This is a genomic window from Pilimelia columellifera subsp. columellifera, from assembly GCF_039532605.1.
Classification (GTDB): Bacteria; Actinomycetota; Actinomycetes; order Mycobacteriales; family Micromonosporaceae; genus Pilimelia; species Pilimelia columellifera.
Map to the genome: position 1 here is coordinate 1 of NZ_BAAARY010000018.1, position 57,671 is coordinate 57,671.

General features: G+C 71.9%; 28 protein-coding genes and 4 pseudogenes (1 of these 32 running past the window's edge). 23 read left to right on the forward strand and 9 right to left on the reverse strand.

Going from position 1 to position 57,671, the window contains the following annotated elements; genetic code table 11:
• Nucleotides 1-205: 205 nt before the first annotated feature.
• Both ABD287_RS15600 and ABD287_RS15605 read right to left on the reverse strand, forming a co-directional pair.
• On the reverse strand, nt 206-427 hold the full coding sequence (locus ABD287_RS15600) for a hypothetical protein (protein WP_344173742.1): 222 nt from the start codon (nt 425-427) through the stop codon (nt 206-208).
• A complete protein-coding gene (locus ABD287_RS15605; protein ID WP_344173743.1) occupies nt 372-1,271 on the reverse strand; it encodes a metallophosphoesterase family protein in 900 nt (299 codons plus the stop codon). The genes ABD287_RS15600 and ABD287_RS15605 overlap by 56 nt, the downstream gene beginning before the upstream one ends.
• A gap of 308 nt (nt 1,272-1,579) precedes the next feature.
• Here ABD287_RS15605 and ABD287_RS15610 point away from each other — a divergent pair, with 308 nt between their 5' ends.
• The gene (locus ABD287_RS15610) at nt 1,580-1,735 is read left to right on the forward strand and encodes a hypothetical protein (RefSeq protein WP_344173744.1); all 156 of its coding nucleotides are present in this window, start codon (nt 1,580-1,582) and stop codon (nt 1,733-1,735) included.
• A 540-nt stretch (nt 1,736-2,275) separates the two neighbouring features.
• Here ABD287_RS15610 and ABD287_RS18595 read toward each other — a convergent pair.
• Nucleotides 2,276-2,572: pseudogene (locus ABD287_RS18595) on the reverse strand (transposase); the annotation flags it as partial.
• 177 nt (nt 2,573-2,749) lie between these two features.
• Here ABD287_RS18595 and ABD287_RS15615 point away from each other — a divergent pair.
• From ABD287_RS15615 to ABD287_RS15685, 15 genes are all read left to right on the forward strand, one after another.
• Nucleotides 2,750-3,952, forward strand: coding sequence for a cytochrome P450 (locus tag ABD287_RS15615; RefSeq protein ID WP_344173745.1), 1,203 nt, complete (start codon nt 2,750-2,752; stop codon nt 3,950-3,952).
• Nucleotides 3,949-5,475: a bifunctional 3-(3-hydroxy-phenyl)propionate/3-hydroxycinnamic acid hydroxylase MhpA gene (mhpA, locus tag ABD287_RS15620; protein ID WP_344173747.1), complete on the forward strand. Its 1,527-nt coding sequence runs from the start codon at nt 3,949-3,951 to the stop codon at nt 5,473-5,475. The genes ABD287_RS15615 and mhpA overlap by 4 nt, the downstream gene beginning before the upstream one ends.
• Before the next feature lie 305 nt (nt 5,476-5,780).
• Nucleotides 5,781-6,170 carry an LLM class flavin-dependent oxidoreductase gene (locus tag ABD287_RS15625; RefSeq protein ID WP_344173748.1) on the forward strand — a complete coding sequence of 130 codons (390 nt, stop codon included), beginning with the start codon at nt 5,781-5,783 and terminating at the stop codon, nt 6,168-6,170.
• 257 nt (nt 6,171-6,427) lie between these two features.
• Nucleotides 6,428-6,562 carry a hypothetical protein gene (locus ABD287_RS15630; protein WP_344173750.1) on the forward strand — a complete coding sequence of 45 codons (135 nt, stop codon included), beginning with the start codon at nt 6,428-6,430 and terminating at the stop codon, nt 6,560-6,562.
• On the forward strand, nt 6,562-7,362 hold the full coding sequence (locus ABD287_RS15635; RefSeq protein WP_344173752.1) for a putative protein N(5)-glutamine methyltransferase: 801 nt from the start codon (nt 6,562-6,564) through the stop codon (nt 7,360-7,362). The genes ABD287_RS15630 and ABD287_RS15635 overlap by 1 nt, the downstream gene beginning before the upstream one ends.
• A 65-nt stretch (nt 7,363-7,427) precedes the next feature.
• Complete coding sequence (locus tag ABD287_RS15640; RefSeq protein ID WP_344173754.1) at nt 7,428-7,784, forward strand: hypothetical protein; 357 nt, start codon at nt 7,428-7,430, stop codon at nt 7,782-7,784.
• Nucleotides 7,785-7,898: 114 nt separating this feature from the next.
• Entirely contained in the window at nt 7,899-8,102 is a 204-nt protein-coding gene (locus tag ABD287_RS15645) for an MbtH family protein (RefSeq protein WP_344173756.1), read from the forward strand.
• Nucleotides 8,099-8,812 carry an O-methyltransferase gene (locus tag ABD287_RS15650; RefSeq protein ID WP_344173758.1) on the forward strand — a complete coding sequence of 238 codons (714 nt, stop codon included), beginning with the start codon at nt 8,099-8,101 and terminating at the stop codon, nt 8,810-8,812. Before ABD287_RS15645 ends, ABD287_RS15650 begins: the two co-directional genes overlap by 4 nt.
• On the forward strand, nt 8,791-10,074 hold the full coding sequence (locus ABD287_RS15655; protein WP_344173760.1) for a cytochrome P450: 1,284 nt from the start codon (nt 8,791-8,793) through the stop codon (nt 10,072-10,074). Before ABD287_RS15650 ends, ABD287_RS15655 begins: the two co-directional genes overlap by 22 nt.
• Nucleotides 10,075-10,164: 90 nt before the next feature.
• Complete coding sequence (locus ABD287_RS15660) at nt 10,165-25,128, forward strand: SDR family NAD(P)-dependent oxidoreductase (RefSeq protein WP_425565640.1); 14,964 nt, start codon at nt 10,165-10,167, stop codon at nt 25,126-25,128.
• 30 nt (nt 25,129-25,158) lie between these two features.
• Nucleotides 25,159-25,989, forward strand: a complete 831-nt coding sequence (locus ABD287_RS15665; protein WP_344173762.1) for an arylamine N-acetyltransferase family protein — start codon at nt 25,159-25,161, stop codon at nt 25,987-25,989.
• Nucleotides 25,979-27,259 (forward strand): phthiocerol/phthiodiolone dimycocerosyl transferase family protein, encoded by a 1,281-nt coding sequence (locus ABD287_RS15670; protein WP_344173765.1) that lies wholly within the window; start codon nt 25,979-25,981, stop codon nt 27,257-27,259. The genes ABD287_RS15665 and ABD287_RS15670 overlap by 11 nt, the downstream gene beginning before the upstream one ends.
• A 78-nt stretch (nt 27,260-27,337) precedes the next feature.
• Nucleotides 27,338-28,366, forward strand: coding sequence for an NADPH:quinone reductase (locus ABD287_RS15675; RefSeq protein WP_344173768.1), 1,029 nt, complete (start codon nt 27,338-27,340; stop codon nt 28,364-28,366).
• Nucleotides 28,367-28,464: 98 nt separating this feature from the next.
• On the forward strand, nt 28,465-29,136 hold the full coding sequence (locus tag ABD287_RS15680; protein ID WP_344173770.1) for an NADPH-dependent FMN reductase: 672 nt from the start codon (nt 28,465-28,467) through the stop codon (nt 29,134-29,136).
• A gap of 99 nt (nt 29,137-29,235) precedes the next feature.
• Nucleotides 29,236-30,417: an IS701 family transposase gene (locus ABD287_RS15685; protein WP_344173772.1), complete on the forward strand. Its 1,182-nt coding sequence runs from the start codon at nt 29,236-29,238 to the stop codon at nt 30,415-30,417.
• Between the two features lie 146 nt (nt 30,418-30,563).
• Here ABD287_RS15685 and ABD287_RS15690 read toward each other — a convergent pair whose 3' ends face one another.
• The 4 genes and pseudogenes from ABD287_RS15690 to ABD287_RS15700 all read right to left on the reverse strand — a co-directional run.
• Nucleotides 30,564-31,172 carry an IS5 family transposase gene (locus ABD287_RS15690; protein WP_344173815.1) on the reverse strand — a complete coding sequence of 203 codons (609 nt, stop codon included), beginning with the start codon at nt 31,170-31,172 and terminating at the stop codon, nt 30,564-30,566.
• The gene (locus ABD287_RS18600) at nt 31,100-31,312 is read right to left on the reverse strand and encodes a hypothetical protein (protein ID WP_425565644.1); all 213 of its coding nucleotides are present in this window, start codon (nt 31,310-31,312) and stop codon (nt 31,100-31,102) included. Before ABD287_RS18600 ends, ABD287_RS15690 begins: the two co-directional genes overlap by 73 nt.
• A gap of 19 nt (nt 31,313-31,331) precedes the next feature.
• A protein-coding gene (locus ABD287_RS15695; RefSeq protein ID WP_344173774.1) for an IS5 family transposase occupies nt 31,332-32,149 on the reverse strand; the annotation gives its coding sequence in 2 pieces (ribosomal slippage) (nt 31,332-31,813 and nt 31,813-32,149; 819 coding nt in all).
• Between the two features lie 71 nt (nt 32,150-32,220).
• Nucleotides 32,221-32,349 (reverse strand): annotated as a pseudogene (locus ABD287_RS15700) (transposase); the annotation flags it as partial.
• A gap of 173 nt (nt 32,350-32,522) precedes the next feature.
• Here ABD287_RS15700 and ABD287_RS15705 point away from each other — a divergent pair.
• The 4 genes and pseudogenes from ABD287_RS15705 (at nt 32,523) to ABD287_RS15720 (ending at nt 37,759) form a co-directional block, all read left to right on the forward strand.
• On the forward strand, nt 32,523-33,788 hold the full coding sequence (locus tag ABD287_RS15705) for an NF041680 family putative transposase (RefSeq protein WP_425565641.1): 1,266 nt from the start codon (nt 32,523-32,525) through the stop codon (nt 33,786-33,788).
• Between the two features lie 390 nt (nt 33,789-34,178).
• A complete protein-coding gene (locus ABD287_RS15710; protein WP_344173779.1) occupies nt 34,179-35,441 on the forward strand; it encodes a CaiB/BaiF CoA transferase family protein in 1,263 nt (420 codons plus the stop codon).
• Nucleotides 35,438-36,170: pseudogene (locus tag ABD287_RS15715) on the forward strand (SDR family oxidoreductase). The gene ABD287_RS15710 and the pseudogene ABD287_RS15715 overlap by 4 nt, the downstream one beginning before the upstream one ends.
• Nucleotides 36,164-37,759, forward strand: coding sequence for an acyl-CoA carboxylase subunit beta (locus tag ABD287_RS15720; protein WP_425565642.1), 1,596 nt, complete (start codon nt 36,164-36,166; stop codon nt 37,757-37,759). Before ABD287_RS15715 ends, ABD287_RS15720 begins: the two are co-directional and overlap by 7 nt.
• A gap of 36 nt (nt 37,760-37,795) precedes the next feature.
• Here the strand turns inward: ABD287_RS15720 and ABD287_RS15725 are convergent, their stop codons facing one another.
• Both ABD287_RS15725 and ABD287_RS15730 read right to left on the reverse strand, forming a co-directional pair.
• Nucleotides 37,796-38,953, reverse strand: coding sequence for an acyl-CoA dehydrogenase family protein (locus tag ABD287_RS15725; protein WP_486352063.1), 1,158 nt, complete (start codon nt 38,951-38,953; stop codon nt 37,796-37,798).
• Nucleotides 38,954-38,988: 35 nt separating this feature from the next.
• Nucleotides 38,989-40,320, reverse strand: coding sequence for a LuxR C-terminal-related transcriptional regulator (locus ABD287_RS15730; protein ID WP_344173783.1), 1,332 nt, complete (start codon nt 40,318-40,320; stop codon nt 38,989-38,991).
• Nucleotides 40,321-41,213: 893 nt separating this feature from the next.
• Here ABD287_RS15730 and ABD287_RS15735 point away from each other — a divergent pair.
• The 3 genes and pseudogenes from ABD287_RS15735 to ABD287_RS15745 form a co-directional block, all read left to right on the forward strand.
• Nucleotides 41,214-44,859 (forward strand): annotated as a pseudogene (locus tag ABD287_RS15735) (AMP-binding protein); the annotation flags it as partial.
• A 78-nt stretch (nt 44,860-44,937) separates the two neighbouring features.
• Nucleotides 44,938-56,703, forward strand: a complete 11,766-nt coding sequence (locus ABD287_RS15740; protein ID WP_344173819.1) for a type I polyketide synthase — start codon at nt 44,938-44,940, stop codon at nt 56,701-56,703.
• A 25-nt stretch (nt 56,704-56,728) separates the two neighbouring features.
• Nucleotides 56,729-57,671: the 5' portion of a 3-dehydroquinate synthase gene (locus ABD287_RS15745; RefSeq protein WP_344173785.1), read on the forward strand. It continues 119 nt past the right edge of the window; only the first 943 of its 1,062 coding nucleotides appear in the window; the start codon lies at nt 56,729-56,731; its stop codon lies off the right edge, out of view.

Here is a 57,671-nt window from a genome sequence, read left to right on the forward strand (position 1 = left end):
CCACCTTCACCTCGGTACCCGACCTGACCGCCGCGATCCGCGCGTTCATCGACGGCTACAACCAGCGATGCGAACCGTTCCACTGGACCAAAACCGCCGACCAGATCCTCACCAAAGCCAACCGTCAAAAGACCTCAGACACGCGACAGTAGGGCAGGTCACTCGATGTCCGGCGCAATGCGTGATGCTGCCGATGATTCTGCGGCTATCGGAGCTCACGCTGCTTCCCGCTGGGTATCGTCACGGCGGGGTGTCCCAGAGCCGAGAGGGCCCGCCGTGCGCACCGGCGGGCGGTGATGAACTCGCGGCGCCGGGCAGGCACGGCTTGGGCGATCTGGGCTCCCTCGCCCGGGAATGGCTTTTCACCTGGGTCATCGGCGACCTCTTCGTGAGCCCCGAGGCAGGGCGGCACGAGCGCGGCGATCACCGCGCTGGCCCGAGGATCCGCCGGACCGGTTCAGCTCAGCGCCGCGCCGGCTCCATTCTCGCGGATAGCCCAGCGAGACCTCCTCAAAGCGAACGCCGTCGTAGACGGTGCTGCGAGGGATATGTAGGTGGCCGTAGACGGCGGCCACCGCGCGGTAGCGTTGGTGCCAGTCCCCGGTAGCCGTCGTGCCGCACCACTGTGCGAATTCTGGGTACCACAACACGTCGGTCGGCCGGCGGTCCAAAGGCCAGTGACTAACCAGCACGGTCGGCATCGCCGGGGCAAGGGCGTCAAGTCGGCGAGTCGTCCGGGCGATGCGCTCGGCGCACCAGGCCTCGCGGGTGGGGTACGGATCGGGGTGCAGAAGCTGTTCGTCGATGCACACGACGCCCGTTTCGTACGCGCCCCGCAGTGACTCCTCCTTGCTGTCCGCGCCCGGCATCCGCCAGGTGTAGTCGTACAGCTGGAAGATCGGCACGACGGCGACCGGGCCCGCCGGACCCGCGAACACCGGGTACTCGTCCTCGGGCGTGACGATGCCATAGTCGCGGCACATGTTGACCAGAGCGGCATATCGAGCCTCGCCACGCAGGGTCACCACGTCGCTGGGATGGGTCCACAACTCGTGGTTGCCGGGCGTCCAGATCACTTGGCCGAAGCGGGTTCTCAGAACCTTGAGGGCGCCCTCGATGTCGGCGAACCGCTCCCCGACGTCGCCCGCCACGATCAGCCAGTCCTCGTCCGAGGTGGGACGCAGGCGGTCGAGGACGGCCCGGTTCTCGGCGTACGCGACGTGCAGGTCGCTTATGGCCAGAAGTGATCCGCCGGCTGGATCGAAGCTCATGGCTGAAGCTCACGGGCGCCATATTGTCGTCGGCGACCGGACATGGCGCAAGAGCAACCGGTGTCCCGCTTTCGGCGCACTATTACCTGATCAGCTCTCTCCATGGTCTCTACTTCGGCACTCATTGCTTCCTGAGTGTGGTAGGGCCATACGCGTTCGACGGCATCGTGGAGAACCGCCCTCAAGAGAGCATGGCCATGAATTGAGTCCCAAATGCAGCTCGGTAGCCCGGTAGTGTTCGAGGTTCCGATCGTTCTCTGTTCGTCCCCGTCGACGCCGACCGGCTTGAATCGGACCCAAGGACCCTCATGGACGCAGGGTGCGGCATCATCGGAGCGGTCCGCGTCTGGAACCTCTTCGCTCCCGAGCAGCGCGACCGGATCATGGAGGCTCTGACCGAACGCCGATGGCGGCGGTGGCGGTGGCGGTGGCGGTGGCGGTGGGCGAGTTTGCCGCAGGCGTAGCGGCGGAGCATCTGGTTGATAGCGGCCCAGCGGATGATCTCCTCCGAAGTGTGGGGCGCGCGTGCGTAGTCGCGGGCCAGCCGACGGCGGGCGGTGAGCCAGGCCAGGTCCGTTCTTACTACCCCAACGCTTGCAGTGGCCTTGGAAGCCGCATCTTCCGGCGGGTGAGCGGATGATCATCCATGATGGCGTGCAGCGTGGTGCGGGTCCAGTCGACACGTCTGTCGGCGAAGCCTTGATCCGCAAGAAGTGTCTGGTTGTCGGGGTGGTCAGACCGCCTAGAGCACGGTCTCGTTTCCCACCGTCGCGGTCCTGCCAGGACGAGGACAAGACCGCCAAGGTGATCAGGAGGTCGAGGGCGTCGGTGACGATGAGCCATTTATGACCATTGACCTTCTTGCCCGCGTCGTAGCCTCGGTTGCCAGCCGATACGGTGTCGGCGCCCCGCACCGACTGAGAGTTGATTCCCCCTGCTGTCGGTTGCGCGTCGCGACCAGCGGCCAGACGTAACTCCTCCCTAAGCGCGGTCATGATCCGCTCGGTGACCTGACGGATTTGCCACTGCTGGAGGTGCCCGTAGTCGGTTCGCCAGCACGGGAAATCCGCTAGTAGCTGCCGCCACGAACAACCTGTGCGGACCCCGTACAAAGTCACCGGCACGATGTTCCGGCGTCGCCGCTTTGGTACCCGCCTCGGCTCCTTCACCAGCGGCGCCGGCTCGATCACCGCCCACTGCTCATCAGACAGATCCGATGGACACCTTGACGCCCTCCCCCATGTCCCTACCAGCCGGAGCAACCCCACCGCCGCAGGACACGCCGTACAACCGGTCGGCACCGAGGCCTACATGGCACACGTGCGGTCGCTGACCATGGAACCAAGCTAACAGTGCCCGCGACGACGGAACAACGGGTACGCGGCGGAGTTACCAGAGCTGGGGATGGCGGGCAGCTTGAACTTTTGTAGCCTCGATCTGCCCAGGTGACGTCCGTGGGACCGAGGAAAGGTTTCGACATGTCCGAGCCGATCACGTACCTGGAACACTGGGACCGCACGGACGCGTTCGACCCGCCGGCGGTGCTGCGCAAGCTGAGCGCTGAGCAGCCGTTGTCCAGGATGGTCTATCCAGACGGGCACGTTGGCTGGCTGGCGACGGGGATCGATGTGGTCAAGCAGGTGCTAAGCAATCCGGCGTTCAGCCACAACTTTCACTCGGCACATTTCCCTTTGACGAAGAAGGGCCAGCCCTTTCCAACGATGCCGATCATCCCAGGCTTGTTCATCCACATGGATCCGCCCGGGCACACGCGCTACCGGGCGGTGCTGACTGGCGAATTCACCACGAACCGGGTGGCGGTGCTCGGCGAGCGGATCGAGGTAGCGGCCGTGGAGCAGCTGACCGCGCTGCGTGGGCTGGGGTCGCCCGCCGACCTCGTGGCTGGGTATGTGCAGCCGTTGTGCCGCCGGGTCCTGAACGACCTGCTCGGCGTGCCGGACGAAGGCGGGGCGATCCTGGCCCGGCTGTCCGAGACCGCCAACGACGACGCCGTACCGGTCGAGGATGAGTTCGCAGCGTCTAGCGATGCGTTCCTCTACCTGCGTGATCGCGTCGAGAAGGAGCGGGCCGACCCGGGCGACTCGATGATCGGCCGGCTGACGGCCGTACCGGGGCTCACCGACCAGGAAATCACCAACATGCTCCTGGTGGTGTTCGCGGCCGGGCTCACCACCTGCGAGGGTGCCCTGGCGGCCACCAGCCTGGCGCTCCTGCACCACCGGGAACAGTTGGAGGCGTTCCGGGCGGCCTGCGCGAACGGGGCCGGTGTAGACAATGCCGTCGAGGAGCTGCTGCGGTACACCACGGTCAATCAGTACCTAATCTTCCGGACCGCGCTCACGGACGTCGAACTCGGCGGCCACTCGATTCGCGCCGGGGACACCGTCACCATCTCCCTGCCGGCCGCCAACCGCGACGGGAGCCGTTTCGCTCACGCCGAGCTGCTGGACCTGAGCCGGGATCCCTCCGGGCATCTCGCCTTTGGTTACGGTGTGCACATCTGCCTCGCTCAGCGCCTTGCCCGGAGGCTGCTGACGGTAGCGCTGCGGACCCTGGTAACCGGCCTGCCGGGGCTGGCGCTGGTTGTACCGATCGGCGAGGTACGGCTGCGCGCGCGTACGTCGGTCTTTAGCATCCACGACCTACCCGTACGGTGGTGAGCGGCCCGCAGGGCGAGGTCGACGTCGCCATCGTAGGCCTCGGCCCGATCGGCGCCACCCTGGCTATCTTGCTCGCCCAGCGTGGCTGGCGGGTCGCCGTCGTCGAGTGCCGGCCCCAGCCGTATCCGCTTCCGCGCGCCACCAGCTTCGACGGCCAGGCGGCGCGGCTGCTCGCCGGTGCAGGCATCGGCGCTGACCTGGCGGGTCTGTCCCAGCCCGCCACCGGCTACCAGTGGCTGGACGCCCGGGGCCGAGTGCTGCTGGACATCGTTTTCGCGAGCGTCGGCCGTTACGGCTGGCCCGACGCGAGCACGATGCACCAGCCCGCGCTGGAAGCCCTTCTTACCCGCCGCCTAGCCACCTTTCCTAACGTCCGAATCTGGCGCGGGCACGAGGTCGTCGACCTACGAGAGGACGGCGACCGTGTGGTGGTCGGCACCAAGGGCGGGGACGGCGCGGCGCACACTGTCGCCGCGCGGTGGGTGATCGGCTGCGACGGGGCCAACAGCTTCGTCCGCGAGCGGCTCGGCGTCGGCGTCACCGACCTCGGCTTCTCCTACGACTGGCTGCTGTGCGACGTGGAGCTGGCTGTCGAGCGTGCGTTCCTGCCGACCAACCAGCAGTGGTGCGATCCGGCTCGGCCGACCACGGTGGTCGGCAGCGGCCCCGGCCGTCGGCGTTGGGAGTTCATGCGGCTGCCCGGCGAGGGTCTCGACGAGCTGCGGACGAGCGACGCGGCGTGGCGGTTGCTCGAGCCGCACGGCGTACGGCCGGACAACGCGCGCCTGTTGCGCAGCGCCACCTACACGTTCCGGGCGATGTGGGCCGATCAGTGGCGGGACGGGCGGGTCCTGCTCGCAGGGGACGCCGCGCACCTGATGCCGCCGTTCGCCGGCCAGGGCATGTGCTCAGGCCTGCGGGACGCCGCGAACCTCGCCTGGAAACTCGACCTCGTGCTGCGCGGAGCATCCGCGGAGCTGCTCGACACGTACACGATCGAGCGACGGGCGCAGGTTCGCCAAGCCATCCGGGAATCGGTGAAACTGGGGCGGGTCATCTGTGTGTCGGACCCGGATGCCGCCGCCGACCGCGACGCCGCGATCCTCGCCAACTCGCGGTGCGGACCTAACCGGCCGGAGCCCGCCAAGCCCCTGGCGGAGGGCCTGCTCAGCCGGCTGCCGGAGGGCGTGGCGGCGGCCCGCGGGGACGTAGTCCCGCAGGGCCGGGTATGCGTCGGCGGGCACGCAGGCCTCTTCGACGACCGGGTGGGGCGCGGCTTTGTGCTGCTCACTAGGGATGGGGTGGACGCCGTGCCGGTCGTACCCGGCGTCGATCTGATCGTCGCGCGGCTGGCGCCCGGCGCGGTTACCGATGTGGATGAAGTCTATTCGTCCTATCTGGCCGGATTCGGCGCTGTTGCGATCTTAGTGCGGCCCGACCACCACGTCTTCGGCGCGGTGGCGGACCTCGCGCTGGTCCCCGCTCTGCTGGAGGACCTGAAGAGGCAGTTGAACGCGCTGTGACGGCCCACGGTACGGTGGATCGTCACAGCCGTCCCGTTGATCCATGTGCATGGAAATCGGGCTCGTCAGCCTCGCAGGCCTCACCTCCGACCCGCGTTCGGACACGCGGTGGCGGCCGACGAGCGGATCCGCCGGATCGTCTGCCTCGGGCCGCTCATCAAGCAGGGCGGCCTCGATGCCTTTGTGGTCGGAGAACTTCCACCCAGCTACGCAGTATCATCGCCCGCCGTGGTGGTCGCCGTCGCGCAGGCCACCGAGCGCATCCGCCTCGCCAGCACCACCACGCTGATCGGCGTCTCGACCCGGTGCGCGTCTACGAGGACTTCGTCACGCTCGGCGTGCTGTCCGGCGGCCACGCCGAGATCACCCTCGGGCGGGGCGCGTTCGACGAGCCGTTCGGCCTGTTCGGGTACGACATGGACGACTATGACACGGTGTTTACCGAGCACCTCGACCTGCTCCTGCAAATCACCCGGCCCTCCTCGGTCAGCTTGCGCGGCGGGCACTGTGCACCGCTGCTCGGCTCTTGGGCCGGCCTCCGCTTGGTGCAGCAGCGCTGCCGGTCTGAGTCGACATCGGGCGGCAACCGCGGCAGCCTGATGCGGGCCGACAAGCTCCGGCTGCCGGTGGCGACGGCGATGACTCCGGGGTCCACAGCGCGGCTGGCCGAGAACCTCAAGCCGTACGGGGAGTAGGCGGCCTCGCACAGTGACGACCCGGCCGCGTTGCGAGTGGCGACAACGAGCCAGGTGTAGGTTATTCCAGGCGCCGGGCAGGCTGCGGCGTTCTACCCGTACGTCGCCGCATACCTCGACCTGCACTCGCGCGGGCGGATCGTGCCCGCCCGGGAAGGCTTCGAGCGGCACGTCCCCGGTGTAGAGGCTTTGCTGGTCGGCGACCCTGCGCAGGTCGTCGCGAAGATTTCGGAACACCGGGCGCTGGCCCGGACCTGGTGCTGCTACAGGTCGACCGGGGTAGGCTGCCCTTTCCCGATGTCGCCCGCACCGTCGAACTGCTCGGCTGCGACGTCGAGCCGGCGGTCCGCACTGCTCTGACCACCACCGACATCGTGCCGGGAGGCCCGTGATGACCACCCCGGACCCCACCGAGGCCGTCGTCCTGCGGCTGCGCGCCGCCGGTTGCGTGTTCGCCGAGGACGAGGCTCGCCTGCTCGTCGGCGCCGCCCGCACGCCGCAGGAACTCATCGTGATGACCCGGCGGCGGGTGGACGGCGAACCGCTCGAGGTGATCCTCGGCTGGGCCGAGTTTTGTGGCCTGCGCATCGCCGTCGACCCCGGGGTGTTCGTGCCCCGTCAGCGCACCGCCTACCTGGTTGAGGAGGCCATCGCCGTCACATCCGAGGGCGCGGTCGTGGTGGACCTGTGCTGCGGCACGGGAGCGATCGGCGCGGCGGTTGCGGCCCGTGCGCCCGGCATCCGGCTGCACGCCGCCGACATCGAGCCCGCCTCTGTGCGGTGCGCGCGTCGCAATCTGGAACCGATCGGCGGGCAGGTCCACGAGGGCGACCTCTTCGACGCGCTACCGGCCGAGCTGCGCGGCACCGTCGATGTCCTGCTCGTCAACGCACCGTACGTGCCCACCGGTGAGATCGCGATGATGCCGCCGGAGGCACGCGACCACGAACCACGGGTGGCGCTCGACGGGGGTACCGACGGCGTGGACGTGCACCGCCGGGTCGCCGAGTCCGCCGCGCGGTGGCTCGCGCCCGGCGGACACCTGTTCATTGAGTCCGGTGAGAGTCAGGCCGCACTGACGGCCGCGGCGATGTCGGCCCACGGGCTGCAGGCGTACACCTTGACGTCCGACGAATGGTGCAGCACCGTCGCGATCGGTCGCCGCCCGCACGACTGTCAACTCGAGGGATAGGGCCGGACGCTCATCGCCGATATTTTCTGAGTGGACGGCCAGGGCATCGGTATTGGAGGCGCACCGTGCCACATCCCGAACACTACCTACGCCAAGTCCTCGCCGAGCTGTACGAGGACCTCGGCAACACGGCGCTCATCTCGCGCAGTGAGCCCGTGCGCGTCGGAGACCTCGCCACCGCGGTGGAGACGGCGGCGTCGGCGATGCACCGGCGCGGCATCGGGTCGGGCAGCCTCGTCGCGGTGCTGACAGATCCCAACACTGTGGCCACGCTGCGCTGGCCGGTTAACCTGCCCAGCATCACGGTGGTCCACATCCGCGGCGTCAATGTGGTCAACCTCGACGAGGAGTTGCCGCTCGCCGCGCAGCGGCCCAAGCGGCGCACGGTCAGAAGGTCACTCTGCGGATCACCGCGCCCGTGACGCACTCCGGTGGATCGTCGGCCGACGACAACCACTCCAGCATCCGGCATGGGATGAGTTCGCTCCCAGTGCAGCTACACCCCGAGAGCACGCCGCTGTCCTAGGAGGAACCAGATGCCGCACGCGTTCGACGACGGGGGCACCAGTTTCCTCGTCCTTTTCAACCGGACGGGGCAGTACTCGCTGTGGCCCGCGTTCGCCGTTCGGCCGCCCCCGAGGACGGTCGTCAACGGCCGGTCCTCGCGGGCTACCTGCCTCGCCTACGTCGAACACCACTGGATCGATCTGCGCCCGGAAGGATTAGGTACACTTCGATGAGCAGCTCGCTCAGGGGATCGCTCCCCATCGTTCCCCAGGACAGCACGGACCCGCGTGAGTTGTACGCCACCTCGCTGGCACGGGCGGCGGCCCTGCCGGCCGTCATCGACGAGGTGCTGCGCGAGATGGAGGATGTCGCCCGCGAGGAGCAGATTCCCGTCGTCGGGCGGCTCGAGGGCGTAATGCTCCAGACGCTCGCGTCGCTGCCCGGCCCGTCCACCCGCCGGATCCTCGACATCGGCACGGCCATCGGCTATTCCGCGATCTGGCTGGCCCGCGCGCTGGCGCCGGGCGGGCGGGTCACCAGCATCGAGATCGATCCCGTACGGGCGGCGCGTGCCGCCCGCTTCATCGAGCGCGCCGGGTACGCCGACCGGGTCGACGTGCTGGTCGGCGACGCCTTCGACATCGTGCCGGGCCTCGGCGAGTTCGACGTCATCTTCCAGGACGTCATGAAGCACCGCTACTTCGGCGACGACCCGTCGAAGGCCGCCGCCCTGCTCAAGCTCTCGAAGTCGCACCTGGACCCGCAGGGCGTGCTGATGATCGACAACGCGTTCTGCGGCAACCACGTCCTCGACGGGACCGCCACGGACTCAATCGAGGCCCGCGGGGTGCAGACGATGAACGAACTGCTCTCCCAGGACACCGATTTCGTCAGCGTCATCCTGCCGGTGAGGGACGGGCTGTGGGTCGCCCACCGCTCGTAGCCCTGGCGCCGGTGGGCGACCTGGAGGCCGAGGACGTCGTACGCTTCGTCCTCGCCCCCGGGGCGGTCGACGATCCGTTCGCGTACTACCGGCGGCTGCGGGACATCGCACCGGTGTACCGGAGCGAGAAGCTGGACATGACGCTGCTCTCGCGCCACGCCGACTGTCTCCGGGTGCTCACCGACGCCCGTACGTTCCCGGTGGTCGACGCCGCCTGGATACGGGCGAGGCAGCCGCACCGCGCGCCGTCGTCGTCGCAGGAACAGTTCATGTCGTCGCTGTTCTTCCAGAACCCGCCGGCGCACACCCGGCTGCGGCGGCTGCTGGCGCGCGGGTTCAGCACGCGGCAGCTGCTGGCCCTGCGGGAGCCGGTACGCGAGGAGGTCACGCGCGTGCTGGACCGGCTCGCCGAGGCCGGCAGCGGGGGACGGGCCGCGGACTTCCAGGAACTGGTGGCGGTGCCGCTGGCCCTGCGGGTGCTCGGCGGCCTGCTCGGGGTGCCCGTCGAGGACCAGGCCCGCATCTGGGAGCTGCTCCTGCGGGCCATTCCGGCTCCGCCGGCGCCGGGCACCGATCCGGTGGTGATCGCGGAGACCATGCGCCGGGCCGACGTCGCGTCCGCCGAGCTGGTGGACTATTTCTCGCAGCTGGGCACCGCCCGGCGCAAGGACCCGCAGGGCGACCTGATCAGCGCCTGTACGGCCGACCACGCCGACGATCTGGACCGGCTCACCGACCGGGAGCTGGGGCTCGCAATGCTCCCCATCTTCGGATCCGGCATCACCACCCTCAGCGACACACTCGGCAACGCGGCGCACGCCTTCGCCACCAACCCGGGGCAACTGGCCCGTGTCGCTGGCGATCCGGCCGCCGCCACCGCGGCCGCCGCCGAGGTGCTGCGGTTCGGTGGTACTTATCACATCGCCCGCCGGTACGCGTCGCAGGCCGTGCGATTCGACGACGTCGAGGTGCCCGAGGGTTCCGTGGTGGTGATGCTGCTCAGCTCGGCGAACCGGGACGCCACCCGCTACGCCGACGGGGACACCTTCACCGTGGATCGCCCCGAGGTGGCCACGCTCGCGCTCGGTGCGGGCATCCACCACTGCCTGGGCGCGGCGCTGGCCCGGCTCGTGGTGGAGGAGTTCTGCGCCGCCCTGCACCGGCTTCCGGCCCTGCGCCTGGCCGGCAACCCGGTGTGGCGGCCGTCCCTGCTCTTCTTCGGCCCGGTGGCCCTGCCGGTGTCGACCTCGCTACCAGCCTGAGGGATGCCGCCGCCGCGGCGCGATACCTAGCGTCGGTCCCGAGGCACACCGCCGCGCCGGCGGGGACCCTTGCAGCTCTGGAGGACGAACGTGGCTATGCCGGAAAACGACCTCATCAAGGCGCTCCGGGAATCGGTCAAGGAAAACGTGCGACTGCGGCAGCGCAACAGCGAACTGGTCGCCGCGGCCGGCGAACCGATTGCCATCGTCTCGATGGGATGTCGTTTCGCCGGCGGCATCGCGGGCCCGGAGGATTTCTGGTCCGTGGTGTCGCAGGGGACCGACGTCTACACCCCGTTCCCGAACGACCGGGGTTGGGACCTCGAGGGCCTGTACGACCCCGATCCGGACACGCCCGGGACGACGTACGTCAAGCAGGGCGCCTTCCTGCACGACGCGGCTCAGTTCGACGCGCGGTTCTTCGGCATCTCCCCGCAGGAGGCGCTGGCGATGGACCCGCAGCAGCGGCAACTGCTCGAGGTGTGCTGGGAGACGATCGAACGCGCCGGGATCGACCCGCGGAGCCTGCGCGGCTCGGACACCGGCGTGTTCGCGGGCGTCGTCCACCAGGACTACGCCCCCGACCTCGCCGGGGCCGAGCACTACCTCAGCCTCGAACGCGCGCTCGGCAGCGCGGGCGGCGTCGCCTCCGGCCGGATCGCCTACTGCCTGGGGCTGGAGGGCCCGGCCGTCACGGTGGACACCATGTGCTCATCGTCGCTGGTGGCGATCCACCTGGCGAGCCAGGCGCTGCGGCGGGGCGAGTGCGCGATGGCCCTCGCCGGTGGCGCCACGGTGATGGCGACCCCCGGCGGGTTCGTCGGCTTCGCCCGGCAGCGGGGGCTCGCCTTCGACGGGCGCTGCAAGTCGTTCGCGGCCGGTGCGGACGGCAGCAGCTGGGCCGAGGGCGCCGGGGTGGTGTTGCTCGAGCGGCTCAGCGACGCTCAGCAGCACGGCCACCAGGTCCTCGCCGTCATCCGGGGCTCGGCGGTGAACCAGGACGGCGCCTCCAACGGCCTGACGGCCCCCAACGGTCCCGCGCAGCAGCGGGTGATCCGCCGGGCGTTGCAGACGGCGGGCCTGACCCCGGCCGATATCGACGCGGTCGAGGCGCACGGCACCGGTACGTCGCTCGGCGACCCGATCGAGGCGCAGGCACTGTTCGCCACGTACGGGCAGGACCGCGACCCGCGGCGGCCGCTGCTGCTCGGCTCGGTCAAGTCGGTCATCGGTCACACCCAGGCGGCGTCCGGCGTGGCCGGGATCATCAAGACGGTGCTCGCGCTCCGGCACGGCCACCTGCCCGCCACCCGGCACGTCGACGCACCCACCCCGCAGGTCGACTGGTCGCCCGGCACGGTCGAACTGCTGCTCGAAGGGCGTGACTGGCCAGCTGGCGACCGGCCCCGGCGCGCCGGCGTCTCATCGTTCGGCGCCAGCGGCACCAATGTCCACATGATCGTGGAGGAGGCTACGGCCGCACCCGAGGCCGAGGCCCCCCCGTGCCCGGACGGTGTAATGCCTTTCGTCATCTCCGCGCAGACGCCCACCGCCCTGACCGCGCAGGCCCGTCGCCTCGCCGCGGTGGTGGATGACGTGCCGTTCGGCGGCCTCGCCGCCACCCTGGCCACCGGTCGCGCCCGCCTGAGCCGCCGTGCCGTGGTCGTCGCGCGCGATACCGGTGAGCTGCGGGAGGGCCTGGAGCTGCTGGCCGACGGCCGCACCGGGGGCGGTGCCGTGGCGGGGGCCGGACCGGCCGGTGACCCGGGACAGATCGTCTTCGTCTTCCCGGGCCAGGGCACCCAGTGGGCCGGCATGGGCCGGGATCTGCTGGACAGCTCGCCGATCTTCGCCGCCCGGATCGCCGAGTGTCAGGAGACGTTCGACCCGTGGCTGGACTGGTCGGTCGCCGACGTCCTGCGCGGCGACGGCCCGGACCTCGGTCGCATCGACGTCGTTCAGCCGGCCTGCTTCGCGGTGATGCTCGGCCTGGCGGCGGTGTGGACCTCGGCCGGGGTCACGCCCGACGCGGTGATCGGCCACTCCCAGGGCGAGATCGCGGCGGCCTGCGTGGCCGGGGCACTGACCCTCGCCGACGCCGCCCGCGTCGTCATCCTGCGCAGCCAGGCCATCGCCGACAAGCTGCCCCGCGGCGGCGGCATGGCCTCCGTCGAGCTGTCCGTCGAAGAGGCCGGCGCGCTGATCGAGCCGTGGGGATCACGGCTGGAGATCGCGGCGCTCAACGGGCCGGCCGCCGTGGTCGTCGCGGGGGAGGCGGCCGCGCTCGACGAGCTCGCCGCCCAGGTGGCCGGCCGCGACTTCCGGTTCAAGCGGATCGCGGTCGACTACGCCTCGCACAGCCACTACGTCGAGGCGCTCGAATCGGCCCTGCGCAACGATCTGGCCGGGCTCGCCCCGGCCGCGCCGCGCATCCCGTTCTACTCCACCACCGACGTCCGCTGGCTCGGCGACGACGACCGCCTCGACGCCGGGTACTGGTACCGCAACCTACGCGGTACCGTCCGCTTCGAGCCCGCCGTCCGCGACCTGATCGCCCACGACCACCGCGTGTTCATCGAGCTCGGCGCCCACCCGACGCTGCTCGCCGCGATCACCGCGACGGCCGACGCCGTGGCGGGCGACGTCACCGCCACCGGCTCGATCCGCCGCGACGACGGCGGCCGGGACCGGCTGCTGCGGTCGATGGCCGAGCTGTTCGTCCGCGGGGTGCCGATCGAGTGGGAGTCCCTGATTCCGGGCCGTACGGCCGAACCGGTCCCGCTGCCGACATACCCGTTCGATCATCAGCGCTACTGGATCACCATGCCCGGGACGCGGACGAGCCCCGAGGCGCTGGGCCAGAAGTCCAGCGACCACCCCCTGCTCGGCGCCGTGGTCGACCTGCCCCAGACCGACGGCTTGGTCCTCACCTCCAGGCTGTCGCTGACCACGCACCCTTGGCTGGCCGGCCACCGCATCCAGGACATCGTGCTCGTGCCCGGCACCGTCTACGTCGACCTCGCCGTACGCGCCGGGGACGAACTCGGCTGCGGCACCCTCGACGAGCTCGTCATCGAGGCGCCCCTGCCCCTGCCCCCGAGCGGCAGCGTCCGGATTCAGGTCGCCGTCGGCGGCACGGACGCCACCGGGCGCCGCCCGATCGAGGTTTACAGCAGCGGCGAGCACGCGACCAGCTGGATCCGGCATGCCACCGGCCTGCTTTCCGCCAACCCACTGGCAGGCGGCACCTTCGACTTCACCCACTGGCCGCCGACCGGTGCCCGGCGCGAGGACATTGACGGCTTCTACCCCGCCCTGGTCGCCCGCGGCTACGACTACGGCCCCGCGTTCGCCGGCCTCACCGCGGTATGGCGGCGCGGTGACGAGATCTTCGCCGAGGCGGCCCTGCCGGCCGGGCACGGCGAGGACGCCGGTCGGTTCGGCATCCACCCCGCCCTGCTCGACGCCGCGCTGCACGCCAACGCGTTCCACCGCCGCGACGACGAGCGTAACGTCCTGCCGTTCGCCTGGAACGGGCTTCAGCTGTCCGCCACCGGGGCGCGTTCGCTGCGCGTACGGGTCGCCCCGTACGGCACCGACGCGCTGTCCTTCGAGGCCGCCGACGAGCACGGCACCCCGGTCCTGAGCATGGAATCCCTGGTGTCGCTGCCGGTCGCCGACCTCACCGCCGGACCGGCGTCCGACTCGCTGTGGCAGCTGGACTGGACGCCCCTGCCCCCGGTGACGACGGCCGGGCCGGGCCGCTGGGCGCAGGTCACCGGCACCGGCGAGGTGGCTCGGATCGCGCTGGCCGGGGAGCTCGGCGACGAGGCGCCGGAAGTCGTCGTCCTCGACCTCACCGGCGGCGGGCCGGACACCGAGCCGCTGCCCCTGCTGCACCGGGTGCTCGCCGTCGTGCAGGCCTGGCTGACCGAACCCGTTCCGGACGAGGTACCGCTGGTCGTCGTCACCAGCGGCGCGGTCGGCCCCACCGGCCCGGTCACCGACCCGTCGGGTGCCGCGGTGTGGGGGCTGGTGCGTGCCGCGCAGGCCGAGAATCCCGGCCGTTTCGTGCTCACCGACATCGAGCCGGGCGCTGACCGCAACCGGGCCGTCGCGCGCGCGCTGGCCGGGGGCGAACCCCAATCGGCCGTACGCTCGGACACCGTCCACGTTCCCCGGCTCGCCCCGGCTCGCCTCGTCGAGCGGGAGACGCCGGAGTCCGCGCTCGCCGACGGCACCGTGCTGATCACCGGTGGGACCGGCGTGCTCGGCCGGCTGCTGGCTCGCCACCTGGTCGCGCGGCACGGCGTGCGCCACCTCGTGCTCGCCAGCCGCCGTGGCCCGGCCGCCGAGGGCGTGGCCGAGCTGGTCGAGAAACTGGGCGAGCGGGGGGCCGCCGTCCGCGTCGTAGCGTGCGACCTCACCGACCGCGCCGCCCTCACCGCCCTGCTCGACAGCGTCCCCGCCGAGCACCCGCTCACCGGGCTGGTGCACGCGGCCGGGGTGCTCGACGACAGCACGATCGTAGGCCTCGACCCGCGCCGTCTGGACGCCGTCTTCCAGCCCAAGGCCGGGGTGCTGCGCACGCTCGACGAGCTGACCCGGAGCCGGCCACCGGGCGTCTTCGCCGCCTTCTCCTCCGCCGTGAGCGTTCTCGGCTCGGCCGGCCAGGGCAACTACGCGGCGGCCAACGCCTGCACGGACGCGTTCATGGCGGTGCGCCGGGCGGCCGGACTGCCCGCCGTGTCGCTGGCCTGGGGCCTGTGGGAGCCCGAGACGTCGATGACGGGCACCCTCGCCGAGGTCGACCGCGCCCGGATGAGCCGCGGCGGGGTGCGCCCGCTGCCCGCCGACGATGCCCTGCGCATCTTCGACGCCGCCATCGAGGCCGGCAATGACGTGCTGATCCCGATCAGCCTCGACCTCGGCGCGCTGCGCGCCGACGCGGCCGCCTCGGGGTCCGTGCCGCCGATCTACCGGGGGCTCGTACGACCGCCGCGCCGGGTCGTTGAGGCTGCGGCGGCCGGCCCGGAGGGCGACCTGGGCCGCCGCCTCGCCGGCCTGGGCCCGCAGGAGCGCACCGAGTCGCTGTTGGCCCTCATCCGGGAGGAGGTGGCGACCGTCCTCGGCCTCGGGCAGCCCGATCCCACCCTCGACGCGCACCGTTTCGGCGACATCGGCTTCGACTCGCTGACCGGCGTCGAGCTGCGCAACCGGCTGTCGACGGCCACCGCCGTCAAGCTGCCCGCCACCCTCGTCTTCGACTACCCGACCCCGGAGGCCCTCGCCCGTTATCTGCTGGAACGACTGGGTGAGCACCTCGGCGCGGTTCCCGAGCCGGCACCCTCCGCGGTTGCCGCCACCGGCGACGACCCGGTGGTCATCGTCGGCATGGCGTGCCGCCTGCCCGGGGGCGTCGCCGGACCCGACGACCTGTGGCGGATGGTCGCCGAGGGCCGGGACGGCATGTCGGAGTTCCCGCAGGACCGGGGCTGGGACCTCGACGCCCTGTTCGACCCCGACCCCGACCACGCGGGCACCTCGTACACCCGGCGCGGTGGTTTCCTGCACGACGCCGGGAACTTCGATGCCGCCCTGTTCGGGATCTCCCCGCGCGAGGCGCTGGCGATGGACCCGCAGCAGCGGCTGATGCTGGAGAGCACCTGGGAGGTGCTGGAGTCGGCCGGCATCGATCCGTCGTCCCTGCGCGGTGAACGCGTCGGCGTCTACACCGGTATGTCCATTCACGACTATCTGGGCTCGTTGACCGACCTACCGGCCGAGTTGGAGGGCTACACCACGACGGCCACGGCGGGCAGCGTCGCGTCAGGCCGGGTGTCGTACGCGTTCGGCCTCGAAGGACCTGCGATGACGGTGGACACCGCCTGCTCGTCGTCGCTGGTGGCGATTCACCTGGCGGCCCAAGCGCTGCTCGGCGGCGAATGCCGGCTGGCGCTCGCCGGGGGCGTGGCGGTGATGGGCTCCCCGGTCGGGGTCATGGGCTTCTCCCGCGCGCGGGGCCTGGCCGCCGACGGCCGCTGCAAGCCGTTCTCTGCCGACGCGGACGGCACGGTGCTCTCCGAGGGCGTCGGCGTGGTGCTGCTCGAACGGCTCTCGGACGCGCGCCGCGAGGGTCACCGGGTGCTCGCCGTCATCCGCGGCTCGGCCATCAACCAGGACGGCGCCTCGAACGGGCTCACCGCCCCGAACGGCCCGGCCCAGCAGCGCGTGATCCGGGCCGCCCTCGCCGCCGCCGGGGTCTCCGCCGGCGACATCGACGCCGTGGAGGCGCACGGCACGGGCACCACGCTCGGCGACCCCATCGAGGCGCAGGCCGTCGTCGCGACGTACGGCCGTGGCCGGTCGCCCGACAACCCACTCTGGCTGGGTTCGGTGAAGTCGAACCTGGGCCACACCCAGGCCGCGGCCGGGGTCGTCTCGGTCATCAAGATCGTGCAGGCGATGCGGCACGAGACGCTCCCGCCGACCCTCTACGCCGCCGAGGCCACCCCGCACGTCGACTGGACCGACGGCACGGTGGCCCTGCTGAGCGACAGCCGCCCGTGGCCCGCCGGGGAGCGGCCCCGCCGGGCCGGCGTCTCCGCGTTCGGCATCAGCGGCACCAACGCTCACCTGATTCTCGAACAGGCGCCACCGGCTGCCCCCGAGGCCGGAGAACCCGCGACCGGGGTCCTGCCGTTCGTCCTCTCCGCGAACAGCCCGGCCGCCCTGGCCGGACAGGCCCGGCGTCTGCATACCGCGGTCGCCGCCGGGGCGGCACCGGCCGCCACCGCCCTTACCCTGCTCGAGGCCCGGGCCTTGCTCGGCCACCGGGCCGTCATCGCCGCGGCCGGCGCCGGCGCGTTGCTGACCGGCCTCGACGCGCTCGCCGCGGGGGAGACTGCACCGGGCGTCGCCGTCGGGGAGGTCACCCCGGCCGCGGCCGCCTCGGTGGTGTTCGTTTTCCCCGGCCAGGGAGCCCAGCGCCCCGGCATGGGCCACGAGCTGTACGACGCCTTCCCCGCCTACGCCGCGGCCTTCGACGACGTGTGTACCCGCCTCGACCGCCACATGACCGGCACCGTTGCGCTGCGCGACGTCGTGTTCGCCGAGCCCGGTAGCCCCGAGGCGGCGCTGCTCGACCAGACCGCGTACACCCAGGCCGCCCTCTTCGCGACCGAGGTGGCCCTGTTCCGGCTGACCGAGTCGTGGGGTGTGCGCCCCGCCCAGCTCGTCGGCCACTCGATCGGCGAGATCAGCGCGGCGTACGTCGCCGGGATGCTCTCGCTCGACGACGCGGCGCTCGTCGTGGCCGCCCGGGGACGTCTCATGCAGGACCTTCCCACCGGTGGTGCGATGGTCGCGGTCGCGGCGACCGAGGAGGAGGCGCGCCCGCTACTCGGCGCCGGTGCGGACCTCGCCGCGGTCAACCACCCGTCGTCCGTCGTGCTCTCGGGCACCGCCGAGGCGGTGGAGGCCTGCGCCGGGCGGCTGCACGCCGAGGGCCGCAAGGTCACCGCGCTGCGGGTGTCCCACGCCTTCCACTCGGGGCTGATGGACCCGATGCTTGACCACTTCCGGGCGGTTCTTTCCGGCGTCAGCTGGCAGCCCGCCCGCATCCCGGTCGTCCACCTGCAGGACGGCGACCCGGTCGACGCCGACTACTGGGTCGAGCACGTACGCCGTACCGTACGTTTCGCCGACGGCACCCGGACCGCGCTCGACCGCGGCGGACGCCTGTTCGTCGAGATGGGACCGGGGGCGGGGCTGTCCGCGGCGATGGCACACACCAGCGCCGATGCGGGGGTCGCCGCGATCTTCACCCCGACCCTGCGCGACGGCCGCGACGAGGTACGCGACACCGTCGCCGCGATGGGTGAACTGTTCGTGCGAGGCGTGCCGGTCGACCTGTCGGCGCCGGTGCCCACCGGTGGTCCCCGGGCCGACCTGCCAACGTACGCGTTCGACCACAAACACTACTGGCTGCGTACCTCCGGGTCCCGCGCGAGTGGGGCGGGGCTCGGCCTCACCCCGGTCGACCACCCCCTGCTGTCAGCCGTCGTCCCGCTGCCGGACACCGGCGGCCTGATCGGCACCGCCCGGCTGACGGCGGCGTCCTGCCCGTGGCTGCCGGACGGTGGCGCGCTGCTGCCCGCGGCCTTCGTCGAGCTGGCTCTGCGAACCGGTGACGAGGTCGGCTGCACCGTGCTCGACAGCCTGACCGTCGACGCGCCGCTGGTTCTCGATCCGTCCGCCGCCGTACGCCTGGAAGTTGTCGTGGGCGCGGCCGACGACGCCGGCCGGCGGCCCTTGACCATCCACAGTGCACCGGACGGCTCCGGAGCCTGGGCGCGGCACGCCACCGCCGTGCTGTCCTCGGCCACCCCGGCCACCCCGGCCGCTCCCGAGCCCGATCACGGTTCCTGGCCTCCGGCCGCGGCGGAGCCCGCCGAGACCGGCGGGGACCATGCGGAACTGGTGGCGGTGTGGTGGCACGGCGACGAGGTGCTCGCCGAGGCGGCTCTCGACGACGACACGGAATCGGACGGCTTCCACCTCGACCCGCGCCTGCTCGACGCGGTGCTCGCCGGGATCGGATTCGCGGGCCGCTGGGACGCCGTGGCCTTGCACGCGACCGGTACCCGCGTCCTGCGGGCCCGGCTCACCCCCTCGGGCGACGACGCCTGGACGCTGCGGGCCACCGACGGGACCGGCGCTCCGGTGCTGACCGCGACCCTACGGACCACCGCGCCGGCAATCGCCCCGGTCGCCGCCACGGACGCCATCTTCCAGGTGCGTTGGCAGGAGATCCCGCCGCCGGACCCGGCGCCCGAGCCCGTTGCCACGACCCGGATCACCGGCCCCGCCGACGTGCCCGCCACCGATGCCGTGCTCGCGGTCGAGCCGGGGGAGGACCTCCTGGCCGCCGTGCTCGCCGTGCTCCAGTCCTGGCTGCGCGACGCCCCGGCCGAGGCGCGCCTGGTGGTCCTGACCCGCGACGCCATACCCGCGGGCTCGACGATCGTCACCGATCCCGACACCGGCGCGGTGTGGGGTCTCGTCCGGGCCGCCCAGGCCGAGAATCCGGGGCGGATCGTGCTGCTCGACGCCGAAACCGGTGCGGACACCGGGGCTGCCGTCACGCTCGCCCTGACCCTCGGTGAACCCCAGATTGCCGTACGCGGCGCCGCGGTCCTCGTTCCCCGCCTGGCCCCAGCCGACCGGCTCGACCACCGGCCGGTACCCCTCGACCCCACCGGCACGGTCCTGGTCACCGGCGGCACCGGGTCCCTCGGCGCCATGGTGGCCCGGCACCTGGCGTTCACCCGCAACGTCCGCCACCTGTTGCTGGTCAGCCGTAGCGGCCCGGCCGCGCCCGGCGCCGAGGCGCTCGTCACCGAATTGTCCGCCCTCGGCACGACGGCGACCGTGGCCGCCTGCGACGTCGCCGACCGGGACGCCGTGGCGGAACTGCTGGCCGGCATCCCGGACGATCACCCACTGACCGCCGTCGTGCACATCGCCGGCGTTCTCGACGATGGCCTGCTCGACGCGATGACCCCGGAACGGCTCGCCACCGTCCTCGCCCCCAAGGCCGGGGCGGCGCGGCACTTGCACGAGCTGACCCGGGACGCCGGCCTGGCTGCGTTCGTCGCGTTCTCCTCGGCGGCCGGGCTGCTCGGCTCGGCCGGGCAGGCCAACTACGCGGCCGCCAATGCCTACCTCGACAGCCTCATGGCCGCCCGTCATGCCGCCGGCCTGCCCGGCATCTCGCTGGCGTGGGGCTTGTGGGCGCAGGACGGCGGCATCACTGGGCACCTCGGCGCCACCGACCGCGCACGGATGAGCCGGGGCGGCGTACTCGCCCTGGAACCCGCCGAGGCCCTGGCACTGTTCGACGCGGCACTGGACAGCGACCGCGATCACCTCGTACCGATGAAGCTCGACCTCGCCGCCGCGCGGGCCGACGCCGCAGCTGGGGGACCGGTGCAGCCGCTGCTCAGCTCGCTCGTGCGGGTACGCCGCCGGGCGTCCGCCACGGCAGCCGGCAGCGACCTGGCCGGGTCGCTAGTAGGTCGCGCCCCCGCCGAGCAGGAGTCCACCCTGCTCGGCCTGGTGCGCTCGCGCGTGGCCCGGATCATGGGTTACGGGTCCGCCGCGGAGATCGGCCCCGACCTGCCGTTCCAAGCGGCTGGCCTCGACTCGCTGACCGCTGTCGAGCTGCGCAACCGGCTCGGCGCCGCCACCGGGCTTACGCTGCCCTCGACCCTCATCTTCGACCACCCCACGCCCCGAGAACTCGCCCGCTACCTGCGGAACCTGCTCGCCGGCGGCGACCAGCCACTCGCGGTGGCGCCCGTGCTGCCGGCCGGCCCGCGGGACGACATCGCCGTCGTTGGGGTGGGCTGTCGACTGCCGGGTGACATCGACGGGCCGGATGATTTCTGGGAACTGCTGGCCAGCGGCAGGCACGCGCAATCGCCGTTCCCGACCGACCGGGGCTGGGATCTGAGCCGGATTCCGGTACGCGCCGGAGGCTTCCTGCACGACGCCGGGGGCTTCGACGCCGGGTTCTTTGGCATCTCCCCGCGCGAGGCGGTGGCGATGGACCCGCAGCAGCGCATCCTGCTCGAAGTCGTCTGGGAGGCGCTCGAGAACGCCGGCATTGACCCGTTGGCCCTGCGCGGCACCGACGTCGGCGTCTTCGTGGGCGTAATGGGCCAGGGCTACGGGATGTTCGGCGGCGACGCCGAGTCCGATGGCCTGCGCGGCACCGGCGGCGCCGTCTCGGTGGTCTCCGGTCGCGTATCCTATGTGTACGGCTTCACTGGCCCTGCCGTCTCGATCGATACCGCCTGCTCGTCGTCGATGGTCGCTATGCACCTGGCCCGGCAGGCGCTGCGCGACGGGGAATGCTCGCTAGCGGTCGTCGGTGGCGTCACCGTGATGACCACGCCTGGCTCGTTCGTGGAGTTCGCCCAGAACGGCGGGCTCGCCGCGGATGGGCGTTGCAAAGCGTTCGCGGCGTCGGCCGACGGCACCGGCAATGCCGAGGGGGTCGCGGTCGTACTGCTGGAGCGCCTCGCTGACGCCCGCGCCAACGGGCACACCGTGCGAGCGCTGGTACGCGGATCGGCCGTCAGCCAGGACGGCGCGTCCAACGGGCTCACCGCCCCCAACGGCCCCGCCCAGCAACGGGTCATCCGCCGCGCGCTCGCGGTGGCCGGCCTCACCCCCTCCGAGGTCGACGCCGTAGAGGCGCACGGTACGGGCACCCGTCTCGGGGATCCGATCGAGGCGCGGGCGCTGCTCGCCACGTACGGCGAGCGGGACAGCGCCGATCCGCTGTGGCTCGGCTCGGTCAAGTCCAACGTCGGGCACACCCAGGCCACCGCCGGTTTGACCAGCGTGATCAAGATGGTGCTGGCGTTGGAGCACGAGACGCTTCCGGCGACGCTGCACGTGGACACCCCGACCTCGGAGGTCGACTGGTCGGCCGGGACGGTACGGCTGCTCACCGAAGCGCGGCCGTGGCCGTCACGCCCTGACCATCCCCGCCGTGCCGGCGTGTCGGCCTTCGGTCTCAGCGGCACCAACGTGCATCTCATCCTCGAGGAGCCGCCCACCGTGGCCGAGGCTCCCCCGGAACCGTGCGAGGAAGTGCTGCCCTTCGTGCTCTCGGCCCGTGACGAGACCCAGCTGGCGAAGCTCGCCTCGCGTCTCGCGGACACCGTCGAGCGGGATGAGATCCCGCTGCGTGATCTGGGTGCGGCCCTCGCGTACGGCCGCACCCACCATCGCGTACGAACGACGGTCTTCGCCTCGGGCACTGCTGAGCTGGTCGTGAGCCTGAGGGAGCTGGCTGCGGGCCGCCCCGGGGACAACGTCGTGAGCGGAACGGTCCGCTCCGGCACCGAGGTGGTGTTCGTCTTCCCGGGGCAGGGCGCCCAGTGGATCGGCATGGGACGCGAGCTCCTGGCCATCTCGCCCGACTTCCGCGCCTGGGTGCGTCGCTGCGACGACGTCCTCGCCGGGTACGGCGTCGACTGGACGGTGGAACAGGCCATCGGCGACGACGGGGACCTGTCCCGGGTGGAGGTCGTGCAGCCCGCCACGTTCGTCATGATGACCGGCCTCGCCCAGATCTGGGCCGCGGCCGGGGTGGTGCCGGACGTCGTGCTCGGATCGTCGCAGGGCGAGATCGCCGCGGCCTGCGTGGCCGGGCTGCTGTCGCTGGAGGACGCCCTGCACATCGTGGTGCTCCGCTCCCGGCTCGCGGCGAGCCTGCCCGCCGGTGGTGGCACGCTCGTGCTGGGCGCCGGGCGCGAACGTGCCGAGGAGCTGATCACCGGCTGCGGCGACCCGGTCGAGGTCGGTGCGGTCAACGGGCCGTCGGCCGTGGTGCTGACCGGTGCGCACGGCGGCATCGATGCCATCGCCGCCACGGCCGCCGAGCAGGGCATCTGGCATCGCCGCTTGGCCGCCGACTACGCGTCACACTCGTTCCTCGTCGAGGAGCTGCGCGAGCCGATGCTGCGCGGGCTCGACGGTGTCGGGGAGCGCCCCGGGCACGGCCTCGTGCCCCGCTGTCGATTCTTCTCCACGGTGGACGTGCGCTGGGTCGAGGAACACGAACGGCTCGACGCCGAGTACTGGTTCCGCAACCTGCGCCAGCCGGTGTTGCTCGACCCCGCCATCCGTACGGCCGCGGCCGACGCGCGGGCCATCGTCGAGATCTCCACCCATCCCGGGCTCGCCACCTCGCTGCTGGACGTCGTGGCTGACACCGGCCGGGCCACGGCGGTGCTCGGCACCCTGCGGCGCGGCGAGGGCGGCCGGGAGCGCCTGCTGACCGCGCTGGCCGCCGCGTTCGCCGCCGGACTGGCGGTGGACTGGACGGCCACCGTACCGGTCGATGCGGGCTCGTGGCGGCGGCTTTGCGGGGCACTGCCCTCCTATCCGTTCGAACATCGCCACTACTGGCTGCGGGGACAGACCAACGCCGGGCGTACGGGCGGGTCAGGGCATCCGCTGGTGGTCGCGGCGGCCGGGTGGCCCGACGGGGCCCTCGTGGTGGCGCGCCTGAACCAGGCCTGGATCGCCGAGGCGGATCCCTCGGCCGTCCTGGTCGAGCTCGCCATTCGCGCGGGGGACGAGGTGGACTGCCCGGTCCTGGAGAACCTGGAGCTGACCAGCCCACTGCCGCCCGGATCCGATGTCGAGCTGCGGGTGCGGGTGGGTGCCGAGAACTCGGCGGGCCGCCGGCCGGTCGTCGTCGAATCGGTCGCGGGTGCGGTGCACGCCGAAGGGGTTCTCGCCCCGGTCGGAGAGGCCCGGCCGCGAGGTGACGACACACATACGTACGTCGAGGTGGTGCTGCCCGGCGCCGAACGGGATGCGGCCCAACACTACGGGCTGCACCCGCTGCTTCTGAGCGCCGCCACGGGGGTGAAGGCGACTCGGTGGGAGAGGGTGACCCTGCACGCTTCGGGTGCCTCGGCCCTGCGCGTATGCCTGACGACCGTGGACGGCGGCGTTGCGCTGGACGCCATCGACGAGGCGGGGCTGCCGGTCCTCACCGTGGCCCGGATCGTTGCCGCGCCCGGCTCGCAAGCCCGCTCCGGCGCGTCGGACGCGGACTTGACCCTGCGGTGGTTCGAACTTCCGCTCGATCGCGCGGCCGCACCGGTCGCCGTGGCCGTCCTCGGCGACCCCGACGGGTTGCCGGAGTTGGGCGGGGCGGACGCGGCCCTGTTCGACGTCCCGGCCGGGCAGCCGGCGGAGGCTTGCGCGACGGTGCTCGGCCTGGCCCAGCTGTGGCTCGACGAACCGGACCTGGAGGGCCACCGCCTGATCATCCGCACCCGTCAGGCGGTCGCCGTGGCAGCGGCCGACACCGTGGCACCCGCCGCCGCCGCGGTGTGGGACATGGTCGCCGCTGTTCAGGTCGGCTATCCGGGTCGGTTCCTGCTGGTCGACACCGACACCGACACCGACACCGACGGGCTGGAGGTGCTCGCCGCGACCAGCGCCGAGCAGGTCGCACTTCGCGGGGGCCGCGCCCTGCGCCCGCGACTGCTCCCGATCGATGCCGAACCGATGGGCGCTCGCTCGGATGGCACGGTCCTGGTGATCGGCGATCCCGCTGTCGCCCTCGATCTGGCCGGCGTGCACGGCCTGCGCCGCGTCGTGCTCGCGTGGCCGGATGCGGGCGGCGACGCACCGGATCTCCCCGGCGTGACGGTCGTGGCCTGCGACGTGAGTGACCCCGCCGCGGTGCGGGAGCTGCTGGACGTCCTGCACCCGCTCACCGCCGTCGTGCATGCGCTAACCCGCTGGGAGGCGACCTCGCTCGCGGAGCTGGACGCCGACCGGCTGGCCGCGGAGCTCGACGCCCGGGTGGCGGCCCTCGACCCGCTGGTGGAACTGACCGCTGGGCTGCCGCTCGTCGCCTTCCTGGTCGTCACCTCCACCGCCGCGCTGGCCGGGCCCGCCGACCGGGTGGCCACCGCGGCCGCCGACGGAGCGGCTCGTGCCCTCGCGGCCCGGCACCCCGCCGGCCGGGTCGTGGCCCTCGCTCCGGGCTCCACCGCGGCGCTTGCCGCCGCGCTGGGCTCGGACGAACCGCTGCGGGTGCAGGGGCGGCCCGGCACCTGGGCCGCCCCTGCACCCGGACGTCCCGTCCCGTTCCTGCTGCGCGGGCTGGTGCGTCCCCGCCGGCGGCGGGCCGTGGCGGCGGCACCGGCCGGGCCGGGCCGGGCCGGTTGGGTGCAGCGGCTGGCCGGGGCGGCCGGCGAGCAGCGGGAACAGATCGTGCTCGGCCTGATCCGGGACCAGCTCGTCGAGGTGCTGCGGCTGGAGCCGGGCCGGCCGGTGGACACCCGCAGCGGTTTCTTCGAGCTCGGCCTGGACTCGCTGATGGCGATGGACCTGTCCCGCCGGCTCAGCGACCGGACCGGCATCGCGCTCAGCCCGTCGGGGATCTTCAGTCACCCGACGCTGTCCGGGCTCACCAAGCACGTCCTGGAAAGCCTCGACGCCGCCGCTTAGCCGGTGTCACCGACAACCGGGAGGCCACCCGTGTACGACACCGACACCTACCTGCGGTGTCTTGGACTCGACAGTGCATCGGTCCACCGCGTCGGGCCGAGCCTCGACGCGCTGGTGATGCTGCACAAGCGGCACATGCGGGCGCTGCCGTTCAGCAGTACCGGATCGTTCGCGGTGCCCCGCCGGGACGGTGCCGTGGTCGAGGTCGTCGACTTGGACCTGGACGCCGCGTTCAGCCCGGTCGTCGTGGCCGGCGGCGGTGGCGCTTGCGTACAGCTGAACCGGCTCTTCCTGCGGTTGCTGCGCGACCTCGGGTTCGAGGCGGGGCTGCTCGCCGGCACGACCGCCGAGGGTGCCGAGGCCTACGGCGTCGAGATCGAGCACATGCTGCTGTTCGTCCGGGCCGGTGGGCACACGTGGCTCGCCGACGTCGGGTACGCCGGCCCCTCGTTTCTCGAGCCCTTGCTGCTCGACGAGACCGGCGAACAGGTCCAGTACGGTTGCCGGTACCGCCTCGAACCGGACGACGACGGCCTGATCCTGCGGCGTCGCCCCAGGCTCGGACGCTGGAGCACTGTCTACCGCGTCAGCCCCGAGCCGAGGGAGCTGCCGGAGTGGCGGCCGTTCGAGAGGGCGGCGAACGCGCTGCTGGCCGGGCCGCCCAATCGGGACGCCCTGGGGCTGTGGAGCCGCGCCACGGACGACGGCCAGATCGTCCTGAAGGGACTGCGGCTGCTTATCGTACGCGGTGGCATAGAGAAGGCCCGCACCCTGACCGACCAGGAGTGGCCCGCCGTACGCGACCGCATCCTCGCTCCAGGCCCGCCTCCGTCGACAGAACAGGAACGTTATGCGCCGTGAACTGTCCCGCTCGGAACTGATGTATACCGGTGAGATCAGGGCCCAAATCCTGATCATCTGCACAGTGCGCGGCGGCGTCGATCCCGTCCTGCTGGACCGCGCGCTGAGCGCCGCTCTGGCCGGTCAGCCCTCGCTGCGCAGCCGTCTCACGCGCGACGGCGAGCGCTGGTTCCTGACCCTTCTGGAACCTGAGAAACTGCCTCGGCTGACCGTGCGGCCAAATGGTCCCGACGCGCAGGTTCGCGAGTACAACACCCCGCTACCCGTCGGCGGACCGCTGGTTCGCGCGGTGTTGCTCGCCGGCGCTGACGAGGACACCCTGGTGCTCGGCGTCGACCATGCGATCTGCGACGGGCGCAGCGCCAACGAGCTGTGCTACCGCCTCTGGCGCATTTACGCTGAGATCGAGACCGGTACATACGAACCCCCAGTCGCCCCGCGCGAGAGCTGGCCGGCACCGATCGACGACCTTCTGCCGCCGCGTGCCGAGGAGGAGCTCGAGGCCCACGTGCGGATCCGGCTCGAACGCGCGGCGGGGGCGCCGGTGGCGCTCCTGCCGTTCCTCGCTGTCCGGGAAGACGCGGAGCCGCCGGAGGGCATGATGACCTCCTGCCGTCTCCTACTCACCCGCGTCGAGACGAACCGGGTGCTGGCCGGGGCCAAGGACGCCGGGGTGCCGCTCAACGGTTACGTCGCCGCAGCCCTTCTAGCGGCCCTGCGCGACCAGCTGCCCCCGGAGTACGACGACCACCGCCTCGGCTGCTTCAACGCCGTCGACCTGCGGGACCGTGTCGCGACGCCGTTCGGGCGAGAGGAGATGGTTCCGACCGCCGCGTGGCACCAGACGCTGGCCGAGGTGCCGCGCGGCGCCGATTTGGTGTCGCTGGGCAACCAGCTGAACGCGGACCTGCGGGAGGCGGTCGAGCGCGGCGGCCCCGCCCTGGAACTGCAGGCCATCGACCGGCTGCTGGCCCATCCGACGGTGTGGGCGTTGAGCCTGATGCTGTCCAACGTAGGGCGGATCGATGGCCCGGCGTCGCCGCCCGGGCTGAAGATCGTCGACATGCGCCAGTTCGCCGTGAACAGCAAGTGGAACCCGGAGCGAGGGCGGGGTCCGGTGCTCGCGGAGCCGATGACCGTCCGCGGTCGGCTGAGCATCGAGATGCCATACAGCACCCAGTGCTTCACCAGTGCGCAGATGACAGCGATCCACGATCATGTGCGCAAAGCCCTCGGCCGCCTGGCGGATCGCGTGCCCGCACTGGGGTGACCGGCCCGCATCTTCAGTGCTGGTAGTACCGCGCCACGGCCGTTGTGCGGCGCGGAGGCCGCTTCTATCGTCACCGGCGTGAAGGCAATCATCTATACCTCAGTCGGTGCCAGCGACGTCCTCGAACTGGCCGAGCGACCCACGCCAGCGCCCGGTCCCGGCGAGGTACGGGTGCGAGTCGCGATCTCCGGCGTCAACGCCACCGATTGGAAGTGCCGGCAGTTCGGCCACGTCCAGGGCAGGCTGTTGTATCCGATGGTCATTCCCCACCATGACGGCAGCGGCGTGATCGACGCCGTCGGCGAGGGCGTCGACCGGGAGCGGCTGGGGCGGCGCGTCTGGCTATGGGACGCGGCCTGGCGCCGCCCGGGTGGCACCGCCGCCGAGTACGTCGTCGTCCCCCAGCGCCAAGCGGTCGAGCTGCCGCCGGACGTGTCGTACGAGACCGGCGCCGGGATCGGTTTGCCGGCCGTGGCGGCGCACTCCTGCCTCCTCGCCATGGGGGGCGCCCCCACCCGCCTCGGCCCGGGCGCGCTGGCTGGGCGCCGGGTGCTCGTGGTGGGCGGCACCGGCACGCTCGGCCACGCGGCGATACAGCTCGCGGCCTGGAGCGGTGCCGAGGTCATCGCCACGGCTAGCCACCCGGAGCAGGCCGGACGGGCACGGGCCGCCGGGGCCCGGCAAACCGTCGACTACCGCGCAGACACGGCAGCGGTGGACGTACGCGCGGCCGCCCCAGACGGCGTCGACCTGATAGTGCAGGTGGCGCCCTCGGCGTACGCCGAAGTGGACCAGGAGGTGCTCGCCCCGGCCGGTACCGTCGCTGCCTATGCGACCGAGGGTCGTGGCCGGGTCACCCTGCCCATCGCGGTCCTTATGGGACGCAATGTGCGCTATCAGTTCGTCCTCGGCGCGACGTTGCCGGCCGCCGCCAAAGACATCGCGGTTGCGGACGTCGCCGCCGCGGTGGCGACGGGGGCGCTGACCGTCGGGGCGGACTCGGGCCTTCCGGTGCTACGCTTCCCGCTGGCACGTACGGCGGACGCACACGACGCGGTGCAGGCGGGCTCGGCCGGTAAGGTTTTGGTGGATGTCGCAACGCTCTGAGTCGATCATCGGACGCAATATTCGAATGGCATCGCGGCCGGAAGTGTGCTAAAATTCTTGGGGTCTTTCCGGCTTGCACCATTTACCCTGGTTCCTGCATGGTCAATGTAGATGTGAGACTCCGCTCCAGGAAGAGAGCCACTCCGTTGCGAATACTCGCGCTGTCCGGATCGCTGCGCCAGGAATCCTTCAATACCCAGCTCCTACGAGCCCTGCCGAGTGTCGCGCCTTGCCACATGAAGTTCGACATCTTCGACGGTCTTGCCGGCCTCCCGCACTACAATCAGGACCTCGACGTCGAGGACCCGCCCGAGCCGGTGCGCCGCTGGCGGACGGCCATCGAAGAGGCGGACGGTCTCCTGATCGCCACGCCCGAGTACAACAACTCGTTTCCCGGCGTGGTCAAGAACGCCATCGACTGGGCGTCCCGTCCGGTGCCCAGCGCGGCCCTACTCGGCAAGAGCGTTTGCGTCATGGTCGCGACGCCGGGCCGCAACCTGGGCCGCAACTGCATGGCGGACCTCAGCCGCGTGCTGCACGACTGCCACGCCCATGTCATCTCGGGGCCGAATCTCATCGTCAACGAGGCCAACAACCGGCTGCAGGAAGTCAAGGACGAGACGACCGGTGAAAACACCACGACTATCGTCGACCCGTTCGTCCAGCGGATCGCCACGGCTCAGCTCCACGCGCTCGCCGAGGCGGTCGAGCACGACGCGGGACGGCACGCCGCCACCGCGCTTCGGGCGTTTCTGACCCCGCCCCGTTGACCGCCGCTCCCGGACCGGCGGTTGCCGATCACGGCTAGCCTAGTACTGCAACGGCATTTGGTCCCGTCACGTTGAGTGTGGTGGGCCGTTCGTTGTGGTGTGGCCTACGTTGATGTGGTGTCGTGGCAGGACGAACTGGATCACCTTCTGGGTCGGGTGGGTGGGCGTTTCGGCAGGTCAGAGCCGCGGCAGCGGGCGCGCCGGTATGTGGGTGGGCTCGTGGCGGGGTTGGAGCGTAAGAACGGCTGGACCCTGGCCGAGCATGCCAGTGAGGTGAGTCCGGACGGGATGCAGCGGCTGCTGCGCTGGGCGGACTGGGACGTTGACGGTGTCCGTGACGATATCCGCGACCACGTTGTGGACCGGTTGGGTGACCCGACAGCGGTGCTGGCGATCGATGACACCGGGTTCATCAAGAAGGGTGTCCGGTCGGCTGGGGTGCAGCGGCAGTACACGGGCACCAGCGGGAAGAAGGACAACTGTCAGATCGGCACGTTCCTGGCCTATATCGCCCCGTCCGGCCACGCCCTGATCGACCGCCACCTCTATCTGCCGGAGTCGTGGACCGGCGACCCCGGCCGGCGGGCGGATGCGGGGGTGCCGGACGAAGTGGAGTTCGTGACGAAGCCGCGGGTGGTGATCGCCATGCTCCAACGCGCCCTGGACGCGGGGGTGCCGTTTGCGTGGTTCACGGCCGATGAGGCGTTCGGGCAGGCCAAGTACCTACGGGTCTGGCTGGAAGAACACGACATCGCGCATGTGGTGGCGACCCGCCGCAACGACGACGTCATCACCGGCGACATGCGCTCACAACGTGTTGACCAGCTCGTGGCCGCCCTACCTGCGCGGGCTTGGCGGCGCCTGTCCTGCGGTGACGGCGCCCACGGCCCGCGCGAGTACGACTGGGCGTGGACCGCTATCCGCATCCAGCAGTGGTGGGAACCCGGCCGTGGCCACTGGCTACTGGCCCGGCGCAGCATCACCGACCCGACCGAGGTCGCCTACTACGTCTGCTACGGACCCCGCCGCACCACCCTGGCCACCCTCGCGACTGTGGCCGGCCGACGGTGGGCCATCGAGGAGTGCTTCAAACAAGCCAAACAGGAGACCGGCCTGGACCACTATCAGGTCCGTACCTGGCGCGGCTGGTACGCCCACGTCACCTTGTCGATGCTCGCCCTGGCCTGGCTCGCCGCTGTCAGAGCCGCCGAACAAAAAGGGGCGAAACGACCGGCGATGAGCAGCTCATCCCCATCACAGTCCCCGAAACACGCAGGCTGATCATCGCCCTACTCCTCAACCCCCAACCCACCAACGACCACACCATCGCCTGGTCACGCTGGCGCCGCCGACGACAATGGCAAGCCCGCCAATCCCACTACCACCGACGACACGCAATCATGCAACTGCCGTTGCAGTACTAGGGCCTATCTGGTGGATCTTGAGTCGGGGGCTGCTCGCAGCCAGTCCATGATCGAGGCGATGGTGAGGGTTGCCTGGTAACGGGACGCGAGTTTGTCGTAGCGGGTGGCTACCGCCCGATGTTGCTTGCGGCGGTTGAAGCCCCGCTCGACCTGGTTGCGGTCTTTGTACCGCGCGGGGTTGAAGTTCGGGGGCCGGCCGCCTGCCGATCCTTTACGGGTGCGGTTGGCGATGACATCGTCGCGTTCCGGGATTGTGTGCGCGATGCCACGGCCGCGTAGTGGTCGGCGGTTGGCTTTGGACCCGTAGGCCTTGTCGGCCAGTAGATGGTCGGGGCGTTTACGGGGCCGGCCCTGCCCAGTCGGGCGTGGGACGGCGACGGTGTCCAGCAGCGGCGCCAGTTCCCTGGTGTCGGCGGCCTGCCCCGGCGTGATCCGGGTGGCCAACGCCCGGCCGCGCCCGTCGCATAGGGTGTGGGCCTTGGTGGTCAGTCCACCGCGGGACCGACCCAGCCCTTGGACTGCCTGCGAATCGGCTGGAATCAGCCCCCTTTTCGGGCACCTGCCGCATGCTGATGCGCGCGCATGATTGTGGAGTCCGCCTGAGCGGCCCAGTCCAGGTCACCGGCGGCGTCGGCCTCGCCCTGCAACGCCTTCTCGATCTTCGCCCACGTGCCGTCGTCGTCCCACCGGGCGAACCGGTCGTACAAAGTCTGGTGTGGCCCGTACCGCTGCTTCGGGATCTCCGACCAGATCGCCCCGTTAGAGCTCCTATCACGATCTCCGTATTTCCTTGATCAATCTGCGGTAGCAGATTAGGGCGCAACCGAGAGTGACCAGGGCTTGGTGGATGCCGAGGTGGCGTTCCCATCGGACCGCGAGGCGTCGGAACTGGTGGAGCAGGGCGATGCTCTGTTCGACGACGTACCGGAGTTTGCCGACGCCCTTGATGTTCTTGCGGCCACGCTGGGGGATGATCGGCTCGGTCCTGCGCTGTCGGCATGCGTGGCGAAAGGCAGCGCTGTCGTAGCCTTTGTCGCCCAGGAGCACGCCGAACCGGCGCCGTGGGCGGCCGGGAACGCCGGCGATCGGCGGAACCCCGTCGAGCAGGTTGATGGCTTGGGTGATGTCGGCGACGTTCCCGGCGGTGGTGATCACGTGCAGCGGGATGCCGCCGCCGTCGCAGATCAGGTGATGTTTACTGCCGGGTTTGCCGCGGTTGACCGGCGACGGGCCGGTACCCGGACCCCCCTTTTAGCGTCGATGTGCGACGCGTCCACTGCCGCCCGCGACCAGTCGATCATCCCGGCGGCGTTCAGGTTCGCCAGCAAGATCCGGTGCAGCCGGTCAAACACCCCCGCCTCGCTCCAACGGCGCAGGCGCCGCCAGCAGGTCATCCCGGAACCGAACCCCAACTCCTGGGGCAGGTCCTCCCAGCCGATGCCGGTGTAGAGCACGAACAAGATCCCCTGCAAGCAGGCCCGATCCGGCACAGGCCGCGGGCCGGGCGCCCTGTCCGGCCACCCCGGCAACAGCGGCTCGATCAGCGACCACAACTTGTCATCGACGTCCCACGGCTTCGGCTTGGCCATACCCGCAGTAACGGACGATCATGAGATCAAGTCACGGCCGTCGATTAATCGAGATCGTGATAGGAGCTCTTACGGATCCGCCACAAGATGCCGTCGATCACCTGCCGATGATCCCGATACCGGCCACCCCGCTTGCCGTCGGTCGAGGGCAGCAACGGCTCCAGACGAGCCCACTCCTGATCAGTCAAATCACGCGCCACAACGATCCAACGACCCCAAGATCCACCGGACACGCCCTAGCTTGATCTTTAACCTGTGTAGGTGGCTCCGCCCGCTGATCCTGTGTGGACTCGGCGTGTCGTGGAGATGTTGAGCGGCCACCGTCTGATGATCCTTCGCGTTCCCTGCAAGGACGCGAAGAAGGACGGTGGCCGTGGCCACGATTCTGGACTACGTGGGTGGGCTGCTGCCGCCTGACACACCCGGTGCCGCCACGACGGTGGTGGAGCGACCGGCCGGTGATCCGGCGGCGGGGTTGGCGGCGTTCCGGCGGGGGTTCTACCGGTGTCTGACCCGTCGGGCGGATGCGTTGTTTGAGCTGGTCGACGCGGCGCTGTGCGCGGATGGGCCGGTGGGTTCGCTGGTGGAGTTGTCGCTGGTCGGTGAGCATCGGCGCGGTCACGGCTCGTTGTATGCGGCGTTGAACCGCGGCCGTGTCGACCTCGACCAGCTGCGGACCGCTCTGGCCGCGGTGCCGGTGCCCCGGGCCGCGGACGGTCGGATCGTGCTCGCGGTGGACGTGACCTGCTGGCTGCGGCCGGAGGCCCATACCTGCCCGCAGCGGGTGCTGTGTCACACCTACGGCCGCGGCAAGGACACCCACATCATGATTCCGGGATGGCCATACTCGGTGGTTACCGCTTTGCAGACCGGCCGTAGCTCGTGGACCGCCCCGCTGGACGCCCGCCGCCTGGCCCCGGGCGACGAGACCGCCACGGTCACCGCCGGCCAACTGCGCGAGGTGGTGCAGCGGCTGATCACAGCCGGGCAGTGGCAGCCGGGGGATCCGGACATGTGGGTGGTCGCGGACGCCGGCTACGACGGCCCCCGGCTGGCGTGCCTGCTGGCCGACCGGCCGGTCCAGGTCCTGGTGAGGATGCGCTCGGACCGGGTCCTGCGACGACGAGCACCGCTGGAGCGACCCGGTAACGGCCGGCCACCGCGGCACGGCGGCGAGTTCATCTTCGGTGACCCGGCCAGCTGGGGCGACCCGGACGTGGCCACCAGCACCGACACCCGTCTCTACGGCGCTGCCACCGTCCGGGCCTGGCATGCGTTGCACCCCCGGTTGACCCACCGCACCGCCTGGACCAGCCACCTCGGCACGCTGCCGATCATCGACGGCACCGTGGTCCTGTTGCAGGTCGACCGGCTACCGTCGGGCGCCACCGCGAAACCGGTCTGGCTCTGGTGCTCCCAGCCCGAGGCCAGCAGCAGCGAGGTCGACCTGCTCTGGCAGGCGTTCCTACGCCGCTTCGACATCGAGCACACCTTCCGCATGCTCAAACAGACCCTCGGCTGGACCAGCCCGAAGCTACGCGACCCGCACGCCGCCGACCGCTGGACCTGGCTCGTCCTGGTGGCCTACACCCAGCTACGCCTCGCCCGGACCGCCGTGGCCGACCTACGCCGGCCCTGAGAACGACCCGCCCCGCCCGAGCGGCTCACCCCGGCCCGTGTCCGGCGAGGGTTTCGGCACCTGCGCGGCAAAGCCGGTAACCCCGCCAGCGCGCCGAAACCCTCCCGACCAGGCCCAGGCCGACCACCCGGCCGACCCAACCACCACCGGGCCACCCGCCACGACGTCCACATCGTCACCAGCACAAACACGACCAGCACAACGAAAGAACGAAGAAATCCACCAACCGAAACCACGCCGCACAGGTTAAAGATCAAGCTAGGGCGCACTGTCAGGTCGAGGGATGCCCTGCTGCGGCGGCCCGGACGTACGGTTCAGGCAACGTCCCGCGCCGAGGATTGTCTGCTCGGACCGGTCCCGGTGCTTCTGTAGCCAATCGGAGCCTCCTTGATGGACCTACAGCCGCCACTCGGTTCCGCCGCCGCTGAGCTGGCGCCCCTGCCGCTCGCCGGCGTCACGGTCGTGGCGCTGGAGCAGGCTGTCGCCGCGCCGCTCGCCACCCGCCATCTGGCCGACCTCGGCGCCCGAGTGGTGAAGGTCGAACGCCGCGAGGGCGGTGACTTCGCCCGCGGCTACGACTCGACGATCAAGGGCCAGTCCAGCCACTTCGTTTGGCTCAACCGCGGCAAGGAGTCCGTGGCGCTCGACCTCAAGACCCCGGGCGGACGCCAGGTGCTCACTTGGCTGATCGCCACCGCCGACGTCTTCGTGCAGAACCTCGCGCCCGGCGCCACGGCCCGACTCGGCTTTGGCGCGGCCACCCTGCGCGCCCGTCACCCGCGCCTGATCACCGTCGACATGTCCGGCTACGGCGCCGGCGGCCCGTACGAGACCCGTCGCGCCTACGACATGCTGGTGCAGAGCGAGGCCGCCCTGATCTCGGTGACCGGCTCCCCGGACCGCCCGGCCAAGGCCGGCATCCCCGCCTCCGACATCGCCGCCGGCATGTACGCGCTATCGTCGGTGCTAGCGGCCCTGTTCCGGCGTACGGCCACTGGCCTCGGCGCCCAGCTGGAGATCTCCATGCTCGAGGCAACCAGCGAGTGGATGGGCTTCCACCTCTACTTCGCCCAGGGCACCGGCCGCACGCCGCCGCGGATGGGCTTGTCACACGCCACGGTCGCCCCGTACGACGCGTTCCCGACCGCCGACGGGCCCGACGTAATGATCGGCGTGCAGAACGACCGGGAGTGGGCGCGTTTCGCGTGCGACGTGCTCGGCCGGCCGCACCTCGCGACCGATCCCGCGTGGGCGACAAACGAGGCCCGCGTGCGCGGCCGTACCGCCCTCAACGAGCTCATCGCCAGGGTCACATCGCGGCTGGGCGGCCCAGCGCTGGAGAAGTCGCTGCAGGAGACCGGCATAGCGTACGCCCGCCTGGGCGACGCTACCGGCCTGCTGAACCATCCGCAGCTAGCGGGACGGCGGCGTTGGCGACCGGTACGAACGCCGGCGGGAGTGGTACGCGGACTGCTGCCGCCGTTCACGTTCGCCGACGTGGAGCTGCCGATGGGGCCAGTGCCCGCCCTGGGCGAGCACACCGAGGCGGTGCTGCGCGACCTCGGCTACCCGGACGAGCGGATCGCCGCGCTGCGTAGCCTCAACGCGATTGGGTGCCCGCCGGCCCGCGCCGAAGCCACCTCGGTCGCATGAGCCGCGTCGCTGTCGTGACCGGCGCCGGCCGGGGCATTGGGGCCTGCATCGCCCCGCGACCGGCCGGCGAGGGGATGCCGGTCGCTGCCCTCGACCTGGCCCGGGACGCCGCCACCGCCAACCGCTCGCCAGCACCGTGGCCGGGGGATCGCCGTCGAGGCCGACGTGAACGATTCCGACGCGGCACGGGCCGCGACCGATCAGGTGGCCGGGGCGCTCGGCTCACCGCTCGGGCCTGTCAGTAACGCCGGCGTCGTGCGCGACAACGTCCTGTTCCTGATATCGCCCGCCGACTGGGACCTAGTGCTCGGCCTCAACCTGCGCAAGACGTTCCTAATGACCCGGGCCGTCGTCGACCACACGGCGAAGACCGGATCCGGCCGCGTCGTGAATCTCCCGAGCATCGCGGCGCTCGGCCACGCCAACTACTCGGCGGCCAAAACGGGCGTCGAGGGCCTGACCAAGGCGCTTGTGCTAAAGCTCGGGCCGCTTAACATCACGGTAAACGCGGTCGCGCCCGGATACATCACCACCGAGATGACTGCGGCCCTGGCCGCCCGGGCCTGGCAGACCGTGGCCGAGCATCAGGCGCGGGCGGCGGCGGGCATCGCGGTGCGGCGGGTCGGGCAGCCGGAGGAGATCGACGAGGTCGTGGCGTTTCTAACCAGTGACCGAGCGTCGTTCGTGTCCGGGCAGGTCGTGCACGTGGCGGGGGGGCCGGTGTGCTAACTGCGGAGAGCGGGGACGCCGCGCCGGACACGACTGCCGGCAAGATCAAAGACCTGAACGATCGTACGATGGAAGCCGAGCGCAACGGAGGTGCGGCAGCCGTTCCCCGCCAGCGTGCTCAGGGCCGCGGCACCGCGCGCGAACGCATTGCCGGGCTGCTCGACCCGGGCTCCTTTATGGAGATTGGTGCCCTCGTGGCGCACCGCAGCCCCGCCCCCGGCATGGCTGCCAAGCACCCGGCCGGTGACGGGGTGGTCACCGGCACCGGCACGGTCGACGGCCGCCCGGTCGTCGTCTACAGCCAGGACGCCACGGTCTTCGGCGGTTCGGCTGGCGAGGCGGGAGGGGAGAAGATCCTCAAGGCGATGGACCTCGCCGTACGCGTCGGCTGCCCAATCGTGGGCATCAACGACGGCGGGGGAGCGCGGATTCCCGAAGGCGTCGTCGCGCTGCGCATCTACGGCGAGATCTTCATGCGCAACGTGGCGGCCTCCGGCGTCGTACCGCAGATCTCCCTGATCATGGGTCCGTGTGCGGGCGGCGCCGTGTACTCCCCGGCGCTGACCGACTTCACGGTCATGGTCGACCGGACCAGCCACATGTTCATCACGGGACCAGGCATCGTCCGGGCCGCCACCGGCCAGGAGATCGACTTGGAGGATCTCGGCGGTGGCCGGCTGCACAACACGCGTACGGGGGTGGCGCACCACCTCGCCGCCGACGAACCCGCCGCACTCGACTACGTCCAGAAGCTGCTGAGTCATCTGCCGGGCAACAATCGGGAGCGGCCGCCGTCGGTGCCGGGCGCCCAGGTGGCGGGCGAGCCCACGGCCGCAGACCTCGAACTCGACACGCTCATCCCGGACTTGTCACGCCGGGCTTACGACGTGCGGGAGATCCTGGCCAGGGTCCTCGACGACGGCGCGGTGCTGGAGGTCCAGCCGCTGTTCGCACCGAACATCGTGTGCGGTTTCGGCCGGGTGGACGGCCGCAGCGTCGGCGTGGTCGCCAACCAGCCGGCCCGGTTCGCCGGGGCGTTGAATATCGACGCGTCCGAGAAGGCCGCCCGGTTCGTGCGGACCTGCGACGCGTTCAACGTGCCTGTATTGACCTTCGTCGACGTGCCGGGATTCCTGCCCGGCACCGACCAGGAGTGGAACGGGCTCATCCGCCGCGGCGCCAAACTGATCTACGCTTATGCCGAGGCCACTGTTCCCAAGATCACAGTGATTACCCGGAAGGCGTACGGAGGCGCGTACGGGGTCATGGGCTCCAAGCACCTCGGCGCCGACGTCAACCTCGCGTGGCCGACCGCCCAGATCGCGGTGACCGGGGCGTCCGGCGCGGTCAGCGTCCTCAACCGGGTCGAGCTGGCGGAACTCGGCGAGGCGGAACGGGCCGCCCGCCGCGCCGAGCTGGAGCGGGAGTACGAGGAACTCGCCAACCCCTACCAGGCGGCCGGTCGTGGCTACGTGGACGCGGTCATCCCGCCGTCGCACACCCGCGGCCACCTGAGCCGGGCGCTGCGCCAGCTGGACGGCAAGCGGGTCGCCACCCCGGACCGCAAGCACGGAAACATCCCGCTCTGAGCCCGCCGCCCACGGACCGGCGGCGGGCAGAGCGGCTCAGCGGAACGCGGAGATCCCGGTCACCGCGCGACCGATGATTAGCTGGTGGACCTCCTCGGTGCCCTCGACCGTCAGCACCGCGTCGAGGTTGGCCAGGTGCCGGGCGACCGGGTGGGCGAGGGTGATGCCGTTCGCCCCCAGGATCGTCCGGGCGGCGCGCGCCACCTCGATCGCCGAGCGCGCGTTGGCCAGCTTGCCGAGGCTGATCTGTTCGGGGGTCAGTGTTCCGTCCCGCTTGAGCTGAGCCAGCCGGAGCGCGGTGAGCCCGGCGTACGTCAGCTCGACGACCATGGTGGCGAGCTTGCGCTGAGTCAGCTGGAACCCGGCGATCGGCCGTCCGAACTGCCGGCGCCGGCCCGCGTACCGCAGGGCGGCCGTGTAGCAGGTGCGGGCGGCACCGGCCAGACCCCAGACGATGCCGAAGCGGGCCTCGTTGAGGCAGGACAGCGGCGCCTTGAGACCGCGAGCCAGCGGCAGCATGGCCGAGGCGGGCACCCGTACGTTCTCCAGGCGCAGGTTCGTCGAGACCGACGCGCGCAGCGAGAGTTTGTCCCGGATCTCGGTCGCGGTGTAGCCCGGCGCCGACGTGGGCATTAGGAAGCCGCGCGGGCCCCGCTCGGTGCCGGCCCAGATGATCGCGACGTCGGCGATCGTGCCGTTGGACATCCAGGCCTTGGTCCCGTCGATCACCCAGTCGCCGCCGTCGCGGCGGGCCACCGTGCGCATCGATGACGGATCGGAACCGGACTCCGGCTCGGTCAGCCCGAAACAGCCCAGGGCGTCGCCGGATGCCATGCCGGGCAGCCATTCCCGGCGCTGGTCCTCGTCGCCCCAGCGGTGGATGGCGTACATGGCCAGGCAGCTCTGCACCGACAGGAAGCTGCGCAGGCCGGAATCCACGGCCTCCAGTTCCCGGCACGCCACGCCGTATGCCGCCGGCGAGGCGTTCGCGCACCCGTAACCGTCGAGCTGCATGCCGAGAACGCCGAGGCCGCCGAGTTCCTTGGCGATCTGCCGGGGTAGTTCGCCGCTCTGGTACCAGTCGTCGACCCGGGGCAGGAAATGCTCGGTGGCGTAGGCGCGTACGGTGTCGCGCACCGAGCACTCGGCGTCGTCGAGTTGATCGTCCAAGGCGAGGAAGTCGTCGTTGTCCACCACGTCAGACTCGCGCCGGGAAGCACTCGCGACAATCACCGAACTCGATAGTCGTCACCGGTCCGATGGCGTCGTGGGTCAGCGCCTCGCGGTTTGCTCCAGGTGCTGGCCAGTTCGACCCGGGAGCTGACGTCGAGCTTTCGAAACACTTTCCTTAGGTGGAAGGCTACCGTGTGCGTGGAGATGAACAGCTGCCGTCCCACCCTCGCGTTGGTGAGGCCCCGGCTGACCAGCTCGGCCACGGCGAACTCGGTGTCGGTGAGCGGGCCCGCGCTGGTGCCGGCCCGCCCGCTCAGCCGGGGCACCTGCCGACGGCGTACGCCCAGGTCGCGCAGCTTGCTGTTGACTCGGAACATGTCGCGCGATGCCCCGATAGCGAGGTAGTCGTCGGTGGCCCGGCTGAGCGCCGCCACGGCAGCGTCCTGTTCGGACGGGCGGGCGGAAAGCATCAGGCCCGCGTCCTCGGCCGCCGAGGCTCGCGCCCACCTGTCCCGGGTGAGGTCCTCGGCGGTGAGGATGTGCTCGACGCTGTCGTCGAATAGCCCCGCGGCGTGCAGTGCGGAGGCGTAGAGCAGCGGATACTCGGGGTTGCACACCGAGAGACCGTGCGCGTGGAAGACAACCTGGGCGGCCAGATCACGGGCGTCCAGCTTCAGCGCGGCCCGCACCAGCCAGGCCGCGGCGGCCGGGTGGGCCACCAGTAGTTCCAGCAGCAGCCGTTCGTCGCTGGTGATCCTTTCGATGAGGTGCGCGACGCTGGCGGCGCCGTCCCGAGCCTCTAGGACCTGGGTGATGGCCCACGAGCACCGGCCCGGAATGAACCGCGTGTGCCCGAGCAGGGCGTCGTCCTTGAGCTGATCGGCGTAGGTGCCGGCGGCGTTCATGTCGCCTTGGCGCAGCGAGCTCTGGGCGAGCAGGGTACGGCCCAATGGCAGCAGGGTGCGCGCGCCTGCCCGCTCCGCCAGCGCCAGCCCGTGCTGGGCGGCGGTGACCACCTCGTCGAGCCGGCCTAGGGCGAGCGCGATCTCCGCGCGACACAACGTGGCGGCGGCGAGCAGGCGGTCGCTCGGGACGTGCGTGTCACCGGTCAGGGTGCAGGCCAGCTCCTGACTGCCCTGCGACAGATCACCGAGGCGGACGAGAACGGTGGCGTGCCACACCCGCGCGAGACGCGTTCGCTCGCGGCCGGTCGCGGTGGTGTCGTCGTCCCGGTACGCAGCCCGCCGGGCGAGCTTGAGACAGCAGTTGATCCGGCCTTCGCGCCAGGCGGCGATGGAGGCCACGATGATCGTTTCCGTCCTGAGGATGTCTGGCACGAGGTAGTTGTCGGCGGGGCATTCTCGGAGGGATGAGACCTCTGACGTCATCGTTTCCTCGATCCTCGATCTCGTGCTGTACCGGGCCGGCACCCTCGCAGGGCGCGATCGTCTCGGACGGGCGAAACGTGAATCACAACGCGGGATCGGCGACCGAGTAAGTGATCAAGGGTCTTCGGTCTCGAGTCGCCGCCCGGCCCGCCCGGCCCGCGCGGCGACCCGGGGTCGTCCGGGTCGGCGCTCGGGAACCGCGTGCGGGACGTGGGGGCAGCGGGGATTGCCCACGAGGACCTCTCTTCCCTGGCCACCCTCGGGCCTGCCGGTCGCGGCGGACCCCAGGGATGAGTCATCCGGGCGTCGCGGGAGGCTGTTTCAGACAGCGCGGAGCCACACGAAAGAACTGTCGGTCATCGACGACACGACAGTGGACGGCACAGCGCATTTTCCCCCCGCTCGTGCTCGATGTTAGTCATCATTGAGCGGCATCCGCAAGGGTCGGAGAATTCATCTACGCGGGTATCAGTCAATGGTTCGCCCTCCGTCAAGCATTTTGCGCATCCTGGATCAGGGTGAAGCGTCCTCCCCGGGAGGTCTCAGCGCCGGAGTTTCGGTATTCGGGCATGATCGGGTAGGGCGGTGGTCGAGCGGCTATCACCCTCGTGGCTGAGTGATCCTTAGCACCAACATGGCGTAAATATAAGGTGCCAATCCGGCATATCGGCCGAGTGGGAATGTATAGGCCGATCTAAATTGATTTGCTCCATGAATATGTCCGATTAATGCGTAACTACCCGTTTGGGTGACGCGACGGCTAAGTGGAACTACCAGACCGAGGGATTCAGCCCGGTCGGACGGTGACTAAGGTCCGGTAGGGATAAGGTGGATGCCCGCTCGCGAAATGCGATGCCGTGTTCCGGGCTATGTATTTCCGGCGGCTGCTTTCGATGTTGGGAAAGGCTGGCGCCAGTGTGCTTGGTGCCATTTTCAACGAAACGTCAGGGGCTGTGGTGCGTGCCGATTTAATTAAGTCCTTGTCCGTGATTTTGCCCGAGCACGCGGAGCGCCTCGGCAACAAGATCGCGTACGAGGACGACATCCGGGCCGTCACTTACGCGGAGCTCGAGGCCCGGACCGGCCGGCTCGCCGGTCACCTGATCGACGCCGGACTGCGCCGCGGTGACCGCGTTGCGCTGTGCCTCGGCAACACGGTCGCCATGGTGGAGGGCTACATGGCCACGGTCCGCGCCGGGGGTGTCGGCGTACCCCTCAACCCTTACGCCAGCCGCCGCCAACTCGCCTTCCTGATGAGCGACAGCGGCGCCCGATTCGTGATGACCACCGCCGCCCACGCGGGCGAGTTCACGTCGGCGCCCGAGCGGCCGGTCGTGTTGGCGACCGGAACGGCCGCGGGCTGCCTCTCCTTCGATCGGCTCGCCATCACTGACCCGGCCGCGGCCGCGCCGGACGACCTCGGGCTGGACGAGATCGCCTGGATGTTCTACACCTCCGGTACGACCGGGCGGCCAAAGGGTGTGCTCTCCACCCAGCGCAACTGCTTCTGGTCGGTGGCCTCGTGCTACGTGCCGGTCCCCGGACTGTCCGTGAAGGACCGCGTTCTCTGGCCGCTGCCGCTGTTCCACAGCCTCTCCCACATTGCCTGCGTGCTGTCAGTGACCGCGGTGGGCGCCACCGCGCGGATCATCGACGGACAATCGGCCGGCGAAGTGCTCGAACTCCTGCGTACCAACCGATCGACGTTTTTGGCCGGGGTGCCCACCACGTACCACCGGCTGGTCGAGGCGCGGCAGGAGGACGACCGAGAGTTGCCCGACCTGCGGATGGCGCTCGTCGGCGGCGCGGTGACCAGGCCCGAGCTGCGGCGGGCGTTCGAGCAGTCGTTCGGGGTGCCGCTGGTCGACGCGTACGGCAGTACCGAGACCTGCGGCGCGATCACCATTAACTCGCCGGAAAGCGCCGGACCCGACGGCTCCTGCGGCCGGCCTGTCCCCGGCGTCAACGTGCTCATCGTGGACCGAGCCACCGGTGCGGAGACGGATCCCGGCGAGGAGGGCGAAGTCTGGGTACGCAGCCCAAGCGTCATGGCCGGCTACCATAATGATCCCGGGGCGACCGCCGCTGCGCTGCGCGACGGCTGGTTCCGGACCGGCGATCTGGCCAGGCGTGACGCGGCGGGTTACGTTACCATCTGCGGGCGTCTGAAGGACCTCGTCATCCGCGGCGGCGAAAACATCCATCCAGAGGCGATCGAGCCTGTACTGCGCGACGCCAGAGGAGTAGCCGACGCCGGGGTGGGCGGCATATACCACGACGTCCTTGGTGAAGTTCACGTGGCGTATGTGCGGCCGTGCCCCGACGGCCTTGAACTGCGCGCTCTTCTCGACCACTGCCGGTCCGAGCTCGCTCCCGCCGAGCTGCCCGAAGAGATCCGCGAGGTCCGAGACATCCCGCGGACAGCGTCCGGCAAGATCTCACGGCACCGCCTGGCCGCGCAGCCGTCGTGGTTGCGCTGGTCCGCGAGTGGAGAACACACTGGGTTGCTGAGCGTCGCCTGGAGGCCGCTGCCCTCGGGCGACGCCACCGGCGAGCCGGGCCAGCCGCACGACCGCACGCCGGCCTCGGACGCTTCCGCCGACCTCGCGCTCTGGACTCAGCTCGACCTCACCCCGCCCGCCGATGCTCCGACCGACCCCGTCCGCCGGGCCGCGCTCGGCCGTTGCCTGGCGCGGGAATTGGCCGAGCGAGCCGGGCGGCTCGGCGCCGACGACCGGCTCGTCGTGCTCATCCGACACGCCGTGGCGACGGGCCCGGATGACGACGCACCCGACCCCGCCCAGTTACCGGTCTGGGAGGAGGCTCGCAGGCTGCGGCCGCGTACGGTCGGCCGGCTCGTCACTGTCGACCTCGGCCACGAGACCACCGCCCCCGAAGCGGCCACCGGCGGCGTCGAGCCGGAGATGGCTGTCCGCCGCGGCAGAGCGCTCGTGCCGCGCCTGATCCCGGTCCCGGTCGAGGACCGGCCGTGGCCGCTCACCGACCTCACCCCCGGCGGCTCGGTGGTGGTCACCGGGGCCGACACCGAGGCCGGCGCGGCCTTCGCCCAGCGGCTCGCTGCCGCCACCGGCGCCCGCACCGCGCTCGTGGTGGGTGCGGCTGTTGCGGCGGACGGCCTCGGCCCTGATGTCGAGGTGGTGACCGTCGCGCCCGGTACGGCCGGCAACCTGCGGCGCGCGCTGGACGCGCTGCCGAGGCCGGTGACTGCGGTGCTGCATGCCTCCGGTGACGCCGAGGTCGGCCACGCCCTGTACTTGGCCACCGCCGAGTTGCGTACCGCGACCTTTGTCGCCACCGGCGCGGCGGACGCCCAGACTCTGGTCCACGCCCGCCGTCGAAGAGGGCTTCCCGCAAGCTACATCGGCTGGGACGCTAGCGGGCGGCCGGAGGATCGGCTCGCCGCCCTCGATGCCGCGCTCGGTCTCGGCGTCGCCGTGCTCCTGGCGGTCCGCCCCGAGCTCCCGCCGCCCGGCGCCGATGTGCCGCCCCTGCTTCGTGAGCTCGTCACAGCCGCGCCGCGAACCGCCACGCCGGACGCCACCACCACGGCCGAGCTGCGCCGCAGCCTGACCGCGCTCGACGAGCCGCGCCGGCTCGCCCTGCTGCGCGACCTCGTCTCAGGGCACACCGGCGCGGTGCTGGGCGGCTCGGCCTGCGATGACTACGGCCGGGCGTTCCGCGACCTCGGCCTTACCTCGGCGGCCGTGGTCGAGCTGCGCAACCGGCTGACGGCGGCGACCGGTTTGGCGCTGCCCGCCACCGTCACCTTCAGCCATCCGACGATCGACGCGCTCGCCACCCATCTGCGCGCCCAGCTACTCGGTCCGGGCGAGGCGGCGGCGGACGCGAATGCGGCTCTAGACGCTGTCACCGTGGCTGATGACCCCATCGCGATCGTGGGTATGGCCTGCCGGCTGCCCGGCGACGTGGGCAGCCCGGCCGACCTATGGCGGCTGGTTCTGGCGGGCGGCGAGGGCATCACCGGCTTCCCCGCCGACCGCGGCTGGGACCTAGCGAACCTGTTTGACGCCGACCCCGGCCACGCCGGTACGTCATACGTCGGGCGTGGTGGTTTCCTGCCCGACGCCGCGGGATTTGACGCGGGCTTTTTCGGCATCGCCCCGCGTGAGGCCCTGGCCATGGACCCGCAGCAGAGGCTCCTGCTGGAGACTTCGTGGGAGGCACTCGAACACGCCGGCCTGGACCCGGCCACGCTACGCGGCACCGACGTCGCCGTCTTCGCCGGTGTGATGGGGCACGGCCCGGCCCCGGACGGGCAGCTGCCGTCCGACCTCGAAGGCTTCCTGACCACCGGTACGGCCGCCAGCGTGGCGTCGGGGCGGGTGTCGTACGTGTTCGGCTTCGAGGGCCCGGCGGTGACGGTCGACACGGCGTGTTCGTCGTCGCTGGTGGCGATTCACCTGGCGGCGCAGGCGCACGCCCGGCGCGTTTGTCGAGTTCTCCCGGCAGCGGGCCCTCGCCCCCGACGGACGGTGCAAGCCGTACTCGGACGACGCCGACGGTACCGGCTGGGCGGAGGGCGCCGGGATCGTCGTCCTGGAGCAGCTGTCTTCGGCCCGAGCCCGTGGCCACCGGGTGCTCGCCGTCCTACGCGGGTCGGCGATCAACCAGGATGGCGCCTCGAACGGGCTGACCGCCCCCAGCGGTGTCGCTCAGCAGCGCGTCATACGTCGGGCGCTGGCCAGGGCCGGGCTGAACGCCGCCGGCGTGGACGTGGTGGAGGGCCACGGCACCGGCACCGTGCTGGGAGACCCGATCGAGGCCGAGGCGCTGTTGGCGACCTACGGCCAGGACCGGGACCCGGACCGGCCGATGTGGCTGGGCTCGTTGAAGTCGAACATCGGCCACACCCAGGCGGCGGCGGGCGTCGCTGGAGTGATCAAGATGGTGCAGGCGCTGCGGCACGGTGTGCTCCCACCAACGCTGCACGCGGCTCGGCCCTCGCCGCGAGTCGACTGGGCGGCCGGCGCCGTCCGGCTGATCACCGAGGCCCGGCCTTGGCCGCGGACCGAGCGTCCCCGCCGTGCCGGGGTGTCGTCGTTCGGCGTCAGCGGCACCAACGCGCACCTCATCCTTGAGGAAGCGGCCGTCGAACCGGCGCCGCCGGTACCCCCGCCCGGCAACGCCGTCGTCCCGCTCGCCCTGTCGGCGAAGACTCAGGCCGCCCTGGCCACGGGGGCGGGCCGGCTCGCGGCGTTCCTCGAGGCCGGCAACGACCCTTTGCCGGACGTGGTGGCTGCCCTCAACTGCCGGGCGCTATTCGGTGAGCGGGCGGTCATCGTGGCGGACTCCCCCGCCGAAGCGGCCACCCTGCTGCGTACCGTCGAACAGGGCCGCAGCGGTTCCGGTATCGTCGTCGGATCCGCTCGCCCGGGCCCGGTGGTCTTCGTCTTCCCGGGACAGGGCGCGCAATGGTCCGGGATGGGCCGCGACCTGCTCGACGTCTCGGCAGTCTTCGCCGCGCACGTGCGGGTTTGCGCGGCCGCCATCGAGCCGTACGCGGACTTCCCGCTAACCGAGGCGTTGCGTGGCGAACTGCCCGAGGACATCGCCGCGAGCGTGGACGTCGTCCAGATCACCTCCTTCGTGATGATGACCGGGCTCGCCGCCGTGTGGCGGTCGGCCGGTGTCGAGCCGTCGGCGGTGGCGGGACACTCCCAGGGGGAGATCGCCGCGGCGTACGTGGCAGGCGCCCTGTCCCTGCCCGACGCGGCGAGGGTGGTGACCGTCCGGGCGGCCCTCATCCGCGACGTCCTCGCCGGTGGCGGGGCCATGGCGTCGGTTGCTCTCGGTGAGGTGGAAGCCGCCCGACGGCTCGCGGGCAACGATCGGCTGTCGATCTCCGCCGTGAACAGCCCGAGCTCGGTGGTCGTCGCCGGCCCGCCCGACGCGCTGGGGGAGGTCCTTACCGCGTGGGAGGACGACGGTGTCCGGGTCCGCCGCATCGCCGTGGACTACGCCTCGCACACCGCTCAGGTCGAGCAAGTCGCCGAGCGGCTCGGCGCCGCCCTGGCCGGTGTACGCGCCGGGGCACCCCGGATCCCCCTGCTCTCCACCGTCACCGGTGCGTGGATCACCGCGGCGGGGGAACTCGACGGCGACTACTGGGTGCGCAACTTGCGCCACCCGGTGCGCTTCGCCCCCGCCGTCGCCGCCCTCATCGATCGGGGTCACACCTCGTTCGTGGAGGTCAGCGCCCATCCCGTGCTCGTGCAGCCGGTGACTGAGATCGCCGAGGCGGCCGGGGCCGAGGTGGTGGTCACGGAGTCCTTGCGCCGCGGTGAGGGTGGATTCCGCCGCCTCGGGGCCTCGATGGGCCGCCTGTTCGTCACGGGCACCGCCGTGGACTGGGCCGCCGTGACGCCGCCCGCCCGGGGACGGGCCGAGCCACCGCCGTACGCCTTCGACCACCGGCCCTACTGGCTACCGGCCACCGGCGCCCGCCCCGGACCGGGGCCCCTGGGCCTGGCCGAGGTCGAACACCCACTGCTGGGCGCCCTCCTCAACCGCCCCGACGACGGCGGATCGGTGGCCGTCGCCCGGTGGTCGGCGTCGTCGTTCCCCTGGATCACCACCCGCCGGGAGGACGGCGCCACCGTACTGCCCTCCACCGCCCTGCTCGACGTGGTGATCCACGCCGGGGGCCAGACCGGTACCCCGGTCGTCGCGAGCCTCACCACCGGTACGCTGGTCGTCCTGCCCGCGCACGGCGCCCTCGACCTCCAGGTGAGCGTCGGTGGCCCCGGCCAGAACGGCGACCGTGCCGTCGAACTCTGGACCCGTGCCGCCGGGTCGGTCGCCGGCGAGCCGTGGACGCGGCACGCCCACGGCGTGCTCACCCCGGCCGCCGACGAGCCCGTCCCGCCGTCCGTTCCAGAGACCGGGCGGGTGGATCTCGACGGGGAACCGGGCGGCTACGGGTTACACCCGGCGCTGCTCGACGCGGCCGTACGTACCGTCATCGAGCCCGGCACGACCCCGGTGACCTGGACCGGCGTGGCCCTGCACGCCACCGGCGCCACCGCGCTGACGGTCCACGGCGACGGCCGCCGGCTGCTGCTCACCGACCCGACCGGTGCACCCGTGCTGTCGGCGGCGGCGGTCACGACCGGCCCGGATACGACGGCACCCGGGGCCGGGCTCCCCCTCTTCCACACCGCCTGGACGGATATCGACCTGCCCTCGGAGGCGGCCCCGCTCCCGGACACGCGGCACTACGAGGTGCCGGCCGGCGACCCCCGGGCGGTGCTGGCCGAGGTTCTCGCCACCCTGCGGAGCTGGCTGACCGGCTCCGACGCGGCGGGCGGCCGGCTGGTCGTGCACACCAGCGACCGCGACGACATCTCCACCGCAGCGGTGTGGGGGCTGGTGCGTTCGGCGCAGTCGGAACACCCCGGCCGCATCGTGCTGGTGGCCACCGACGAGCGGTCCCGCGACGCCCTGCCCGGCGCGCTGGCCACCGGAGAACCCCAGATCCGCGTACGCGAGGGGCGGGCGCAGGTGCCTCGGCTCGTCCGGACACCCCCGAGCGACGGCCGGACCGCGCGGCCGCTCGACCCGGACGGCACCGTGCTGATCACCGGCGGCACCGGGCTGCTCGGCGCGATCACCGCCCGTCACTTGGTGGCCCGACACGGCGTACGTCACCTGCTTCTCGCCTCGCGCAGCGGCCCCACCGGCGAGGCCGGGACCCTGCGCGACGAACTGGCCGCCCTCGGCGCGACCGTCACGATCGCCCGGTGCGACGTCGCCGACCGCGAACAGGTCAGGGAGCTGCTGGACGGCATCCCGGACACCGCCCCGCTGACCGCCGTCGTGCACACCGCCGGGGTCCTCGACGACGGCGTCCTCACCACGCTCGACACCGACCGCCTCGACACCGTGCTGCGCCCCAAGCTGGACGCGGCGCGGCACCTGCACGAGCTGACCCTCGGCCGCGACCTCGCGGCGTTCGTCCTCTACTCCTCGGCCGCCGGCGTGCTCGGCAACCCCGGGCAGGCGAACTACGCCGCGGCCAACGCCGGCCTCGACGCCCTCGCCCGGGAACGCCGCCGCCTCGGCCTGCCAGCCGTCTCGGTGGCCTGGGGCTTCTGGACCGAGGCGGGCGGCTTGACCCGGCACCTGGGCTACGCCGACCACTCGCGTACCCGGCGCAGTGGCATGCTGAGCCTCGGCGCCGGCGACGGCATGGCGCTGCTCGACGCCGCGCTGCGCGGGAACACGCCACCGGACGTCGTCGCGACCCGGTTCGACCTCACGGGCCTGCGTACCGGGGGCCAACCCGTCGCGCCGCTGCTGCGGGCCCTCGTGCCGCCGACCCGCCCCCGGGCGCACGCCGCGGCCGCAACCCCCGTCGCCGAGCCGCTGGCGAGCCTGAGCGAGGCGGACCAGGCCGGCGCGCTGCTGCGGATGGTGCGCCGGCACACCGCCGAGGTACTCGGCCACGACGGCCCGGAGTCGGTGCCCGCCGACCGGCCGTTCCGGGAGACCGGCCTCGACTCGTTGACCGCCATCGAGCTGCGCAACCGGCTGGCCGCCGACACCGGCCTCAAGCTCGGTGCCACGGTGGCGTTCGACTACCCGCGCCCGGTTGCGCTGGCCGGGCATCTGCGGGACCGGCTCACCGGGCGCGACACCGCCCCGAGCGCCGTCCCCGCCGTCGCGGCCGCCCCCAGCGAACCGATCGCCATCGTGGCCATGGCCTGCCGATTCCCGGCGGGGGTCAACAGTCCCGAGGACCTGTGGCGGGTTGTTCGCGGCGGCGTCGACGCGGTCACCGGCTTCCCCGAAGACCGGGGCTGGCCCACGGACGGCCTGTTCCACCCCGACCCCGACCACTTCGGAACAACGTACGTACGCCACGGCGCCTTCCTCGACGACGCCCCCGGTTTCGACGCCACGTTCTTCGGCATCTCACCGAACGAGGCGCTCGCCATGGATCCACAGCAGCGCCTCCTGCTGGAGACCTCCTGGGAGCTCCTCGAACGCGCGGGCATCGACCCGGCCACCCTCCACGGCCACGACGTCGGCGTGTTCGCAGGCGTCAACAGCCACGACTACAGCATGCGGGCGCACCGATCCGCGGGCGCCGAGGGTTTCCGCCTCACCGGCAGCTCCGGCAGCGTCGTCTCGGGCCGGATCGCCTACCACTACGGCTTCGAGGGTCAGGCGATCACGATCGACACGGCGTGCTCGTCGTCGTTGGTGGCCCTGCACCTAGCGGTGCGTGCGCTGCAGCAGGGTGAGTGCTCGCTGGCGCTGGCCGGCGGCGTGACAGTCATCGGCACGGTCGAGACGTTCGTCGAGTTCTCCCGCCAGCGCGGCCTGGCCCCGGACGGGCGGTGCAAGTCGTTCGCCGACGCTGCCGACGGCACCGGCTGGTCGGAGGGCGCCGGCCTGCTGCTGGTCGAGCGGCTCTCCGACGCCCGTCGCAACGGCCACCAGGTCCTCGCCGTTGTCCGGGGAACGGCCGTGAACTCCGACGGCGCGTCCAACGGCCTGACCGCGCCCAGCGGGCCCGCCCAGCAACGGGTCATCACCACCGCCCTGGCAAGCGCGGGCCTCGGGCCGTCTGACGTGGATGCCGTCGAGGCGCACGGCACCGGAACCACGCTCGGCGACCCGATCGAGGCGCAGGCACTGCTCGAGACGTACGGCCGGGACCGGGACCCGGACCGGCCGCTCTGGCTGGGCTCGGTCAAGTCGAACCTCGGACACACCCAGGCCGCGGCGGGCGTCGCTGGGGTCATCAAGATGGTGCTGGCGATGCGGCACGGCAAGTTGCCCGCCACCCTGCACGTCGACCGCCCGTCGTCGCACATCGACTGGTCGGCGGGAACCGTGCGGCTGCTCACCGAGGCCCGTGACTGGCCGGACGCCGGACGCCCCCGCCGCGCCGGTGTGTCCTCCTTCGGTATCGGCGGCACTAACGCCCACGTGGTGCTGGAAGCCGGGCCGGCGCCCGAGCCGCCGCCGTCCCCGGTGCCCGACCCCGCCGTCGTGCCGGTGCTGCTGTCGGCGCGCACCACGTCGGGGCTGTCCGGTCAGGCCGCGCGGATCGCCGCGTTCGTCGCCGCCGAACCGGATGCCCAGCCCGGCGACGTCGCCCACGCCCTCGCGACCGCCCGCGCCCACCTCGGCCGGCGGGCGGTGATCCTGGCGACCGACCGCGAGCACCTGACCGCGGAACTACGCGACCTCGAACGCGGCACGCCCGGCGCCGCCACGGTCACCGGAACCACCGTGGAGGGCAGCCTCGCCGTGCTGTTCACCGGGCAGGGTAGCCAGCGGGCCGGCATGGGCGCCGGCCTGAGCCGCAGCCAACCCGTGTTCCGGGAGGCCTTCACGGCCGCGATCGCCGAGGTCGAACGACACCTCGGCGGTCACTGGCCGCTGCCGCTGGCCGAAGTCCTGGCGGCCGCGACCGGCACGCCCGAGGCGGCGCTGCTCGACCGTACGCTCTATACTCAGCCCGCCCTGTTCGCTCTGGAAACCGCGCTGTACCGGCTGCTCGTCAGCTGGGGCGTGCGGCCCGCGCTGCTCGCCGGGCACTCGATCGGGGAGATCACCGCGGCGCACGTGGCCGGGGTGCTCGATCTGAGCCAGGCCGCCCGGCTGGTGGCGGCGCGGGCCCGGCTCATGGACGCCCTGCCTGCCGGCGGCGCGATGACCGCCGTCCGGGCGACCGAGCAGCAGGTCGCCGCCCTGCTGCGGGACGCGCCGGGCAGCGTCGGCGTGGCCGCCGTGAACGGCCACGACTCGCTCGTCCTCGCCGGCGAGCAGGAGGCCGTCGACGCGATCGCCGACCGGCTGCACCGCGACGGCCACAAGATCCGCCGTCTGAGCGTCAGCCACGCGTTCCATTCGGTGCTGATGGAACCGGTACTTGACGAGTTCGGGGCGGTCGCCGCGAGCCTGACCTACCGGCCGAGCACCGTCCCGATCGTCTCCACCCTCACCGGACGGCTCGACGCGGCCGGGGAGATGAGTACCGCCGGCTACTGGGTACGGCAGTTGCGGCACGCCGTCCGGTTCGGCGACGCGGTGGCCGCCCTGCGAGCCGAGGGCGCCACGACCTTCCTCGAGGCGGGGCCGGGCAGCGCGCTGACCAGCATGGTGCTGGAGGCGCCGGGCCTGTCCGAGGCCGCCTGCCTGCCCTTTCTGCCGGCCAGCCCGGACGAGGCACTCGCCGTCCGTAGCGCCGTCGCGGGCCTGCACGTACGCGGCATCGGCGCCGACTGGCCCGTGATCATCGGCCGCTCCGGCCCGGCGCCGCTCGGTACCGAACTGCCCACGTACGCCTTCGAGCATCAGCGCTTCTGGATCGGCACCGAGCAGGAGGAACCCGCCCCGCCCCCGGTCGCTGTCCCCCCCGTCGCCCCGGCGGCGGTCCGCGACCTCACCGACCTGACCGACCTCGTCCGCGAGAGCGCCCTCGTCGTCCTCGGCCACCGCCCGGACACCGCCCTCGACGAGCGGATGTCCTTCAAGGACCTGGGCCTCGACTCGCTGGGTGCCGTCCGGCTGCGCAACCGCCTACGCGACCTCACCGGCGTCGAGATGCCTGTCACCGTCGCTTTCGACCACCCCACCACCGGCGCCCTCGCCGCCCAGCTGAGCGCCGTCCTGCACGGCGATGCCGACGCAGACGCCGACACCGGAGTGCCCGCAGCCTGCGGAGCCGACGAGCCGATCGTGATCATCGCGACGAGCGGCCGGTTCCCGGGCGGGGCCGACAGCCCGGACGCGCTGTGGCGGCTGGTCGCCGAGCGACGGGACGCCGTCACCGGATTCCCGACCGACCGGGACTGGGACGTCGACCGGCTTTACCACCCGGACCCCGCCCATCCCGGGACCTCCTACACCCGTGCGGGCGGTTTCCTGCACGACGCCGCCCAGTTCGACGCCGCCCTCTTCGGGATCTCGCCGCGCGAGGCCCTGGCCATGGATCCGCAGCAGCGGTTGCTGCTGGAGACCTCGTGGGAGGCGTTCGAACGCGCCGGGATCGACCCGTTGTCGCTGCGCGGCCGGGATGTCGGGGTGTTCACGGGCATCGTGCACCACGACTACGTGACCCGGTTGCGACAGGTTCCCGAGGACGTGCAGGGCTACGTGATGACCGGTACGGCCGCCAGCGTGGCGTCCGGGCGGGTGTCGTACGTGTTCGGCTTCGAGGGCCCGGCGGTGACGGTCGACACGGCGTGTTCGTCGTCGCTGGTGGCGATTCACCTGGCGGCGCAGGCGCCCGACGCGTTCCTGGAGTTCTCCCGCCAGCGCGGGCTCGCGGCAGACGGGCGCTGCAAGTCGTACTCGTCGGACGCGGACGGCACCGGCTGGGCCGAGGGGGCCGGTATCGTCGTCCTGGAGCGGCTGTCGGACGCCCGCCGCAACGGCCATCGCGTGCTCGCCGTGCTCCGCGGCAGCGCCGTCAACCAGGACGGCGCTTCCAATGGGCTCACCGCCCCCAGCGGACCGGCGCAGCAGCGCGTCATCCGCCGGGCGCTGGCCGAGGCCGGGCTGGACGCCGCCGCCGTGGACGTGGTGGAGGGCCACGGCACCGGCACGGTCCTCGGCGACCCGATCGAGATCCAGGCGCTGATGGCCACGTACGGCAAGGACCGGGACCCGGAGCACCCGCTTTGGCTGGGGTCGCTGAAGTCGAACATCGGCCACACCCAGGCGGCGGCCGGCGTGGCCGGGGTCATCAAGATGGTGGAGGCGCTGCGGCACGGCGTGCTCCCGGCGTCACTGCACGCCGGTGCGCCGACCTCCCAGGTCGATTGGTCGGCCGGAACCGTACGCGTGCTCGCCGAAGAGCGCGACTGGCCGCGTACGGTCGGAAGGCCACGCCGTGCGGGCGTCTCCTCCTTCGGCGCGAGCGGCACCAACGCCCACCTCGTCATCGAGGAAGCCCCCGGCGAGGACCCGATTCCTACCGGCGGCCCCGGCGTCGTCGCCCTCACGCTTACGGCGAAGACCCCAGCTTCCCTGACGGCGCAGGCCACCCGGCTCGCGGCGCTGCTCACCCGGGAACCGGGTGTGCCGCTGGCGTCCGTCGCGGCCGCCCTCGCCACCCGCCGCGCGGTGCTTGGCGAACGGGCCGCCGTCGTCGCGGAGACGCCCGAGGAGGCGCTGCCCGCCCTGCACGCTCTGGCCCGCGGCGAACGCGACCCCCGGCTGGTCTCGGGCACCGCCGTAGCCGGCAAGCTGGCCTGGGTGTTCCCCGGCCAGGGCGCGCAGTGGCTGGGCATGGGCCGGGACCTGCTCGCGGAGTCCCCGGTCTTCGCCGCCCGGGCCGCCGATTGTGCGCGGGCCCTCGAGCCGTGGCTCGACTGGCCAGTGCTCGACGTGTTGCGCGGCGACGCCGAACCGGCGATGTTCGAGCGCGTGGACGTGGTTCAGGTCGCCACGTTCACCGTGATGGTGAGCCTGGCCGCGGTCTGGTCGTCGGCGGGCGTGGTGCCGGACGCGGTGATCGGCCACTCCCAGGGCGAGATCGCCGCGGCCTGCGTGGCCGGAGCACTGTCGCTGAACGACGCGGCCCGGGTGGTCGCCCTGCGCAGCCAGGTCATCGCGGCCAAGCTGGCCGGGGGCGGCGGGATGGCGTCGGCCGTCGTGAGCGAGGCGGAGGCCCGCGAGCGGCTGCCGCCGTGGGCGGATTCGGTGGAGGTCGCCGTGGTCAACAGCCCGACGTCGGTGGTGATCGCGGGCGAGCCCGAGCAGCTGGACGCCGCGCTGGAACAGCTGGCTGCCGATGGCGTACGGGTCCGCCGGGTCGCCGTCGACTACGCCTCGCACACCCGGCACGTGGAAACCGTGCGGGACGCGCTCGCGGAGGCGTTCGGCGATGTGCGTTCCCAGGTGCCCGCGGTGCCGATGCGTTCGACGCTCACCGGCGGCTGGATCCGCGACGCCGGTGATCTCGACGGCGACTACTGGTACCGCAACCTGCGCGGCCAGGTGAGCTTCGGGCCGGCGGTCACCGCGCTCGTCGAGGACGCCTTCGCGTTCTTCGTCGAGATGAGCCCGCACCCGGTCCTCGTCCAGCCGGTGACCGAGTGCGCCGAGGCAGCCGGAAGAAACGTCTCGGCCACGGGGTCGCTGCGGCGCGACGACGGCGGGATGCGGCGGCTGCTCACCTCGATCGCCGAGCTGAGCGTCGCCGGGGTCACGCCGCGATGGCCAGCCGTGCTGCCCGCCGCGGACGGCTGGGTGGATCTGCCGGTGTACGCGTTCGACCGGCAGGCGTACTGGCTGCGGGAGCCCGCGGACGGCGGCGAGGCCACCAGGGCCGACGACGCCGCCGAGGTGTGGGCGGCCGTGCGCGACGAGGATGCGCGGGCCCTGGCCGAGGTGCTCGGCGCCGACGACACGGCCGATTTCGAGAGCCTCACCCGGGTGCTGCCCCTGCTGGCCCGGTGGCGGGCACGCCAGGAGTCCGCCTCGGCGCTCGAAGGACTCCGTTATCGGACGTCCTGGCAACCGTTCGACAACAACGCGGCCGGGGTGCCGGCCGGACGCTGGCTCGTGGTCGCCCCCACCGGCGGGTCCGTCGACGGGTTCGTCGCGGAACTCGCCGCCCAGGGGCTGAACACCGTGACCGTACGGGTGGACGGTGGGGCCGCCCCGGCCATCGGGGCCGAACGGGAGTTCTCCGGGGTGCTGTCGCTGCTCGCGCTCGGGGACCGGACCGAGGTGGTGACTCCTGCCGTCAACCTCGTCAAGGCGCTGGGCGACGCCGGTGTCACCGCACCACTGTGGACGTTCACCCGGGGTGCGGTCGGCGTCGGCATCCGGGACGCGGTCACCGCGCCGCACCAGGCCGCGTTGTGGGGGCTCGGGATGGTCGTGGCGCTGGAACACCCCGACCGCTGGGGTGGCCTGGTCGACCTCTCCGGCGCGGACGACCGACGTACGGTCACGCGGGTGCTCGCCGCGCTGACCGGCGCCTCGGGGGAGGACCAGATCGCGGTCCGGCGTTCTGGCACGTACGCCCGGCGGCTCGTGCGCGCCGCCGCCCCGACCCCTGCACCGGACGGGTGGCAGCCGCGCGGAACGGTGCTGGTCACCGGCGGTGACGAGGGCCTGGGCCGGCACGCCAGCCGCTGGCTGGCCGACGCCGGTGCGCAGCGGCTCGTCGTCACCACCGGCGGCGGGGACCCGCTCGACCGTGCCGAACAGTTACGTGCCGACCTCGCCGGGACCGACGTGCCGGTCGAGGTGTGCGACGGCCGCGACCGGGACGAGATCCTGCGGCTGGTGTCGGCCCGGGAGGATCTGCCGCTCACCGCGGTGGTGCACGCCGCCGACCTGACCTGGAGCGATGCCGTCGCCGACACCGCCGAACGCGAGGTGGCCCAGATGTTCGAGGCCAAGGTGGATCCCGCCGTGTGGCTGGACGAGGCGCTCGCCGGCACCACGCTCGACGCGTTCGTCGTGTTCACCTCGATCGCCGGAGTCTGGGGTGGCGGCGGCCAGGGCCTGTCCGCCGCCGCCAACGCCACCCTCGACGCCCTCGTGGAAGCCCGCCGTGCGCGGGGTCTGCGCGCGACCGCCGTCGCGTGGGGCGCGTTGGAGCAGATCGGCATCGGCGCCGACGAGGCGGCTCTCGCCCAGCTGCGCCGCCGGGGCGTGCAGCCGCTGACCACCGCGCTCGCCATGGCCGCCCTGGCCCAGGCCACCGGCGCCGACGAGACGACCGTAACGGTGGCCGGCGTGGACTGGTCGGCGTTTATCCCGGCGTTCACCTCGGTGCGGCCGACCCGGCTGTTCGACTCCCTGCCCGAGGCCCGTGCCGCGCTGAGCGACCGGGAGTCCGCCGGCCGGACCGACGGTCCCGACAGCACGCTCGTGGATTCCCTGCGCGCCGCGACCGAAGCCGAGCGGGACCGGATGCTGCTGCGGCTGGTCCGCGGGCACGCCGCCGCGGTGCTCGGGCACAGCAGCGGCGACGCGGTGGCGGCCCAGCAGCCGTTCCAGGATGCCGGTTTCGACTCCCTGGCCGCCGTCAACCTCCGCAACAGCCTCAACACGGCGACCGGGCTGCGGCTGCCGTCGACGCTGATCTTCGACTACCCGACCCCGGCCGTACTGGTCGCACACCTGCGCGACGAACTGCTCAGCGAACTGGCCACGTCCGAGGTGGACGAGGCCACGCTTCGGCGCGTGCTCGCGGCAGTGCCCCTCGACCGATTCGCGCAGGCCGGCGTGCTCGACACGCTCATCGCCCTGGCCTCCGGCGCCTCGGCCGAGGCGCCGGAGGCCAGGGCGGCCGAGGAGGACCTCATCGACGAGATGGACGTCGTGGACCTGGTACGCCGAGCCCTCGGCAGCTCGCGCTGAACCGCCGCCGACCGGAAGGTTCGAGATGCCCACGACCGTCGAGGTGCACGCCGGCGATCGTCCGTACGAAGTGGTCATCGGCGCGGGGTCGCGCCACCTGCTGCCGGCGATCGTCGAACGGCTCGGCGCTCGCCGGGCCGTGGTGGTCTCGGCCCGCCCCGAACCGTGGGTGCCCGACCCCGGGGTCCCCTCGACCGTGGTCCCGGCCCACGACGGGGAACACGCCAAGACGCTCGCCACCGTGCAGGACCTCTGCGCGCGGTTCGCCGCCTTCGGGCTGAGCCGCTCGGACGTGGTCGTCACGTGCGGCGGCGGGACCACCACCGACGTGGCCGGGCTCGCCGCTGCCCTCTACCACCGCGGCGTCGCGGTCGTCCACGTCCCGACCACGCTGCTCGCCCAGGTCGACGCCAGCGTCGGCGGCAAGACCGCGGTCAACCTGCCGGCCGGCAAGAACCTGGTCGGCGCGTACTGGCAGCCGGCCGCGGTCCTGTGCGACACCGACTACCTGAGCACGCTGCCACCCCGGCAACGGCGCAACGGTCTCGGCGAGATCGCCCGCTGCCACTTCATCGGCGCCGGCGACCTTAGCGGCCTCACCACCGAGGAGCAGATCGCCGCCGGCGTCGCGCTGAAGGCGGACGTCGTCTCCCGCGACGAGCGGGACACCGGGCTGCGGCACATCCTTAACTACGGGCACACGCTGGGGCATGCGCTGGAGATAGCCACCGATTTCCGGCTCTACCACGGCGAAGCGGTCGCGGTAGGTACCGTCTTCGCAGGCCGCCTCGCCCACTCGCTGGGCCGGATCGGGGCCGCGCGCGCCGCCGAGCACGACGCGGTCGTACGCCACTACGGACTGCCCGCGGCCCTGCCGGAGGACGTTGCCGCCGAGGATCTGATCGGCGTCATGCGCCACGACAAGAAGGCGGTCGACGGCCTGGGCTTCGTCCTCGACGGCGACGGCG

Excerpts from the sequence above, each read along its gene's own strand:
- ABD287_RS15605 (WP_344173743.1), bottom strand. The coding sequence starts at position 1,271 with ATGAGCTTCGATCCAGCCGGCGGATCACTTCTGGCCATAAGCGACCTG.
- ABD287_RS15610 (WP_344173744.1), top strand. The coding sequence starts at position 1,580 with ATGGACGCAGGGTGCGGCATCATCGGAGCGGTCCGCGTCTGGAACCTC.
- ABD287_RS15615 (WP_344173745.1), top strand. The coding sequence starts at position 2,750 with ATGTCCGAGCCGATCACGTACCTGGAACACTGGGACCGCACGGACGCG.
- ABD287_RS15635 (WP_344173752.1), top strand. The coding sequence starts at position 6,562 with ATGACCACCCCGGACCCCACCGAGGCCGTCGTCCTGCGGCTGCGCGCC.
- ABD287_RS15645 (WP_344173756.1), top strand. The coding sequence starts at position 7,899 with ATGCCGCACGCGTTCGACGACGGGGGCACCAGTTTCCTCGTCCTTTTC.
- ABD287_RS15650 (WP_344173758.1), top strand. The coding sequence starts at position 8,099 with ATGAGCAGCTCGCTCAGGGGATCGCTCCCCATCGTTCCCCAGGACAGC.
- ABD287_RS15670 (WP_344173765.1), top strand. The coding sequence starts at position 25,979 with ATGCGCCGTGAACTGTCCCGCTCGGAACTGATGTATACCGGTGAGATC.
- ABD287_RS15680 (WP_344173770.1), top strand. The coding sequence starts at position 28,465 with ATGGTCAATGTAGATGTGAGACTCCGCTCCAGGAAGAGAGCCACTCCG.
- ABD287_RS15710 (WP_344173779.1), top strand. The coding sequence starts at position 34,179 with ATGGACCTACAGCCGCCACTCGGTTCCGCCGCCGCTGAGCTGGCGCCC.
- ABD287_RS15730 (WP_344173783.1), bottom strand. The coding sequence starts at position 40,320 with ATGACGTCAGAGGTCTCATCCCTCCGAGAATGCCCCGCCGACAACTAC.